46 protein-coding genes, 3 tRNA genes and 1 pseudogene (2 of these 50 cut by a window edge) are annotated in these 57671 nt (G+C 62.9%); 16 read left to right on the top strand and 34 right to left on the bottom strand.

The window, feature by feature from the left end:
* Positions 1–836, top strand: the 3' portion of a protein-coding gene (locus DOD19_RS06760; RefSeq protein ID WP_112184757.1) for an NAD(P)H-hydrate dehydratase. 760 nt of this gene lie to the left of the window's left edge; the window shows 836 of its 1596 coding nt (coding positions 761–1596); its start codon lies off the left edge, out of view; it ends in the stop codon at positions 834–836.
* Positions 837–907: 71 nt separating this feature from the next.
* A complete protein-coding gene (gene pgi / locus DOD19_RS06755) occupies positions 908–2527 on the top strand; it encodes a glucose-6-phosphate isomerase (protein WP_112184755.1) in 1620 nt (539 codons plus the stop codon).
* Positions 2528–2536: 9 nt separating this feature from the next.
* On the opposite strand, the gene DOD19_RS06750 is transcribed toward pgi, so the two are convergent.
* On the bottom strand, positions 2537–3247 hold the full coding sequence (locus DOD19_RS06750; protein WP_112184753.1) for an ABC transporter ATP-binding protein: 711 nt from the start codon (positions 3245–3247) through the stop codon (positions 2537–2539).
* Between the two features lie 73 nt (positions 3248–3320).
* Here DOD19_RS06750 and DOD19_RS06745 point away from each other — a divergent pair, with 73 nt between their 5' ends.
* The gene (locus tag DOD19_RS06745; RefSeq protein WP_112184752.1) at positions 3321–3929 is read left to right on the top strand and encodes an arylesterase; all 609 of its coding nucleotides are present in this window, start codon (positions 3321–3323) and stop codon (positions 3927–3929) included.
* 84 nt (positions 3930–4013) lie between these two features.
* Positions 4014–4379: pseudogene (gene lepB / locus DOD19_RS06740) on the top strand (signal peptidase I); the annotation flags it as partial.
* Between the two features lie 14 nt (positions 4380–4393).
* Here lepB and DOD19_RS06735 read toward each other — a convergent pair.
* The 13 genes from DOD19_RS06735 to DOD19_RS06675 form a co-directional block, all read right to left on the bottom strand.
* Positions 4394–6334 carry a SurA N-terminal domain-containing protein gene (locus tag DOD19_RS06735; RefSeq protein ID WP_112184750.1) on the bottom strand — a complete coding sequence of 647 codons (1941 nt, stop codon included), beginning with the start codon at positions 6332–6334 and terminating at the stop codon, positions 4394–4396.
* A 158-nt stretch (positions 6335–6492) separates the two neighbouring features.
* Positions 6493–6569, bottom strand: a tRNA-Asp gene (locus DOD19_RS06730).
* 44 nt (positions 6570–6613) lie between these two features.
* Positions 6614–6689 (bottom strand) — tRNA-Val (locus DOD19_RS06725).
* 67 nt (positions 6690–6756) lie between these two features.
* Complete coding sequence (locus tag DOD19_RS06720; protein WP_009238061.1) at positions 6757–7029, bottom strand: HU family DNA-binding protein; 273 nt, start codon at positions 7027–7029, stop codon at positions 6757–6759.
* 157 nt (positions 7030–7186) lie between these two features.
* A complete protein-coding gene (gene lon, locus DOD19_RS06715) occupies positions 7187–9601 on the bottom strand; it encodes an endopeptidase La (protein ID WP_024975599.1) in 2415 nt (804 codons plus the stop codon).
* A gap of 169 nt (positions 9602–9770) precedes the next feature.
* Complete coding sequence (gene clpX, locus DOD19_RS06710) at positions 9771–11045, bottom strand: ATP-dependent Clp protease ATP-binding subunit ClpX (protein ID WP_009238059.1); 1275 nt, start codon at positions 11043–11045, stop codon at positions 9771–9773.
* A gap of 197 nt (positions 11046–11242) precedes the next feature.
* Positions 11243–11890 (bottom strand): ATP-dependent Clp endopeptidase proteolytic subunit ClpP, encoded by a 648-nt coding sequence (gene clpP, locus DOD19_RS06705; RefSeq protein ID WP_112184748.1) that lies wholly within the window; start codon positions 11888–11890, stop codon positions 11243–11245.
* Positions 11891–11931: 41 nt separating this feature from the next.
* Positions 11932–13275 (bottom strand): trigger factor, encoded by a 1344-nt coding sequence (gene tig, locus DOD19_RS06700; protein ID WP_112184787.1) that lies wholly within the window; start codon positions 13273–13275, stop codon positions 11932–11934.
* Positions 13276–13519: 244 nt separating this feature from the next.
* Positions 13520–15538, bottom strand: coding sequence for a bifunctional tRNA (5-methylaminomethyl-2-thiouridine)(34)-methyltransferase MnmD/FAD-dependent 5-carboxymethylaminomethyl-2-thiouridine(34) oxidoreductase MnmC (gene mnmC / locus DOD19_RS06695; protein ID WP_112184785.1), 2019 nt, complete (start codon positions 15536–15538; stop codon positions 13520–13522).
* A 295-nt stretch (positions 15539–15833) separates the two neighbouring features.
* Positions 15834–16028, bottom strand: coding sequence for a hypothetical protein (locus DOD19_RS06690; protein WP_024975595.1), 195 nt, complete (start codon positions 16026–16028; stop codon positions 15834–15836).
* 101 nt (positions 16029–16129) lie between these two features.
* Positions 16130–17536, bottom strand: a complete 1407-nt coding sequence (locus DOD19_RS06685) for an MFS transporter (protein ID WP_024975594.1) — start codon at positions 17534–17536, stop codon at positions 16130–16132.
* Between the two features lie 80 nt (positions 17537–17616).
* Complete coding sequence (locus DOD19_RS06680; protein WP_112184746.1) at positions 17617–18804, bottom strand: CaiB/BaiF CoA-transferase family protein; 1188 nt, start codon at positions 18802–18804, stop codon at positions 17617–17619.
* A complete protein-coding gene (locus DOD19_RS06675; RefSeq protein WP_112184744.1) occupies positions 18801–20564 on the bottom strand; it encodes an acyl-CoA dehydrogenase family protein in 1764 nt (587 codons plus the stop codon). Before DOD19_RS06675 ends, DOD19_RS06680 begins: the two co-directional genes overlap by 4 nt.
* A 117-nt stretch (positions 20565–20681) precedes the next feature.
* On the opposite strand from DOD19_RS06675, the gene DOD19_RS06670 reads away from it, so the two are divergent.
* A complete protein-coding gene (locus DOD19_RS06670) occupies positions 20682–21578 on the top strand; it encodes a LysR family transcriptional regulator (RefSeq protein WP_112184742.1) in 897 nt (298 codons plus the stop codon).
* A gap of 9 nt (positions 21579–21587) precedes the next feature.
* Here DOD19_RS06670 and DOD19_RS06665 read toward each other — a convergent pair whose 3' ends face one another.
* The 5 genes from DOD19_RS06665 to cyoA all read right to left on the bottom strand — a co-directional run bounded on the left by DOD19_RS06665 (position 21588) and on the right by cyoA (position 26275).
* Positions 21588–22013, bottom strand: coding sequence for a GNAT family N-acetyltransferase (locus DOD19_RS06665; protein WP_024975590.1), 426 nt, complete (start codon positions 22011–22013; stop codon positions 21588–21590).
* A gap of 7 nt (positions 22014–22020) precedes the next feature.
* Positions 22021–22449: a cytochrome o ubiquinol oxidase subunit IV gene (gene cyoD, locus DOD19_RS06660; RefSeq protein WP_024975589.1), complete on the bottom strand. Its 429-nt coding sequence runs from the start codon at positions 22447–22449 to the stop codon at positions 22021–22023.
* A complete protein-coding gene (gene cyoC, locus DOD19_RS06655; protein WP_024975588.1) occupies positions 22446–23111 on the bottom strand; it encodes a cytochrome o ubiquinol oxidase subunit III in 666 nt (221 codons plus the stop codon). The genes cyoD and cyoC overlap by 4 nt, the downstream gene beginning before the upstream one ends.
* Positions 23104–25107: a cytochrome o ubiquinol oxidase subunit I gene (gene cyoB / locus DOD19_RS06650; protein WP_112184740.1), complete on the bottom strand. Its 2004-nt coding sequence runs from the start codon at positions 25105–25107 to the stop codon at positions 23104–23106. The genes cyoC and cyoB overlap by 8 nt, the downstream gene beginning before the upstream one ends.
* A 115-nt stretch (positions 25108–25222) precedes the next feature.
* A complete protein-coding gene (gene cyoA / locus DOD19_RS06645; RefSeq protein ID WP_024975586.1) occupies positions 25223–26275 on the bottom strand; it encodes a ubiquinol oxidase subunit II in 1053 nt (350 codons plus the stop codon).
* A 161-nt stretch (positions 26276–26436) separates the two neighbouring features.
* Here cyoA and DOD19_RS06640 point away from each other — a divergent pair, with 161 nt between their 5' ends.
* Positions 26437–27756, top strand: a complete 1320-nt coding sequence (locus DOD19_RS06640; protein ID WP_024975585.1) for an MFS transporter — start codon at positions 26437–26439, stop codon at positions 27754–27756.
* Positions 27757–27929: 173 nt separating this feature from the next.
* Complete coding sequence (locus DOD19_RS06635; RefSeq protein ID WP_112184738.1) at positions 27930–28118, top strand: CsbD family protein; 189 nt, start codon at positions 27930–27932, stop codon at positions 28116–28118.
* Between the two features lie 206 nt (positions 28119–28324).
* Here the strand turns inward: DOD19_RS06635 and DOD19_RS06630 are convergent.
* The 3 genes from DOD19_RS06630 to DOD19_RS06620 all read right to left on the bottom strand — a co-directional run bounded on the left by DOD19_RS06630 (position 28325) and on the right by DOD19_RS06620 (position 32932).
* A tRNA-Leu gene (locus DOD19_RS06630) sits at positions 28325–28411 on the bottom strand.
* Between the two features lie 150 nt (positions 28412–28561).
* A complete protein-coding gene (locus DOD19_RS06625; protein WP_024975583.1) occupies positions 28562–31681 on the bottom strand; it encodes an efflux RND transporter permease subunit in 3120 nt (1039 codons plus the stop codon).
* A gap of 42 nt (positions 31682–31723) precedes the next feature.
* Positions 31724–32932: an efflux RND transporter periplasmic adaptor subunit gene (locus DOD19_RS06620; protein WP_112184736.1), complete on the bottom strand. Its 1209-nt coding sequence runs from the start codon at positions 32930–32932 to the stop codon at positions 31724–31726.
* A 186-nt stretch (positions 32933–33118) separates the two neighbouring features.
* Between DOD19_RS06620 and hpnD the strand changes: the two genes are divergently transcribed.
* A complete protein-coding gene (hpnD, locus tag DOD19_RS06615; RefSeq protein ID WP_112184734.1) occupies positions 33119–33952 on the top strand; it encodes a presqualene diphosphate synthase HpnD in 834 nt (277 codons plus the stop codon).
* Between the two features lie 6 nt (positions 33953–33958).
* Here the strand turns inward: hpnD and DOD19_RS06610 are convergent, their stop codons facing one another.
* The 4 genes from DOD19_RS06610 to DOD19_RS06595 all read right to left on the bottom strand — a co-directional run bounded on the left by DOD19_RS06610 (position 33959) and on the right by DOD19_RS06595 (position 39672).
* Positions 33959–36052 (bottom strand): glycosyl hydrolase family 28 protein, encoded by a 2094-nt coding sequence (locus DOD19_RS06610; RefSeq protein WP_112184732.1) that lies wholly within the window; start codon positions 36050–36052, stop codon positions 33959–33961.
* Positions 36053–36319: 267 nt separating this feature from the next.
* Positions 36320–37504 carry a DUF1501 domain-containing protein gene (locus DOD19_RS06605; protein ID WP_112184730.1) on the bottom strand — a complete coding sequence of 395 codons (1185 nt, stop codon included), beginning with the start codon at positions 37502–37504 and terminating at the stop codon, positions 36320–36322.
* Positions 37505–37529: 25 nt separating this feature from the next.
* Positions 37530–39155: a DUF1800 family protein gene (locus tag DOD19_RS06600; RefSeq protein ID WP_112184728.1), complete on the bottom strand. Its 1626-nt coding sequence runs from the start codon at positions 39153–39155 to the stop codon at positions 37530–37532.
* A gap of 70 nt (positions 39156–39225) precedes the next feature.
* Positions 39226–39672, bottom strand: a complete 447-nt coding sequence (locus DOD19_RS06595) for a hypothetical protein (protein ID WP_024975577.1) — start codon at positions 39670–39672, stop codon at positions 39226–39228.
* Positions 39673–39862: 190 nt separating this feature from the next.
* Between DOD19_RS06595 and ompR the strand changes: the two genes are divergently transcribed.
* From ompR to DOD19_RS06575, 4 genes are all read left to right on the top strand, one after another.
* Positions 39863–40585, top strand: coding sequence for a two-component system response regulator OmpR (gene ompR, locus DOD19_RS06590; protein ID WP_004627064.1), 723 nt, complete (start codon positions 39863–39865; stop codon positions 40583–40585).
* Between the two features lie 33 nt (positions 40586–40618).
* On the top strand, positions 40619–41980 hold the full coding sequence (locus DOD19_RS06585) for an ATP-binding protein (protein WP_112184726.1): 1362 nt from the start codon (positions 40619–40621) through the stop codon (positions 41978–41980).
* A gap of 283 nt (positions 41981–42263) precedes the next feature.
* A complete protein-coding gene (locus tag DOD19_RS06580; protein WP_024975575.1) occupies positions 42264–42812 on the top strand; it encodes a peroxiredoxin in 549 nt (182 codons plus the stop codon).
* Positions 42813–42892: 80 nt separating this feature from the next.
* Positions 42893–43414 (top strand): carboxymuconolactone decarboxylase family protein, encoded by a 522-nt coding sequence (locus DOD19_RS06575; protein WP_024975574.1) that lies wholly within the window; start codon positions 42893–42895, stop codon positions 43412–43414.
* A gap of 82 nt (positions 43415–43496) precedes the next feature.
* Here DOD19_RS06575 and ispF read toward each other — a convergent pair whose 3' ends face one another.
* Together ispF and ispD are read right to left on the bottom strand one after the other, a co-directional pair.
* Positions 43497–44003, bottom strand: a complete 507-nt coding sequence (ispF, locus tag DOD19_RS06570; protein WP_024975573.1) for a 2-C-methyl-D-erythritol 2,4-cyclodiphosphate synthase — start codon at positions 44001–44003, stop codon at positions 43497–43499.
* Positions 44000–44758: a 2-C-methyl-D-erythritol 4-phosphate cytidylyltransferase gene (ispD, locus tag DOD19_RS06565; RefSeq protein ID WP_112184724.1), complete on the bottom strand. Its 759-nt coding sequence runs from the start codon at positions 44756–44758 to the stop codon at positions 44000–44002. The genes ispF and ispD overlap by 4 nt, the downstream gene beginning before the upstream one ends.
* 173 nt (positions 44759–44931) lie before the next feature.
* Between ispD and mfd the strand changes: the two genes are divergently transcribed.
* The 4 genes from mfd (at position 44932) to DOD19_RS06545 (ending at position 51633) form a co-directional block, all read left to right on the top strand.
* Positions 44932–48363, top strand: coding sequence for a transcription-repair coupling factor (gene mfd, locus DOD19_RS06560; RefSeq protein WP_112184722.1), 3432 nt, complete (start codon positions 44932–44934; stop codon positions 48361–48363).
* 37 nt (positions 48364–48400) lie between these two features.
* Positions 48401–49594, top strand: a complete 1194-nt coding sequence (gene argE, locus DOD19_RS06555; RefSeq protein WP_112184720.1) for an acetylornithine deacetylase — start codon at positions 48401–48403, stop codon at positions 49592–49594.
* 113 nt (positions 49595–49707) lie between these two features.
* Positions 49708–50565, top strand: coding sequence for a phosphoserine phosphatase SerB (serB, locus tag DOD19_RS06550; protein WP_112184718.1), 858 nt, complete (start codon positions 49708–49710; stop codon positions 50563–50565).
* A 6-nt stretch (positions 50566–50571) separates the two neighbouring features.
* The gene (locus tag DOD19_RS06545) at positions 50572–51633 is read left to right on the top strand and encodes a PDDEXK nuclease domain-containing protein (protein ID WP_112184716.1); all 1062 of its coding nucleotides are present in this window, start codon (positions 50572–50574) and stop codon (positions 51631–51633) included.
* 75 nt (positions 51634–51708) lie between these two features.
* Here DOD19_RS06545 and DOD19_RS06540 read toward each other — a convergent pair whose 3' ends face one another.
* The 6 genes from DOD19_RS06540 to phaR all read right to left on the bottom strand — a co-directional run.
* Positions 51709–52920, bottom strand: coding sequence for a cystathionine beta-lyase (locus DOD19_RS06540; RefSeq protein WP_112184714.1), 1212 nt, complete (start codon positions 52918–52920; stop codon positions 51709–51711).
* 41 nt (positions 52921–52961) lie between these two features.
* Entirely contained in the window at positions 52962–53705 is a 744-nt protein-coding gene (locus DOD19_RS06535) for a hypothetical protein (RefSeq protein WP_112184712.1), read from the bottom strand.
* Positions 53680–54864, bottom strand: a complete 1185-nt coding sequence (bktB, locus tag DOD19_RS06530; protein ID WP_024975566.1) for a beta-ketothiolase BktB — start codon at positions 54862–54864, stop codon at positions 53680–53682. Before bktB ends, DOD19_RS06535 begins: the two co-directional genes overlap by 26 nt.
* 87 nt (positions 54865–54951) lie before the next feature.
* Positions 54952–56313, bottom strand: coding sequence for a 30S ribosomal protein S12 methylthiotransferase RimO (gene rimO / locus DOD19_RS06525; protein ID WP_024975565.1), 1362 nt, complete (start codon positions 56311–56313; stop codon positions 54952–54954).
* A gap of 66 nt (positions 56314–56379) precedes the next feature.
* A complete protein-coding gene (locus DOD19_RS06520) occupies positions 56380–57360 on the bottom strand; it encodes a tRNA-dihydrouridine synthase (RefSeq protein ID WP_024975564.1) in 981 nt (326 codons plus the stop codon).
* Between the two features lie 198 nt (positions 57361–57558).
* Positions 57559–57671, bottom strand: the 3' portion of a protein-coding gene (gene phaR / locus DOD19_RS06515) for a polyhydroxyalkanoate synthesis repressor PhaR (RefSeq protein ID WP_024975563.1). It continues 442 nt past the right edge of the window; the window shows 113 of its 555 coding nt (coding positions 443–555); the start codon falls outside the window, past its right edge; its stop codon occupies positions 57559–57561.

Below are 57671 nucleotides of genomic sequence, written 5' to 3'. Positions count from 1 at the left end.
TGCCGCGCCGCCGGCATAACGGCCACAAGGGCACATACGGCAGCGTGGCAATCGTGGGGGGCGCGACCGGTATGGTCGGGGCGCCGCTGCTATCCGCGCGCGGCGCGCTCTATCTGGGCGCGGGCAAGGTGCACGTGGTCTCCCTTGCCACCGATGCACCGCATGTCGACCCCGCGCAACCTGAATTGATGCTGCACACCTGGGGCACCCTCGATCTGGGCGGCATGCAGGCGCTGGCCGTGGGCCCCGGCATGGGCATCGGCAAAGAGTCAGAAGGCGCGCTCGAACATCTGCTGGACCGCATGCTCTCGGCGCGCACGCCTGCTGTGTTCGATGCCGATGCACTCAACCTGTTTGCGAAAACGCCAGCCCTGCTCGCGCGCCTCACACAACTTGCCGGAAGCGATGTCCCGCTGGTACTGACACCGCATCCGCTGGAAGCCGCGCGCCTGCTGCATACCGATGCGCACGCCGTCCAGCAAGATCGGCTGGCCGCCGCCAAGGCGCTTGTCAATCGGACGGGCGCGGTGGTCGTGCTCAAGGGCTCGGGCACGGTTATCGCGGCGCCGGGCATCCCGCCGGCCGTCAATCCAACCGGCAACGGCGGACTCGCCACCGGTGGTACAGGCGATGTGTTGACCGGCATGATCGGCGCATTGCTTGCACAAGGCATGGGTGCGCGCGAAGCCGCACTCGCGGCCGTGTGGCTGCACGGGCGCGCCGCCGACGATCTTGTCCAGGCCGGCGTCGGCCCCATCGGCTTGCACGCCAGCGAGCTATGCGCGCCGGCACGACGTGCGCTCAACGCCCTGCTGGCGTCGGACGTTCGCCGATAGAAAGGCGTCATACAGCGCCGTTATACTGCGCATTCGTTTTCCCGCACCCACCTCACGTCACATCACGCCGTATGCCCACAGCCCTACCCGCCTGGCAGTCCCTGACGCAACATGCTGAATCGATTCGCGCGACGCATATGCGCAACTGGTTTGCCGCGCCGGACGCCGAGGAACGGGTACGCGCCTTCACGCTGGAAGCGGCTGGCCTGACGGTGGACTACTCAAAAAACCGCATTACCCCTGAGACGCTCGCCCTGCTGCTGCAACTGGCCGACGAGGCCGGCGTGCTCACACTGCGTGATGCCATGCTGCGCGGCGACCGCATCAACAACACCGAGCACCGCTCCGTCTTGCACATGGCCCTGCGCGGACAAGCGGAAGACAACTATCGCTCCGACGGCGAGCCCGTCATGCCCGAAGTGCTGCGCGTGCGGGCCCAGATGCACGACTTCGCCAACCGCGTGCATGGCGGCACTTGGACGGGCCATTCCGGCCAGCGCATCACGGACATCGTCAACATCGGCATTGGCGGTTCGGACCTCGGCCCGCGCATGGTGTGCCGCGCGCTCGACCACCTTGCCGTGCCGCAGGTGCGCGTACATTTCGTCTCCAACGTCGATGGCACGGACCTGGCCGAAACACTCGACCACCTGAACCCGGACACCACGCTCGCCATCGTCTGCTCGAAGACGTTCACCACGCTCGAGACAATGGCCAACGCGCACAGCATGCGCCGCTGGTTTGTCGAGCATGGCGTGGCCGAAAGCCAGCTCAAGCACCACTTTGTCGCCGTCTCCACCAACCACGAGGCGGTCGTCCAGTTCGGCATCGACCCGGACAATATGTTCACGTTCTGGGATTGGGTTGGCGGGCGGTTCTCGCTGTGGTCGGCGGTGGGCCTGTCGATCGTGCTGGCGATCGGGCCGCAGCAATTTGAAGCGATGCTCGACGGCGCGCGCGCGATGGACCGTCACTTCGCCACGGCCGCACCGCGTGAAAACCTGCCGCTCATTCTCGGGATGTTGTCGGTCTGGTATCGCGGCTTCTTCGACGCGGCGAGCGCCTGTACCGTGCCCTACTGCGCGCCACTGGAGCTGCTGACCGACTTCATGCAACAGCTGGAGATGGAGAGCAACGGCAAATCCGTCCAGCGCACCGGCGCAGCCATCGATACCGACACTGGCCCCATCGTCTGGGGCACGGCCGGTACCAACGGACAGCATGCGTATTTCCAGCTGATCCACCAGGGCTCGCAGATCGTGCCGGTGGATTTCATCACCACGCTGGAGCCCGTGCGCAGCCTGCCCGGCCATCACGCCAAACTGCTCGCAAACTGCTTCGCGCAGGGCGAGGCGCTCCTGCTCGGCCGCACCGCGGATGAAGTCCGCGCGGGTGGCGTCACCGACGAAGCACTCGTGCCGCACATGGTGTTCGAAGGCAATCGCCCGAGCACGACCATCCTGATGGAACGGCTCGACGCCGCGTCATTCGGCGCGCTCATTGCCTGCGCCGAGCACCGCACCTTCGTGCAGGGCGCGGTCTGGAACATCAACTCGTTCGATCAGTGGGGCGTGGAGCTTGGCAAGAAACTCGCCAAGCCGATCCAGGCAGAGCTGGAAGGCGCTCCCGCCTCCGTGGCGCATGATGCGTCGACGGCGGCGTTGATCCGCCGCGCCAAAGCCGCACTCTGACGCAAACGTTCAGAGTTCGGTAACGGTCTCGTCGCCGACGAGATGCCCAGCTTCGATGGTGAGAATGCGGCTGCAACGCGCCGCAACGGAGCGGTCGTGCGTCACCAGCACCAGCGTGGAGCCGGCACTGCGGTTGAGTTCGAACATCAGCGCGATAACGGCCTCTCCCGTGGCGGTGTCGAGACTCCCTGTCGGCTCGTCGGCAAAGAGAATGTCGGGCTCGGTCACGAACGCGCGTGCCAGGGCCACACGCTGCTGCTCGCCACCGGACAGCGTCTTCGGATAGTGCGAGAGCCGTGCTCCCAGGCCGACGCGCTCCAGCAGAACCGTGGCGCGACGGCGCATTTCCGCGGTGCTGACATCGCCCTGCAACTCCAGCGGCAGCATCACGTTCTCAAGCGCCGTCAGATGTGGCAGCAGCTGGAACGACTGGAAGACAAAGCCTACGTGGCTGCCGCGCACGGCCGCGCGACCGTCCTCATCCAACTTGAACAGGTCGTTGCCCAGCAGCTTGACCGAACCCGATGTCGGCAAGTCCAGGCCTGCGAGCAAACCAAGCAGCGTCGATTTGCCCGAGCCGGAAGCGCCAACAATGGCCAGTGTCTCGCCCCGTTCCACACGGAAGGCAACATCGCTCAGAATAGGCAACTCACCGGTGGCATCGCGCACAGTCTTGTGCAGCGAATCGACTTCAATCACCCAGGTAGCGGAAGACGACATGATTGGACTGGTAGGTAGTAGAAGGCGCAGCGTGAAGTCACTTGCAGCAGCACTTGGCTGCACAGTGTTTGGCATGCTGCCATTCGCACAGACGGCTGCAGCACAAGGCGCGCCGGCATCGCATCGCGTGGTGGTGCTGGGTGACAGCCTGTCGGCCGGATACGGCCTTGCGCAAGGCACAGGCTGGGTCGCGTTGCTCGACAGGCGCCTCAAAGAACGGAAGCCCGATTATAGCGTCGCCAATGCAAGCATCAGCGGCGACACCACGGCCGGCGGCCGCTCACGCCTACCCGCCGTGCTGGCGCGTGAAAAGCCCTCTGTCGTGATCCTCGAACTGGGCGGCAACGATGCGCTGCGCGGCCTCTCCCTCGCCTCCAGCGAAGGCAACATCAAGGCAATGATCGAAGCCTCGCAAGCGACAGGCGCGAAGGTGCTGCTGGTGGGCATGCGCATCCCGCCCAACTACGGCCTGGATTACAGCGAGCGCTTCTTCGCCATGTTCGGCAAGCTGGCGCAGCAGTACAAGCTGCCGCTGGTGCCATTCCTGCTCGAGGGCGTTGCGCAACGGCCGGACTGGTTCCAGGAAGACCGCATCCACCCCATTGCCGCAGCGCAACCGACGATGCTCGATAACGTGTGGCCCAAACTGGAACCTCTTCTCAAAGCGCGAGTCGGAAGATGACAATTCTGCCGCGCCGACTTGCGCCATCAGGTGCATCGGATTTCTAAGTCGAACGCGCGGCCACATCTCACACGGGCGGACACCATGAAGCTTCTGGCAAACGGGCTGCGTGCAGCGCGCGACAACAAGCGGTTCCTGGTCGGCATGTCGTTGCTCTTTGCCTTCCGCGCCTGCATTGCCGACTGGGCAGTCGTGCCCAGCGGCTCAATGAACCCGACCCTTATCGAGGGCGACTACATCCTGATGAACCGATTGGCTTACGGTGTGCGCGTACCGGCCACCACCGTCTGGCTCAAGCGCGGCAGCGAGCCGCGACGTGGTGATGTTGTCGTCTTCTCCTCGCCGGAAGACGGCACAAAGCTCGTCAAGCGGCTGATCGGTCTACCCGGCGATGTCGTTGAAATGCGCGGCGAAGCGCTCTACATCAACCACCAGCACATCGCCTATACCTGCTGCGCGCCGTATCAGTCCTCTGCCGTATTGGCAGGTTTGCTGGCTTCAATCACGTTGCTGTTGATCTTCACCTTCGAACGCGCCTTCAGTGCTTCGTAGTAGGCGTTGAACTCGGTCTGACCAGCGGCCTGAGCCAGTTGCTGCGCATCGGCAGCACGGCGCGCCTCATCCACATTGGCCGGCGGCAGCACCTTGTTGATGCGATACAGCGCGTAGCCCTGGGCACCGAGGTCGACGCCGATGGTGGCCGGCAGCTTGGTCGCATCGGCGCGCAGGATGGCCGTCAGTGCAGCGGGCGACGTGCCTTGCGCCTGCTGGCGCGAGACGGTTTGTGCGGCGCTGAAGCCATCGGCGCTGTTGCTCTGCTTTACGGCGGCCAGTTTCTCTTCGCCAGCCTTCTTGGCCAGCGCAGCCGCTTGCTCGGCAATCACCTTGGCCTTGACCTGCTCACGCACGTCGGCCAGCTTCTTGACCGTGGCCGGACGATACTCCGCCGCACGCGCCGCAACCAGCGTGGTCGGGCCCACCTGTATGGCGGCCGTATTGCGGTGGTTCTTGATCACGTCATCTGCGAACAGCGCCTTGACCACCTTGTCATTGCCGATCGGGCTGCCAGACTGCGCAGGGCTCGGCGTGCGGGTCACGTTGTCGGCCGTCTGAATCTGCAGCTTAAGCTTGTCAGCCACCGGCTTCAGGCTGTCGGACTGGTCTTCCACGGTGTTGGAGAACGCATCAGCCAGCTCCGAGTACTTCTTGTTGGCGAGTTGCGTACGCAGTTCGCGTTCAAGCTCCGGCTTGACGGCTTCCAACGGCTGCACGCCGCCGCCCTTCACTTCTTCCAGCTTGATGATGTGAAAACCGAAATCGCTTTGGACCACATCGCTGATGTCACCCGGCTGCTTGAGGGCAAACAGCGCGTTCTCGAACGGAGGCACGGTCGCACCCTTGCCCAGGAAGCCCAACTCGCCGCCCTGCGCAGCCGAACCCGGATCGCCCGAGTACTTCTTGGCCAGTTCGGCAAAGCTCGCGGGGTTCTTGCGCACCTCGGCGAGTACTTCTTCGGCCTTCTTCTTGGCGGTTTCCTTGTCGGCAGGTTTGGCGTTGTCCGGCAGCTTGATCAGGATGTGAGCGGCGCGGCGCTCTTCCTGCGTCTTGAAGCGCGCAGCGTTCTGGTCGTAGTACTCCTTGATCTGCTCAGGCGTGACCGGAATCTGCTTCATCATGTCTTCGCCCGAGAACACGACATACTCGGCCTTGACTTGCTCCGGCACGGAGAACTCCTGCTGGTGCGCGTCGTAATAAGCCTGGATCGCCTTGTCGTCCGGGTTGATCTTTGCAGCATAGTCAGCCGGCTTGAACAGCAGCGCCTGCACTTCACGTTGCTGATCGCGTACCTGGATCAGTCGCTCCACCAGCGACTTCGGCACGAACGCCGACGACACAATCGATTGCGGAATCTGTTGCTGCGACAGCTCGAACCGCAGATTGCCTTCTAACTGCTCGGGCGTCATATTCTGTGCAGCCAGCAGTCGCACGTAGGCTTCCTGGTCGAACGAGCCATCCGGCTTGCGCAGCGCTGCCACGGCCGGAATCTGCAGGATCGTGTCGCGAATCTTCTCGTTCGAGATGGTCAGGTTCGCATGCACGACCTCATTGGCCAGCACGCGTTGCTGGATGATGCCGTCGAGCACATCGCGGCGCATCTGCGGACCTTCGAACTGGCGCGGATCATATTGCGCGCCAAGCATCTGGCGCAGACGCTCTGTCTGCTCGCGCACGCGCGCGTCGACTTCGTTGGTGGAGATGACCTTGCCGTCGACTTTGGCGGCGTCATGCGAGCTGTCCATGAAGCTCGAATAGCTCTGCACACCGAAGAACACGAACGACGGGAACACCAGAATCAGCAGCACCAGAAACATCAAGCGCCGATGCGTACGTACGAAATCAAGCATGCTGGACCGGAGGTGAATGGAAGATGGAAAATCCGGCGATTCTATCAGGTGCCGCCGACATTCCGGACAATCACGGCACAGCGTGCAGACATGACTTGCAACGCATTCGCCGCTGAAAAGACAAAGGCCCGAACGAATCGGGCCTTTGAACAGGATTTTGGCGGAGCGGACGGGACTCGAACCCGCGACCCCCGGCGTGACAGGCCGGTATTCTAACCGACTGAACTACCGCTCCAGATTGGGTCGGACCACCCGACACAGGAGCGGCAATACGAACGATGGTGGGTGCTGAGAGGCTCGAACTCCCGACCCGCGCCTTGTAAGGGCGCTGCTCTACCAACTGAGCTAAGCACCCGTTCGTACTGCCGGCGTGAGCCGGACTGTCCGGCGCCCGTGTTGTCACCCACGAGCACCAAAGCCCGCTAGTTTAGCGCATCTTTCAGCGCTTTGCCAGGTTTGAATTTCGCAACCTTACCGCCTTCGATGGTGATGGCGGCCCCCGTGCGCGGGTTGCGTCCATTACGTGAAGATCGCTTGCCGACCAGGAACGTACCGAAGCCGACCAGCGTGACCGACCCACCGTCGCACAACGCATCTTTGATACCGTCGATCAGCGCGTCAATGGCGCGCCCCGCCGCGGCTTTTGACATGTCAGTTTGCGCCGCCACATGGTCGATGAGATCTGTCTTGTTCATCGTGCCACCTCCCCGAACACCCGCTAGTGTGGATTCATTAAAGTGGCCGCCAATCGACGTGTCAAGGCGAAGAACTGTGTGCTACACGTCGCAGCCTGCGCAAAGAAAAAGGGCCCGAACATGTCGGGCCCTTCCTCAACCTTGGCAGGCTACGGTGTCAGTGATGCACCATTTCCTGCGACTTGCCGTCGTCGCCCTTGGCGGGTGCCGGCTTGGCTTCTTCTTCCGGCAGTGGCTCCGGCTTGCGCACCAGCGCGAGTTCCAGCACCTTGTCGATCCAGCGCACCGGCTGAATCTCGATGCTGTTCTTCACGTTGTCCGGAATGTCCGCCAGGTCCTTGACGTTTTCTTCCGGAATCAGCGCCAGCTTGATGCCGCCGCGGTGTGCAGCCAGCAGCTTTTCCTTCAAGCCGCCGATCGGCAGTACCTCGCCGCGCAGGGTGATTTCGCCGGTCATCGCGACATCAGCACGCACCGGAATACCGGTCAGCACCGACACCAGCGCCGTCGTCATCGCAATACCTGCAGACGGGCCGTCCTTGGGCGTCGCACCTTCGGGCACGTGGATGTGGATGTCGCGCTTCTCGAACATCTCATCCTTGATACCCAGGCGCGCCGATCGCGAACGCACCACCGAGCGCGCAGCCTCGACCGACTCCTTCATTACGTCGCCCAACGAACCCGTGCGGGTGATATTGCCCTTGCCCGGCATCAGCGCGGCTTCGATGGTCAGCAGATCGCCGCCCACTTCGGTCCATGCCAAACCGGTCACTTGGCCGACTTGATCTTCCTTGCCGGCCAGACCAAAGTCGAAACGACGCACGCCAAGGAATTTGTCCAGATTGTCCGAATCGACCTTCACGGACGCACTGGCTTCCTTCTTCAGCAGCAATTGCTTGACGACCTTGCGGCAGATCTTCGAGACCTCACGTTCCAGCGAACGCACACCAGCTTCCCGCGTGTAGTAGCGGATGATGTCGCGCAGGGCGGCTTCGGTCACCTCGATCTCACCTTCCTTCAGACCATTGTTCTTGATCTGCTTGGGCAGCAAATAGCGGCGGGCGATGTTGACCTTTTCGTCTTCCGTGTAGCCCGACAGACGAATCACTTCCATCCGGTCCAGCAGCGGTGCCGGAATGTTCAGCGAGTTCGACGTCGCTACGAACATCACGTCCGACAAGTCGAAGTCCACCTCGATGTAGTGGTCCTGGAACGTGTGGTTCTGTTCCGGGTCCAGCACTTCGAGCAGAGCAGAAGACGGGTCGCCTCGGAAATCCGCGCCCATCTTGTCGATTTCGTCGAGCAGGAACAGCGGGTTGCGTACGCCGACCTTCGTCAGGCTCTGCAGGATCTTGCCCGGCATCGACCCGATGTACGTACGGCGGTGACCGCGAATCTCGGCCTCGTCACGCACGCCACCCAGCGCCATGCGCACGAACTTGCGGTTCGTTGCACGCGCCACCGACTGCCCGAGCGAGGTCTTGCCGACACCCGGCGGCCCCACCAGGCACAGGATCGGCGCCTTCAGCTTGTCGACCCGCTGTTGCACTGCGAGGTACTCAAGGATGCGTTCCTTGACCTTCTCCAGGCCGTAGTGGTCTTGATCCAGCACCTGCTCGGCGTTCGACAGGTCGTTATTGACCTTGCTCTTCTTGCGCCACGGCAGGCCGACCAACGTGTCGATGTAGTTGCGCACGACCGTTGCCTCGGCCGACATCGGCGACATCAGCTTGAGCTTCTTAAACTCGGACTCGGCCTTCTTCTTGGCCTCCTTGGGCATGCGGGCGGCCTTGATCTTCTTGTCCAGCTCTTCGAGATCGGCGCCTTCCTCGCCTTCGCCCAGTTCCTTCTGGATGGCCTTGACCTGCTCGTTCAGGTAGTACTCGCGCTGGCTCTTCTCCATCTGGCGCTTGACGCGGCCACGGATGCGCTTTTCCACCTGCAGGATGTCGATCTCACCTTCCAGTTGCGAGAGCAGGCTCTCCAGACGTTCGGTCACGTTGAACATCTCGAGAATCTTCTGCTTCTGCTCGAGCTTGATCGGCAGATGCGCGGCGATGGTGTCGGCCAGGCGACCCGGCTCATCGATGCCCGACAGCGACGTCAGGATCTCAGGCGGGATCTTCTTGTTCAGCTTCACGTACTGATCGAACTGCGACACGATGGCGCGACGCAGCGCCTCGGTCTCGGCCGATTCAGTGGGTTCCGGGCCGACGGGCACAGCTTCGCAGAAGAAGTGCGATTCGTCGTCGGTAACGGACAGGATGTTGGCGCGCTGCGTGCCCTCGACCAGCACCTTCACGGTGCCGTCCGGCAGCTTCAGCATCTGCAGAATGTTGGCGATACAGCCGACCTCGTAGAGATCCTTGTCGGTCGGCTCGTCCTTGGCGGCGGTCTTTTGCGCCACGAGCATGATGCTCTTGCCCGCCTCCATCGCAGCTTCCAGTGCCTTGATGGATTTGGGGCGCCCCACGAACAGCGGAATCACCATGTGCGGAAACACCACCACGTCACGCAGCGGCAACAGCGGCAGGCGAATCTGCTCAGCGGGTAAAAGTTGGGTTCCGGACATTATTTTCCCCAGAAAGTCATGTAAGGGCTAAATTGGGCACAGCGACGGTTTTACAAGACCGCTGCTGCAAGTCGCATGCCGACCCAGTTTCCCGAAGCAAAAAAGCCGCTCGCGAGCGAACGGCTTCCTGCTTGGGACGCATACTGCGCATCCCGGCCGGGCATTCGCGTCAGTTGGAACCTGCAACCTTGGGTTGCTCTTCGTAAATCAGCAAGGGCTTGCCCTCGTCGGAGATCGTACTTTCATCGATCACCACCTTCTGCACACCCTTGTGGTTGGGGAGGTCATACATCACATCCATCAAAGCGTGCTCGACGATGGAACGCAGACCGCGCGCCCCCGTCTTGCGCTTGATCGCCTTGCGGGCGATTGCCGTCAGCGCGCTCGGACGAATTTCCAGTTCCACCCCTTCCATTGCCAGCAGCTTCTGGTACTGCTTGACGATTGCATTCTTGGGCTCGACCAGGATTTCCATCAAGGCAGCCTCGTCGAGCTTGGCCAGCGTCGCCACCACGGGCAGACGGCCGATCAACTCGGGAATCAGACCGAACTTGATGAGATCTTCTGGTTCCACTTGCGGCAGCACTTCGCTGACGTCGCGCTCTTCCTTGCTCTGCACCTCCGCACCAAAACCGATACCGGTCTTGTCGGAGCGCTGCATGATGATCTTCTCCAGACCATCGAACGCCCCACCGCAGATGAACAGGATGTTGGTTGTATCAACCTGCAGGAAGTCCTGGTTCGGATGCTTGCGACCACCTTGCGGGGGCACCGACGCCATCGTTCCTTCAACCAGCTTGAGCAGCGCTTGCTGCACGCCTTCCCCAGAAACGTCCCGGGTGATGGAAGGGTTGTCAGACTTGCGCGAAATCTTGTCGATCTCGTCGATGTAGACGATGCCGCGCTGGGCCTTGTCGACCTCGTAATTGCAGTTCTGCAGCAGCTTCTGGATGATATTTTCGACATCCTCGCCTACATAACCAGCTTCGGTCAGCGTAGTGGCGTCGGCGATGACGAACGGCACGTTCAAGAGACGCGCCAGCGTCTGAGCGAGCAAGGTCTTGCCGGAGCCAGTTGGCCCGATGAGCAGGATGTTGCTCTTCGACAGCTCGACATCGTCCTTCTTGCCGAGGTGCTTCAAACGCTTGTAATGGTTGTAAACCGCGACCGCCAGGATCTTCTTGGCCTGCTCCTGACCGATCACATATTGGTCAAGGCTCTGGCGAATTTCATGTGGCGTGGGTAGATCGGACTTGACTGCCAGACCCCCTTCCTTTTCGGAGATGGCAGCTTCGTCCCGGATGATCTCGTTGCACAGGTCGATACATTCATCGCAGATGAAGACCGAGGGGCCGGCAATCAGTTTCTTGACCTCATGCTGACTCTTGCCGCAGAACGAGCAGTACAGCAGCTTTTCGCCAGTCGAGCCTTTCTTGTCCGCCATAACGATTACCAGTAGTTCTTGGCAGCATCATACGCCAAATTATCTGGCGACGATCCGCAGGTGTTGTTCAAAGCAAAAACGAGGCGCGAGGCCTCGTTTTTGACACCGCTTGACATGTTTGACGCGGTTAACCGGTGTGTCGTGGAGCGCACCGACAATACCGCCTACCGCGCACATCAGCGCATGACTTCGACACTTCAGCGCTTGGCGATGACCTGGTCGATCAGGCCGTATTCCTTGGCCTGTTCGCTGCTCATGAAGTTGTCACGATCAGTGTCGCGAGCGATCTTGTCAACTGGTTGACCGGTCGCTTCCGAAAGCACAGTGTTCAGGCGCTCGCGCAGGTACAGAATCTCGCGCGCCTGGATCTCGATGTCCGAAGCTTGGCCACGTGCACCGCCCAGAGGCTGGTGAATCATGATGCGCGAGTTCGGCAAGGCCAGGCGCTTGCCCTTCGCACCGGCCGCCAGCAGGAACGCGACCATGCTGGCTGCCATGCCCATGCAGAGCGTGGACACGTCCGGCTTGATGAACTGCATCGTGTCGTACATCGCCAGACCGGACGATACCGAACCGCCCGGCGAATTGATGTACAGCGAGATGTCCTTGTCCGGATTCTCGCTTTCCAGGAACAGCAACTGTGCCACCACGAGGTTGGCAGTCTGGTCGTTGACCTCGCCCACCATGAAAATCACTCGCTCCTTGAGCAGGCGCGAGTAGATGTCGTAGGCGCGCTCGCCGCGGCCCGACTGCTCGACCACCATCGGCACCAGACCGAGCCCCTGCGTTTCGAGCGCGGAAGCCTGGGTGCGGGCAAGTTGGTCGATCAGTTCATTGCGGATCATGCGGTTCTCCGGTGCTTATTTCGGAAACTCTATCGATCGAATCAGCCTTGCGCCGGGGTGGCGGTCAGCTCTTCGAACGACACAGCCTTCTCAGTTACCTTGGCCTTGTCGCACACAAAATTTACCACGTTGTTTTCGAGCACGTAGGCTTCCATCTCGGCCAGGCGCTGTTGGTCGCCGTAGTACCAGCGGATGACTTCCTTCGGATCTTCGTAGCTCTTGGCAAACTCTTCGATCTCGGCCTTGATCTGTTCCGGCTTGGCTTCCAGGCCGTTGGCCTTCACGACTTCGGCCAGCACCAGACCCAGCTTCACACGGCGCTCGGCTTGCTGCGTGAACATCTCGGCCGGGATCGGCATGTTCTTGGCGTTCGGCATGCCGCGCGACTCGAGGTCACGGCGGGCCATTTCAACCAGGCGCTCCTGGTCTTGTTCGACCAGCGACTTCGGCACGTCCAGCTCTGCTACCTTCAGCAGCGCTTCCATGACTTGGTCCTTGAGCAGCGCGTGCGTGCGGCGCTTGACTTCACGCTCGAGGTTTTCGCGGATGTCGGCGCGCATCTTGTCGAGGTTGCCGTCGGCGATGCCCAGCGATTGCGCGAAGGCTTCGTTGACTTCCGGCAGGTGCGCCCACTCGACTTGCTTGAGCGTGACGGTGAATTCAGCCGTCTTACCGGCGACGTCCTTGCCGTGGTAGTCCTCGGGGAACGCCAGCGGGAATTTCTTCGACTCGCCCTGCTTCAGGCCCAGCGTGGCTTGTTCGAACTCGGGCAGCATGCGGCCTTCACCTAGCACAAAGCTGAAACCTTCAGCCTTGCCGCCGGCGAATTCCACGCCATCGATCGTGCCGACGAAATCGACCGTCACGCGGTCGCCGTCCTGTGCGACGGCTGCACCGCCGTCGCCATGCTCGCCGGCTTCGCCGCGCGGGTGGTAATGCACGCGTTGCTTGCGCAGGATGTCGAGCGTCTTGTCGATCTCGGCATCGGTGATTTCGGTCTTGGTGCGGGTCAGTTCCGCGCCAGCCAGATCGCCGAGCTTAACTTCCGGATACACCTCGAAGGTGGCGTCGAACGCGACTTGGTCATCGGACACGCCTTCGGTCTTCAGCTCGAAGCGCGGTTGGCCGGCAACCTTCACGCCTTGCTCGTTGGTGATGTCGAAGAACTGACGGGCGGCCTTGTCGTAGCGCACCTCGAATTCGACTTGTTGGCCGTATTGCTTCTCGACCATCTTCATCGGGACCTTGCCCGGGCGGAAGCCGGACATCTTGACGGTCTTGGACAGACGCGCCAGACGGCTTTGCTTCTCTTGCTCCACTTCGGCCTTCGGGACAGCCAGGGTCACTTTGCGATCAAGCTTGCCGAGGTTTTCGATAGTCGACATGGTCGTAATTCCAGATTCAGAAGATGGTTGCGTCGAACGGCGCAGCGCCAGCAGCAGCCGTGGTTCAAAGTTCTTGGTCTTGCCGGGCTTGCAGGAATGCGGCGCGAGGGCCGCTTCACTGCACAATGCGCGGCACAACGGGCGCGTTCAGGCTGGCAAACGCAAAACGCATATTATGGCATGGAACGTTCACCGGCCCTGATTTTTTGGGTCGGAACGCTTGGAAAACCCTTCAAACGGGGCGTTAATCCAGTGGCCCCGCGATTTCGTTTTCCGCGGGTGCGGCGGCCTGCTCCTGCGTGCGTCGATGCTGCAATGCCCGCAGGGTAAAGCGGCCAGGATCAAGCGCTGCGGCCAGATCGGATTCAAGCGGCAACGGACCACCGTCGATCTGGGCCGCAAGCAGTTCCGCGCCCAGCACCGACCATGTGAGCCCGCGCGAGCCATACGCAAGCGCCGCATACAGCCCGGCGAGGCGAGGCAGTTGCGCGTGCGGGCCGCGCAAACGAAAGCCGGGCGCCATGGCCGCCGCCTCATCCACCAGTGGGCCAATCAACGGCAACCGATTCGCGGAAACGCACCGCACACCGACATAACCATGCAGCGCTGCAGGATCCAGCTGCGCCAGCGCGCCCGATTGCTGCGGCTGCAACTGGGCCAGTCGCCCGAGATTGGCCGCGTGATCGGCGATGCGCTCGGCCAGATCGGATTCGCCCGGTTGGAACGACGAGCCCGTGCGCACCGTTTTCGCACACGATTCGGCGGGCAGCAGGTAACCATCGCCGCAGACGACGGTTTTCGGCCACGCGGCACCCGCCTCCAAACTGCTCACGGGCACATCGGTGAGTTGACCGCGCACTGGCTTGAGCGACGCAGATGTCAGCGGAGCCAGGCGTGCGGCACCAAAGCTGTTGGCGAGGACGACGACCGGCGCGCTCGCAATCACCTTGCCTTGGGAATCCAGCGCATGCCATTGATCGCCGACTTGGCGCAGCGATTCGACGTGCGCATTCCAACGCGCATCAACTGCGGTGCCAGCAGCGGCGAGATTGGCGCGACAAACATCAGGCGGCGCGACCCACCCGGCTTGCGCAAACCACCAGCCGCCCTGCGGCACGCTGGCACCGACGCGCCGGGCGGCTTCGTCCACGTTGAGCCAATCGATGTAATCGGTCGGATAGCCGAGCGCTTGCACGATGCGTTGCTGCTCGACAGCGTCGTCGGCGTGTTCGGCGAGTTGCAGTACGCCGGTGGGTTGGAAACCTGTGGCAAAGCCGGCGCGATCGAGTGCGTCCCAATGGCGGCGTGCGAGCAGGTTGCCGGCGCGCGATAAGCGCGAGAGCACGCTGTCGTCGATGGACACATGCGGGTGCATGGCTGCTGCGCGGTGCGCCGACGTGCCGCGCCCGGGGCCGTCGTTTGCGTCGATAAGCGTGATGCGCCAGCCGCGCGATGCGAGCCGCTCGGCAACAGAGCAGCCCGCAAGCCCGGCGCCAAGCACGATGGCGTGACGCTGGCTCCAGGCGGGCGCTTCAGCCGGCCCGCGCCGTGTGCGCCAATGGGTTGGGAACTGCGCGACGGTCATGTCGCGCTTGGAGCCGAAACCGGGCGCCTTGTGCACCTCGAAGCCGGCCTCCTGCAAGCCGCGTCGCACGAATCCTGCAGCGGTGTACGTGGCCAATGTGGCGCCCGCGCGAGCGACTCGCGCAAGCTGCTTGAACACGCGCGGCTGCCACAGATCAGGGTTCTTGGCAGGAGAGAACCCGTCGAGATAGAACGCGTCGGCGGCGCACGACAGTTGTGGCAGCGTCTCCATCGCATCCCCAAACAGTAGCGTGAGGGTGACGCGGCCGCCGTCGAACACCAGGCGATGCACACCGGGTACCGGCACTGGCCACGACTGACGGAGCATCTCGGCCAGTGGGGCCAGCGCGCCGCGTTTCGGATGCACGATCGACAAGCCAGCACGATCGAACGGATGCTTCTCAATCGAGACGAAATCGAGCCGAGCACAACGCTGCGGATCGTCGCGCCATGCAGCCCACGTGGCCAGGAAATTGAGGCCCTGGCCGAAGCCGGTTTCGACGATGGTGAAGGTGCGCTTGCCCTGCCACGCGGCCGGCAAGCGGTTGCCGCCCAGGAAAACGTGATGCGCCTGCGCCAGACCGCCCTCAGCGCTGTGATAGACGTCGTCGTATTGCGTGGAGAACGGCGTGCCGTCCGACGTGAGCTGAGGCGTGGCGAGAACGAGGCCGCGTGGCATGGAACACCCTGGGAGGAAGCGGCGAATTGTAACGCCGCCCACCCCTTGCGCCTTGATCTGAAGCAGTCCGTCTGCCGTCTTCAGGCCAGAGCCTGGGTCCTCCAGACTCACCATCTGCACGATCATCGGATGCTTGGCTGTTGCGGCCAGATAAGCGTGCGGCTCCGCCCCTCCATCCAGTCTCTACGGCGCTGCCAGCCCACGCATGAGGGTGTCAGGCAGCACCTCCGCCGCGCCCTATAGACGGGAATCCGGAAGGGAGCGCAAGGCATCGGCGTTAAGCAGCGAGATGGCTTCAGGCCACATCGTCCCGGGACCGGCGCCGCCACGCCATCAGCGCAACCGCTAGCGCGCCCACAGACAGGCCGATTGCCAGCCCAGTCAACTGCCCGGCGCGACGGGCCTCATCGGCTTGGTGGCGCGCCTCAATCGCCTGGCGCACGGTTTCCCAGAAGGCCTCGCGATGCTCGTTCTCGTCAAAGATGGACATGGCACGCTTCCCCGTTTCGTATGGCTTGCCTTGCCATCGTAGGGAACGTGCGGCAGGTGTGCCACCGCACGTTTCGTGTAGGACGCGGTGCCGGCCGCTACTCAGACGGCAGGCACCGGCTTGCGTGCAGGGCCGTTGAGCGGCCGCGAGACATTGGCGTCACCCTGCCCCAGGTCCCTTGCATCTGCGCGCTCGGCGGTGGACAACTCGTCTGCGCGGTAGCCTGTGCGGTTGAGCAGCACCAGCGTGCACGCCAGCGACACCAGCGCATACAGCGCCGACGACACCGCCACGCCCACGATATTGCCGCTCCTGTTGAGCATCCACTGCGCAAATACGGGCGTGCCGCCGCCCACCACAAGCGAACACAGTTGATACGCCAGCGACAAGCCCGTATAGCGAATGCGCGTCGGGAACACGCGCGCCAGAATGCCGCCGATGGCGCCATAGAACATCGAATGCGGAATCGTTGCCAGGCACATGCCGAGCAGCGCAATCCAGACCACCTTGGTTTCGATGGCAAAGAACATCACCGGCATGAGCAGGAATTCAGGCAGCACCATCAGGCAGATCGCTCGACGCATGTCCATGCGCGAGACCAGCCATGCACCGAGTGGCTGCGTAATGAACTGCACGACCAGCGCAATCGCGATGATGCCGAGGAAGGTGTCCTGCGCGTAGCCGAGTTCCTTGGTAGCCCACGCGAGCGCGAAATTGCTCTTCAGGTACGTCACGTGAATGAGCGGCAGCGTGCCCGCACCCAGCAGCACGAGGCCCCAGTGGTCACGCACCACGTCTTTGAGCGGCAGTTTGACGGTCTTCTTCTGTGCCAGCACGCGTTTCATGTCATCCGACTCTTCCAGCTTCAGGCGGATGACCATGCCGACAATCACCAGCAGCGCCGACAGCAGGAACGGCACGCGCCAGCCCCACAGCAAGAACTGCGGTGTCGGCAATGCGCTCAGGGCAAAGAACACCAGCGTCGCCAGCAGGTTGCCCGTTGGGGAACCCTGCTGTGCAAACGCCGAATACAGAATGCTCTTGCGCTTGGGCGCGCTCTCGCTGGCGATCAGCACCGCCCCGCCCCACTCGCCGCCCACCGCCACACCCTGGATCACGCGCAGCACCACCAAGCCCACTGGCGCCCACATGCCGATCTGCGCATAGCCCGGGAGCAGGCCGATTCCCATCGTCGCCACGCCCATCAGGATGAGCGTGATGATGAGTGTGGTCTTGCGGCCGATCTTGTCGCCAAGGTGGCCGAAGATGATCCCGCCGATGGGTCGCGCCGCAAAGCCTGCCCACAGCGTGACGAACGACAGCAGTGTGGCGATGCCCGGGTCCAGCGTCTTGGAGAAGAACACCTTGCCGAAGACAAGCGCGGCAGCAAGGCCGTAGATGTAGAAGTCGTACCACTCGATGGTGGTGCCGATAAACGCGGCTACCGCAGCCCGGCGCGGTTGCAGGTTTGCGGCCGCGTCGGTCTGGGGCGCAGGCTGGTGAGGCATGTTTGTCTCCTTGGTAGTACTGCTGGTTTGGCGCAGCCTCTGCTGGGCTGTCTGCCTTGTTGTGGTGATCCTGCTTTATTTCATTTCAGAACGCCGGCCTGGAACAAGCGCTGACGGGTGTTTGCGTCAATGCCGAGCGACGCGAGCACGGCATCGGTATCGGCACCAAGTGCGGGCGGAGCGTTGCGATACGTGGCCGGCGTGCGCGACAGCTTGATCGGCGAGCCGGTCCCACGGTACTCACCCAGCTCGACCACCATCTGCCGGTGCAGCGTATGCGGATGGCGCGCCACTACATCGACACTCAACACGGGCCCGCACGGAACGCCGCCATGGATCAGGTCTTGCGCAAGCGTCTCGCAGTCGAAGCGCGCCAGGTGTGCTTCCAGCGCGTGCTTCAGCGCCGCGCGATGCGCGCAGCGGCTGCGGTTGTCGGCAAAGCGCGCGTCTTGCGCCAATTCCGTCGCACCGATATGCGCGCACAGCTTGGCGAACTGGCGATCGTTGCCCACCGCCAGAAAAATCGGCGCGGTGCCGGTCTGGTAGCTGTCGTACGGCGCGATGTTCGGGTGCGCATTGCCGCTGCGCTGTGGCACCTTGCCCGAGCCAAAGTAGTTGGGGAGATGCGGATGCAGCAGCGACACGCCGCAGTCATACAGTGCAATATCGATCGATTGCCCGCGCCCGCTCTTCTCGCGCTCGGCCAGCGCGAGCAAGATGCCGGCGAGCGCGTTGAGCCCGGTCACCATGTCGACGATCGGCAGGCCGACGCGCATCGGGCCACCGTCGCGTTCGCCGTTGACGCTCATCAGGCCGGCCATGGCCTGGATGGCGGCGTCGTAGCCGGGGAGCCCACCGAGCGGGCCGTCAGGGCCGAAGCCGGAAACGGCGCAGTGGATCAAGCGCGGAAAGCGCGGTTGCAGGTCGCGCTCAAAGTCCATGCCCCAGCGGGCGAGCGTGCCAGGCTTGAAGTTCTCGACCAGCACATCGGCGTCTTCCAGCAATTGCCAGAGCACGGCGCGGCCCTCTTCGTTCGACAGGTCGACCGAGATACCGAGCTTGTTGCGGTTGACGCCGTTGAAGTACCAGGCGGTATCGCTCTCGTCGAAGGGCGGCCCCCAGGTGCGCGTCTCGTCTCCAACAGGCGGTTCCAGCTTGATAACCTGCGCGCCGTGATCGGCAAGCGCCTGCGTGCAATACGGCCCACCGAGCACCCGGCTCAGGTCGATGACCTTCAGGCCGTGCAACGCGCCGTTGATTGCGCTCATTGCGGGCCTCCGGTCGGCAAGGCCTGCATGGCCAGCGCAAATGAGACCTCGCGCTGCTTGACGAGCGCATCAAACAGCAATGCGTCATCGTTCTCGGGCAAGGCCAGCGGATCGACCGGCAACAGCTTGTGACGTAGCACCAGATGCGCAAGCGCCAGGCGGCGATGGTCCGGCGCCAGACGCACGCCCTCCACCGCCATGAAGATGGCCGTGGTGATGTGATACAGCGCGGACCCTGCCTGACGCACCAGTTCGTCGCTGCCGTCTTCAGCCACTTTGGCGATTGCGCGGCATACGCGGTCGAGCGTGGCGCGCAACAACGCATCGCTCTGCGCCGGCAGCGTGACGCCATCGAGCATGCCGATGAGATATGCACGCAGTGGTTCCAACGCGCCTTCGCGCTTCACAGCGCGTGCAATGTCAAGCGCGACGATGTTGCTGGTCCCCTCCCAGATGGAGCCCAGATGGGCGTCACGCACGAGGCGCGCATCGCTCCACTCTTCGATGTAGCCGGTGCCACCGCGCACTTCCATCGCGTCTCCGGTCACGCGGCGGGCATCGCGGCAAGCGCGGAACTTGATGAGCGGCGTCAGGATGCGCACGCATTTGGCGGCTTGCACGTCGCCCGCATCCGCCAGCGGCAGCAGTTGCGCGATCTGCATGAACATCGACCGCGCCTGCTCAGTCGGCAGCAGCATCTTCAGAAGCTGGCGCTGCATCAACGGCATGTCGATCAGCTTGCGGCCAAAGGCTTCGCGGTTGCGCGCAATGTGCAACGCTTCGGTGGTGGCGCGGCGCATCAGGCCGGCAGCACGCACGCCGTTCGACAGGCGCGACATGTTGATCATGTCGGCCATCTGATGGAAACCGCGGCCGATCTCGCCGATCAGGTATGCGGTGGCGCCTTCAAGCACGATCTCGCCGCTGGCCATCGAGCGCGTGCCCAGCTTGTCTTTCAGACGGACGATGCGGTAATGGTTGCGCGAGCCGTCGCGCAGCGTCTTGGGCAACAGGAACAGCGCCAAGCCGTTGATGCCGGATGGCGCACCGTCGGGTCTGGCGAGCACCATGGCGAGATCGGCATCGGCGTTCGAGCAGAACCATTTGTCGCCGTACAGGCGCCACGTTTGCGTGCCGTCGGGCGCGGTTTCCAAGGCGGCGCGCGTGGCAATGCGGGCGACGTCCGAACCGGCAGCCTGCTCGGTCATGAACATCGCGCCCTGGTACAGCACATCAAAGTCGCGCGAAGCCAGCATCGGCAGATAGCGCGCCACCAACGCCGCATCGCCGAACTTGCGCAGCGTGCGTGTGAGCGAATCCGTCATGCTGACCGGGCAGCAAAGGCCGAACTCGGCCTGTACGAACAGATAGGTGAGCGCGTATTTGACCAGCGGCGGCGGTGCGTCGCCGACATGGCTCATCGATGCGAGACCAAGCTCGGCATAGGCCACGCGTTCCAGCGCAATGTAATCGGGGTGCTTGTCGATGCTCTGCAAGGGCTCGCCGCGGCGGGTGCGGTGGCGAAGCTGCGGCGGGTTGTGATCCGCGCTGATGGCCCAGGCGTCAAGTTCGTCCGAGGCGCGCTGGCCGAGCGACTTGAGCTGGGGCTCCAGCTCGCGGTATCGGGCGTCGCCCAGATACAACCGCAAGAGGCGACCGAGGTCAGGATCGACGTGAAAGAAATTGATGCCCCGGCTGTCGGGGATGTTTTGGTGGCCGCTGGGATGGGTCATAAGCGGCTCGCGGGCGATATCGTTCATGCGGGTGGCCTCGCTGTCTCCTGTTTTGTCCGGCCAGCATAGAAACGCCATCGATAATCGTCCAATACAGGTTTTATCCGGTACGATAAATATTCCTTATCGTTTAACAAGACGGCCATGGACCTGAAACAGCTGCGCTACTTCGTTGCCGTGGCGGAAGAACTGCACTTCGGGCGTGCGGCACAACGGCTGTTCATCTCACAGCCCGCACTGAGTTTCGACATCCGCAAGTTCGAAGATCAACTGGGCGTGCAACTGCTCGCGCGCACCAACAAGAGCGTGGCGCTCACCAACGCCGGCCAGGTGCTATTGGATGAGGCCCGCAAGCTGTTGCAGCAAGCGGCGGAAGTCGAGCGCATCACACAGCGCTCCGCCCACGGGCTGGCGGGCCGGCTTCGCGTGGGCTTCGTCAATTCGATGCTGTATCGGGGCCTGCCGCGCGCGGTGGAGCGCTTCGAGGCCGACCACCCGGCCGTGGAAATCATCCTGCGCGAGATGAACACCGGCGAGCAGGTCCAGGCGATCCAGCGCCAGCAGATCGACCTGGGCTGCGCGTACTGGGGCACGTTTCCCGCCGAGGTCGTTTCCACGCCGATCTTCTCGGAACCCTTCGTCGCCTGCTTGCCCGCTGGCCACGCGCTGGCGCGTCGCAAGAGCCTGGAGCTGGACGCACTTGCGCAAGAGCCGTTCATCCTCTTTCCGCGCACGGTGTCGCCGCACTATCACGACCTGATCATCGCGCTGTGCGTGGATGCGGGCTTCAGCCCCGTGATTCGTCACGAGGCACGGCTGTGGCAAACGGTGGTGACGATGGTGGGATTCGGCATGGGCGTGGCGCTGGCACCCAAGACGCTGCAACACGCCGGCGATGCGCGTGTCAGCTTTGTGCCGCTGGCTGGCGGCAAAAAAGAATCGCCCGTGCTGTCATTGCGACGCACGGGCGATGCAGAGCCGGTAGCAAGCCGCTTTCTCGAGTACCTCGAAGCCGCGGCGCAAGAGAACGTGAAGCCCTGAGGGCTTAACTCACAGCGTCTTGCTGAGGAAGATCCGGCTCGTACCAGGCGGATCGCAAGGTACCTCTCCAAACCGTACCCAGCCGTTGCGTTCGTAAAACTGCGGCGCCTGAAAGCTGATCGTATAGACCACCGCCGAGCGGCAACCGCGGCGGCGGCCCTCGTCTTCAAACCGGCGCAACACCTCAGTGCCAATGCCCATGCCGCGCAACGTCTCGGGCAGATGGAACAGATCGAGAAACAGCAGCCCCAACGATGTCCGCCCGCTCGCGCCGCCCACCACGTCGCCGCTCTGCGGATCGCGGACCAGCACCGCAAGCGGTTGCCGGTCGCCATAGCCGACGTGTTGATCGTTGAAGTGGTTCAGCCCGTTGCCGATGATCTGGATCGATTCGTCATCCGCCTCGTTGGTGACGATGATTTCTGGAGCGTGCATGCCAGCCCTACTGTGTTCGGGCCGGCAGGTTGACGGGGCTCGACTGCGCTGGCGGACGCATATGCGGCATCATGTTCGCGTTCAGGTGGTACATCACCCAGAGTGAACCGCTAAGCGTAATGACCACCAGCACCAGCGTGAACATCAGCGACAGCATGTTCCAGCCGCCTTCGGACTTGGCGTTCATGTGCAGGAAGTAAATCATGTGTACCACGATCTGCACCGCCCCGATGAGCAGGATCGCCACCGCCGTGGTCGATGATCTGTCGAAGACGTTCCCCATCACCAGCCAGAACGGAATCGCCGTCAGGAAGACGGACAGCACAAAACCCGTCAGGTAACCGCCCAGCGTGGCGTGCGGTCCGACCTCTTCTTCGTGGTGATGACCATCGTGGGTATCACCGTGGCCGTTCATCGTTTGATCTTGCGCGCTCATGGCAGCGTTCCCATCAGGTAGACGAAGGTAAAGACGCCGATCCAGACAACGTCCAGAAAGTGCCAGAACATCGACAGGCACATCAGCCGGCGCTTGTTGGCAGTGATCAGCCCGTGCTTTGACACTTGCAGCATCAGCACGATCAACCAGATCAGGCCAAACGTTACGTGCAGCCCGTGCGTGCCGACCAGCGAGAAGAACGAGGTCAGGAACGCGCTACGCGTCGGCCCCGCGCCCTCGTGTATCAGGTGCGCGAATTCGTAAAGCTCCACCGCAAGAAACGCAGCGCCGAAGACCCACGTGATGGCCAGCCAGATCTGCATGGCCGAGACCTTGTTCTGCTGCATCTGCAGCATCGCAAAGCCATAGGTGATGGACGACAGCAGCAGGAACGATGTGTTGAGCGCCACCAGCGGCAGCTCGAACAGTTCTGCCCCGGTGGGCCCGCCTGCATACTCGCGGCCCAGCACGCCATACGCGGCAAACAGGCACGCAAATATCAGGCAGTCGCTCATCAGGTACAGCCAGAACCCGAGCAGCGTGCCATTTGGCACATGGGGCTCTTCGGTGACGTGGAACTGGTAGCCGCCCGGCGGGACGTCATCCACCGTGGTGGTACCCGTGGGGCCGGTCACATGCAGGGATGTGGTCGTTTCAGCCATGGCCTGCCATCAGTTGGGTGCGCGATGCTTCGGTCCGGACCACATCTTCCGCCGGGATGTAGTAGTCGCGCTTGTAGTTGAAGGTGTGAATGATTGCCGAGACGATCGTGGCCGCGAACGACAGGATGGCCAGCCACCAGATATGCCAGATCAGCGCAAAGCCGCACACCGTGGACAGCCCCGCGAGCACGATGCCTGCAGCGGTGCCCTTGGGCATGTGAATCGGCTTGAAGCCCTCCTGCGGACGCCGGTAGCCGTACTGCTTCATCTGCCACCAGGCGTCGGAATCATGTACGAGCGGCGTGAATGCGAAGTTGTACTGCGGCGGCGGCGACGATGTTGACCATTCCAACGTGCGGCCGTTCCAAGGGTCGCCTGTCGTATCTCGCAGTTCCTCGCGGCGCAGGAAGCTCACCACAAGCTGGATCAGGAAGCAGGCGATGCCGATGGCGATCAGCAGCGCGCCGAACGCGGCGATCTGGAACCAGATCTGCAACGACGCGTCGTCGAAATGGTTCATGCGGCGCGTTACACCAAGCATGCCCAGCCAGTACAGCGGCATGAACGCAACGTAGAAGCCGACAAACCAGAACCAGAACGACGCTTTACCCCACGACGACACGAGGCGGTAGCCAAAGGCCTTGGGGAACCAGTACGTAATGCCGGCCATGAGGCCGAACAGCACGCCGCCAATGATCACGTTATGGAAATGCGCAATGAGGAACAGGCTGTTGTGCAGCGAAAAGTCCGCCGGTGGCACCGCCAACAGCACGCCCGTCATGCCGCCAATGACGAACGTGACCATGAACCCGACTGTCCACAGCATGGGCGGCTCGAAGCGGATCTTGCCGTGGTACATCGTGAACAGCCAATTGAAGATCTTGGCCCCGGTCGGGATCGAGATGATCATCGTTGTGATCCCGAAGAACGAGTTGACGCTGGCGCCCGACCCCATGGTGAAGAAGTGATGGAGCCAGACCAGGTACGACAGCACGGTGATCACGACTGTTGCATAGACCATCGACGCGTAGCCGAACAGGCGCTTGCGCGAATACGTGGCCACCACTTCCGAGAAGATGCCGAATGCGGGCAGCACAAGGATGTAGACCTCGGGGTGGCCCCAGATCCAGATCAGGTTCACATACATCATCGCGCTGCCGCCCTGCTCGACCGTAAAGAAATGGGTGCCGACGTAGCGGTCCAAGGCGAGCAGTGTCACGGCGGCCGTCAGCACCGGAAACGCTGCAACGATGAGCGCGTTGGTGCACAGTGCCGTCCACGTAAAGATCGGCATGCGCATCAGCGTCATGCCCGGGGCACGCATCTTGACGATGGTCACCAGCAGGTTGATGCCCGATAGCACGGTACCGACCCCCGCTATCTGCAATGCCCATATGTAGTAATCGACCCCCACATCGGGACTCGCAAGGATGCCCGATAGCGGCGGATAGGCCAGCCAGCCGGTGCGTGCGAATTCGCCCACGAACAACGACATCATCACCAAGACGGCGCCGCCCGTGGTCATCCAGAAACTGAAGTTGTTGAGGAACGGAAACGCCACGTCGCGCGCGCCAATCTGCAACGGCATCACAAAGTTCATCAGCCCCGTCACCAACGGCATGGCGACGAAGAAGATCATGATCACGCCGTGCGCGGTGAAGACCTGGTCGTAGTGATGCGGTGGCAGGTAGCCAAGGTTGTCGCCAAACGCCACCGCCTGCTGGATCCGCATCATGACGGCATCGGCAAAGCCGCGCAGCAGCATCACGATACCCAGCACGACGTACATGATGCCGATCTTCTTGTGGTCGATGCTGGTGAACCATTCACGCCAGAGGTAGCCCCAGACGCGGAAGTACGTCAGCGCCCCGACCACCACAAGGCCGCCAAGCGCGACGACCGCAAAGGTAGCGAGCAGGATGGGCTCGTGATACGGAATGGCCTCCCACGTCAGGCGGCCAAAGATCATGTTGGCGAGTTCGGAACGCTCGGGCATGGATGTCACCTGTGCCTGTATTGACCAATTCTGGCCGATCAATGTTGGCGAAAAACGTCAAAGGGACTGAAAGAGCTGAAAAGCGCAAAGGGCCGGAACGACTCAGGGCCCTCGGCTACCGCAACAGCCTTCGACCGTCGTTGATGGCAGCATCCGGCGCAAACATCGGCATGGCATCGGCCGTATTGCTGGCGGTACAGATTTCCGCCGACGGGTCGAAGCGCCTTACGTTGCGGTTGCTCGCCATGGTGTCGGCCAAGCATGCCTGGCCATCCACACAGCGGTTCAGGATGCGGTCATAAAGGTCTGGCGCCACGCTGGCGTAGCGCTGCACGGGTTCGCTCTCGCTGGGCTTGGCAAGCTTCAGATAGGCGTCCTTCGACAGCGGCGTGCCCGACGACTTGACCTGCTGGACCCACCGGTCGAACTCTTCGTTCGACAGCCCATGGAACTTGAACCGCATGTGCGAGAAGCCCGCGCCGCTGTAGTTGGAAGAGAACCCGTCATAGACGCCAGGCCGGTTGATCACCGCATGAAGCTTCGTCTCCATGCCCGGCATCGCATAGACCATGCCTGCCAGCGACGGCACGAAGAACGCGTTCATGACCGTGGTGGCCGTGATGTGGAACGAAATCGGGCGGTCTACAGGAGCGGCCAACTCGTTGACAGTGGCAATGCCTTGCTCGGGATAGACGAACAGCCACTTCCAGTCCATTGCCACCACTTCCACGGTGAGCGGCTTGGTCTCGGCAGGCACCGGACGGTTCTGATCCAGCCGCGTCAGCGGCCGATACGGATCTAGCTGATGGGTGCTGACCCAGGTGATGGCGCCCAACGTGATGATGATCAGCAGCGGCGCAGCCCAGATGGCCAGCTCCAGCACGGTGGAATGGTCCCAATCGGGGTTGTAGTTCGCGTTTTCGGCGCTCTCCCGATATCGCCACGCAAACAGCAGCGTGAGAAAGATCACGGGCACGATGATCAGCAACATCAGGCATGTTGCAATGATGATCAAGTCCCGCTGTCGTACCGCCATGTCGCCAGCCGGCGCCAACAGCACAGCGTTGCTACAACCAGCAAGGGTCACCAACAAGGCAATTGCTGCACCTCGCCAAAGCGACCTTCCCGTAATTCCAAGGGGTGTCACTACTGCATTGAAGCGTGGCATGGGTCTCGGAAGTGGCGTTTGGTTAACGTCGCGCTGGGATGGCCCAACGATCTTTCGACTTGTCGTTGCAGTTTAGGCGCTATTCTGGTCTTGTGATGACGGACTTTTAGATCGCCGTACGACCCCCCCTCCTCCCCCGAAATCTCGATGGAGACTCCACGATGGCAAGTCTGACCCACCAGCATCGCGCGTCGCCCACTGCGCCTCCGGCACCAGGACACCATGAAGTTGCACCGGCAGAGATCGCCATAGGCGTCGTGATCGGGCGAGCGTCGGAGTACTTCGATTTCTTCGTCTACGGCATCGCCTCGGTGCTGGTTTTCCCTACGGTCTATTTTCCGTTTGCGAGTGAACTGGCTGGGCTGTTGTTCAGCTTTACGGTCTTCTCGTTCGCCTTTATCGGCCGCCCCTTCGGCACGGCGCTGTTCATGCGGATCCAGCGCCGATGGGGGCGCAGCACCAAGCTGACGGGGTCGTTGTTCCTGCTTGGCACAGCCACGGTGGGCATTGCGTTCTTGCCGTCGTATGCGTCGATCGGCCACTCGGCAATCTATCTGCTGGCGCTGTTTCGCTTCATGCAGGGCATTGCGTTTGGCGGTTCGTGGGACGGCCTGCCATCGCTGCTGGCATTGAATGCGCCGGAAAACAAGCGCGGCTGGTACGCCATGGTTGGGCAACTGGGCGCGCCCACCGGCTTCATCATCGCTGGCGCGCTATTCCTGTTCCTCTACACCAGCCTAAGTTTTCAGGAATTTATCGATTGGGGCTGGCGCTATCCGTTCTACGTCGCCTTTGCCATCAACGTGGTGGCGCTGTTTGCGCGGCTGCGGCTGGTGGTCACGCACGAATACACGCAACTGCTTGAGGAAGAAGATCTGGAACCCATCAGCACCCTGCAGATGGTGAACGCGCAGGGTTTCAATATCTTCCTGGGCGCCTTTGCCGCGCTGGCAAGCTACGCGCTATTCCACCTGGTCACCGTGTTTCCGCTGTCATGGGTGTCGCTGCGCAAGACACAGACGGTGCCTGCCGTGCTGACCGTCCAGATCATCGGCGCTGCGATTGCGTTTGTGGGGACGCTGGTCTCCGGCCTGATCGCAGACCGTTTCGGCCGACGCACCACCTTGGCGGCCATGGCCGTGCTGATCGGCATCTTCAGCCTGGCTGCGCCGTGGCTGCTCGATGGCGGTGTTGCGGGGCAGGACATCTTCATCCTGGTCGGCTTCGGTCTGCTGGGGCTGTCGTATGGCCAGGCGGCCGGCGTGGTTACCTCCAACTTCGAAAGCCGATTCCGCTACACCGGGGCTGCCCTGACGACCGACTTTGGATGGCTGTTCGGTGCGGCATTCGCGCCCCTCGTGGCGCTAGGTTTGTCGTCGCTATTCGGGCTGGGTGCAGTGAGCCTGTACCTGCTCTCGGGCGTGGTGGGGACGTTGGTGGCGCTGCGGATCAATAAGGCACTTGGCACGCCAGACGCGTAGTGCCGTCCATGGAACCCGCCGGAAGCTGATTTCCACGCTGCGGCGCGGGTGGCGTGCCGCATGCGAGCGTATTGCCGAAAGGCTCCATCGCGCAGTCCGATCACATCGCCGCCAGGCACGCTGTCTGCTATCCCGTTTCTGTGCGCAAGGGCGCATTTTCAAAGGAGCAGACCATGAACAAGGATCAAGTGAAAGGTACTGTCGAGAAAATGAAGGGCAAGGTCAACGAGGCCTTGGGCAAAGCGACCAACAATCCTGCACGTGAGCTGAAGGGCGATCTCCAGCAGGCCGGCGGCCAAGCTCGCAAGGAGACGGGAGACGTCAAGGAGGCAGCGAAGGACATTGCAAAGAAGTCCCGCTGATTGGCGTGCGCATGGCTAAGAAAAAGGGCGACCATCCGGTCGCCTTTTTTTCTGGGCTCACAGCCGGGCAGATATGCAGCCCTCGCACGCGCAACGGTTCACGGTCGCACCCAAGGATGCAGGCCAATCGAGTGTAAATCTGGCAAAAGATTGGCCAGATTTTTAATGGCCTGAAAATCTAAATCGTTGATCTTCAAATGGAGTTTTGGTGCGAGGGAGGGGACTCGAACCCCTACACCATTGCTGGCGTCAGGACCTAAACCTGGTGCGTCTACCAATTTCGCCACCCTCGCCGGATGGATCGCGGCGCTCCCTGAACAGGAGCGCCGGAAAGGAAGCCCACGATTATATCGCAGTCGTTCGAGGGTTTCCATCCCCCGCCCCGCCTCACGTGGAGCAGGGGTTCGAGTCCCCTCCCGGGCACCTGCTGCAAGACCGCAAGGTCAGGCCGCCGGCGCAGCCGCCTCCGCCTCGGGTCGCTTGACGCGGAACCACGCCGCATACAGCGCCGGCAGGAACAGCAGCGTCAACACCGTGGCGATGATCAGACCACCCATGATGGCGGCCGCCATCGGCCCCCAGAACACGCTGCGCGACAGCGGAATCATCGCCAGCACCGCCGCCGCCGCGGTCAGGATGATGGGACGGAAGCGCCGCACGGCCGCCTCGACAATGGCATTCCAAGTTGGCACGCCGGCTGCCACGTCCTGCTCGATCTGGTCGACCAGAATGACCGAGTTGCGGATGATCATCCCGATCAGCGCGGTAATGCCGAGCTGCGCGACAAAGCCCATCGGCGCCCGCAGCAGCAACAGCGTTGCCGCCGCGCCAATCAACCCCAGCGGCCCGGTCAGGAACACCATCACCGAGCGCGAGAAGCTGTGCAGTTGCAGCATCAGCAGCGTGAAGATGATGAAGATGCACAGCGGCATCTGCGCAGCGATGGATGCACCCGCGTTGGCACTCTCCTCTTCCGCGCCGGCAATCTTGATCTGATAGTCGGGTGGTAAGTCAGCGCGAATCTTGTCGAGCAGCGGGTTGATCTGCGCCGTCACGGTCGGGCCCTGCACACCGTCCACCACGTCGGACTGCACGGTGATGCCGTAGTCGCGGTTCTCACGCCAGATCACGCCGGGCTCCCACGCAAAGCCGACACGCGCCACCTGGGTCAGCGGGACCGTACGGCCACTGCTGGTGGGCACCTGCACGCGTTGCAGGGCGTCGAGCGTATTGCGCTCGTCCTCCTGCGGACGCATCACGATGTCGAGCAGCTTGTCGCCGTCTCGGTACTGGGCGATGGGCGCGCCAGACATCACCGTCTGTGTAACCTGCGAGATGGACCCCGTCGACACACCCAGCGCGCGCGCCTTGTCCTGGTCGATGTCCAGGCGCAGCACCTTGACGTTTTCGTTCCAGTTATCGTTCACGCCCACCGTGTTTGGGTTGGCGCTCATGATGGCCTTGACCTGATCGGCAATCTTGCGCACCCCTCCAATATCCGGGCCCATCACGCGGAACTGCACCGGATACGGCACCGGCGGCCCGTTCGGCAACAGCTTCACGCGGCCACGCAGATGCGGGAATTGCGACTTGAGCAGCCCGATGACGTGTTGCCGCACACCCTCGCGCGCCTCCAGCGAAGTGGGCATCACGATGGCCTGCGCCACGTTGGTCTGCGGAAGGATCTGGTCCAGCGGCAGATAGAAGCGCGGCGCGCCGGAGCCGATGAACAGCGTCACGCTATCGACGTTCTGCTCCTTGCGCATCAGCGCTTCGAAGCGTTTGGCTTCGGTTTCGGTCTGATTGAAGCTGGAGCCTTCCGGCAACCACAGCTCCACCATCAGCTCGGGGCGGCTGGAATCGGGGAAGAACTGCTTCTCGACATACTTGAAGCCGAACACGCCGAGGCCAAACGCCACCAGCGTAATGATGATCACCGTCTTGCGATACTCCACGCACCAGTTCACCCAGCCGCGGAAGCGGTTGTAGAACGGCGTGTCGAACAGCTCGTGATGGCCACCGCCTTCCACATGCGATTTGGTCCGCAGCAGCAGGAAGCCGAGATACGGCACAAACACCACTGCGGCAAACCACGACAGCACCAGCGCCAATGCCGTCACGGCGAAGATGCCGAACGTGTATTCGCCCACCGTCGAACGCGCAAGTCCCACCGGCAGGAAACCCGTGGCAGTGATGAGCGTGCCGGTCAGCATCGGCATGGCGGTCGAGGTGTACGCGAAGGTGGCCGCCTCCATCTTGGAGAAGCCCTCTTCCAACTTGCGCACCATCATTTCGACCGCGATGATCGCGTCGTCCACCAGCAGGCCCAGCGCGATGATCAGCGCGCCCAACGAAATCTTGTGCAGCCCGATGTCGAAGATGTTCATGAACAGGAACGTCACCGCCAGCACCAGCGGGATCGTCAGGCCCACCACCAGGCCCGGCCACACGTCAATGCGCAGCTTCGGCTTGGTGTGCAGACCCAGCGAGAGGAAACTCACGCCCAGCACGATCACCACGGCCTCGATCAGCACATGCACGAATTCGCCCACGGAGCTCTGCACCGATTTCGGCTGGTTCTGCACCTGCTCCATCTCAACGCCCACGGGCAGCTTCGCGCGGATCTTGTCGACCGTCGCGCGCAAGTCCTTGCCAAGCTGGATGATGTCGCCGCCCTTGGTCATCGAGATGCCCAAGCCGATCACCTCCTTGCCGTTGAAGCGCATCTTGGCGTGCGGCGGGTCGACGTAGCCGTGCTTGACCGTGGCAATGTCGCCCAGGCGGATGTTTGTCGTGCCGCCGGGGCCGCGCAGCGTCAGGTTCTCCAGATCACGGATGTCCGAGAACTGGCCTGAGAGGCGAATCTGCACGTTGTCGGTGGGCGTGACCAGCACGCCGCTAGGGCCGATATTGTTCTGCTGGCTGATCTGCGTGGCGATGCTGTTGATGTCCAGGCCCATCTGCGCCAGCTTGGCCTGCTGGAACTCGATGTAGATCTTTTCGTCCTGGTCGCCCAGCAACTCGACCTTGGCGACGTTGGGCACGCGCAGCAGTTGCTGGCGGATCGCATCGGCGTAGTCGTTCAGCTGGCGGTATGTAAAGCCATCGGCGGACAGCGCATAGATCGAGCCATACACGTCGCCGAAATCATCATTGAAGTACGGCCCGCGCACGCCCTGCGGCAACGTCGGAGCGATATCGCCCACCTTCTTGCGCACGGTGTACCAGAGCTGCTGCGTCTCCTTTGCAGGAGACGTGTCGGCCAGTTGGAAGGTCACGAGCGTTTCTCCGGGCTTGGAGTAGCTGCGGATCTTCCAGGCGTAAGGCACTTCCTGCAGCGCCTTCTCGATCTTGTCGGTCACCTGGCGCGACATCTGCTCGGCCGTGGCGCCAGGCCAGAAGGCCTGCACGACCATCGCGCGGAAGGTGAAGGGCGGATCTTCATCCTGCCCCAGCTTGGAATACGCAAAGATGCCGCCGAGCAACAGCGCCACCAGCAAGAAGCGCGTGAGCGGTTGATGTTCAAGCGCCCAGCGTGACAGGTTGAAACGGGAATGTTCCATACGCGCGAAGGTTGGCGTGTTGGGGCGGGAGCCGGATGCGGCTTACCGGCGCGGCGTGATGGCGGACTGCGCCGACGGCTGATCGGCCGGCGCCATCGGCATCACCTTCTGGCCGGCTTTGAGCAGGTGCACGCCAGCGGTCACGATGGTCTGGCCGGGCTGAAGCCCGCTCGTCACCAGCAGCACGTTGTCGCGCGGCGCCCCCACCGTCACCGGCACGGGCTTTACCGTTTGCGATGCGGCGTCGTACAGCCACACCACGTTCTTGCCTTGATCCTGCAGCAGCGCGCTGATCGGCACGCGAACGCCCATGCCGCCGCTGTCTGCGCCACCGCCGGGCCGCACAAACGTGGCCACTGCCGTCATGCCGAGCCTCAGTTCAGGCGGCGGATTCGGTACCGAAATCTTCACGGTATACGTGCGCGTGAGCGGGTCGGCCGACGGAGCAATCTCGCGCACCTTGGCCGGAATGCTGCGCGACTGATCGGCCCACAACTTGACGCTCACCTCGGGCGATTTGCGCAGCGTATCGACCTGGTCCTCAGGAATGCCGACCACGACTTCCTTCTCTGCAGTCTGAGCCACGCGCACGACCGGCTGGCCGGCGGACACCACCTGCCCGACCTCGGCGTCGACGCCCGTCACCACGCCATCGGCGTCGGCTTCAAGCGTGGCATATCCGGCTTGGTTCACCTGGTTGCGATAGCCAGCCCCGGCTTGCTCGTAGCGGGCTTGTGCGGCGTCATAGTTGGCTTGATGGCGTTGCTGCTCGGCCGCGCTGATGAAGCCCTTGGCGAACAACTCGGAATAGCGCTTGAGATCAGCCGCGGCCAGATCGCGGTCGGTCTTGGCGGCGGACAACTGCGCCTGGGACGATTGCTGGGCGAGGGCCAGATCGGTCGGGTCCAGCCGCGCGAGCACCTGGCCTTTCTTGACGGTGGCGCCCACATCCACCAGGCGGGCGACGATCTTGCCCGGCACGCGGAAGCCCAGGCGCGATTCAATGCGCGGGCGTACGTCGCCGGAGAACTCCGCCGTGCCGGCGCCCTGCTCGCTGGTGACCGTCATGGTGCGCACAGGGCGTACTTCGGGCGCCTTGGGCGCCTCCTTGCTGCAACCGGCCAGCAGCGCCGCACCAACCAGCAAGGCGGCCGATGCCGTCATCGGCAATGAACGCCTGCGCGGCCGAGACCGCGTGTCGGAGAAACCGGTGGAGTCGGAATGCGGGTACGGCAAACGCAACGCTGGCATGACACGCTCTCAGTAAATAACTGACCGGTCAGTAATATACCCACGGCAATGCGCAGGGTCAACGACACGGCCGCGTCTGATTGACTTTTCTTGGTAAGGGTGTAGGCAAGGCTTTACGGCATGCTGCACTGCAACGCGCTGTAGAATGGCCGCCCTGCTTCAAACCTCATCACGACGGCCCTTCCCGTGACCCCCGACGATTACTGCGCCGACAAGGCGGCTCCGCCCGGCAGCGACGTGTACTACAGCGTATTGTTTCTGGCACCCGAACGCCGCCGCGCGACCATCGCGCTGGAAGCCGTGCGCCGCGAGCTGGAAGACGCCGTGCGCGACGCGAGCGATCCGGCGGTCGTGCAATCGAAACTGCAGTGGTGGCGGCAAGAACTGGCGCGGCTGTTTGACGGCCGCCCCGAGCACCCGGCGGCCAAGGCACTGCAGCCGCATCTGGCCCGCTACGATATCGGCGCCGTGCATCTGGGCGAATTGCTGGCCGGCGTCGAGGCTGACGCCATGCAGAACCGCTATCTGGATTGGCCCAACCTGCGTCGCCACGGCGATCAGGTGGCTGGCGTGGCGGGCCGGCTGACGGCTCGCATTGCCGGGCAATCGCATGCGCGCACGCTTGAATTCGCGCGGCTGATGGCGCTGGCCGAGCAACTCGTCCATTTCGTCCGGAACCTGGGCGAAGACGTGCGCCACAACCGCGTCTACATCCCCGTGGACGAACTGCAGCGTTTCAACGTACCGGCCGCCGATCTGTTCAACCGCCGGTATGCAGAGGGCTTCAAGCCGTTGATGGCATTTCAGGCCGAGCGTGCCCGCGCAACGTACAAGGAAGCACTGGCCGCGCTGCCGGCAGAAGATCGCCGCGCCCAGCGTTCAGCGCTGATTCGCGGCGTGCTGGCCATGCGCCTGCTCGACGAGGTGGAAGCCGACGGCTTCCAGGTGCTGACGCAGCGGACGGACCTGACGCCGCTGCGTAAGCTGTGGTTGGCCTGGAAGACGCAGATCCGCACCTGACGCACCTTATTGCGAAGCCCAGGTCGTGCCAAAAATGCTCGACTGATCGATCCCAGGAAAATCAACAAACGCCTTTGAGCAATCAAGGTACTGGCTCGGATCGATCGACTGCGTTGGGCTGCCCGTCAATGCCACGCGATTTGCCGTCGATGGGAACAGCGGCAGGTTCGTGTTGTTGAGCGTCAGGTTGGCGTCCGACGACGTCACTGCAATGCTGGCTGGCGTATCGGCAATCACGTTGGTCAGCGACATTCCGAGCGGGAATGCCGGCTCGCCATATCCACCGGTGTTCGCTTCAAAGCCCTGCAGCTTGACCCCCGCGCTGCCCTGAATGACCACGTTGTTCAGCGAGATATCGTGGAAATTCGGGTACAGCGGCCCGCCCGACGGCACGGCCTTCGTGCTGTAGTACGGCGTGAACAGGAGCGCGTTCGTCGCATCGCGAATGCAGATATTGGCGTATTGGATGTTGCTGACTTCGCCGCCTCGCGCGTAGTCCGATTTGATGCGCAGGCCCTCTTCCGAATTCCAGAAAGCGTTGTCGTAGACCTGCACGTTCGTCACGCCGGCATTCGTTTCGCTGCCGATCGAGATGCCGTGGCCCCAGTAGATATGGTTGTGCGCGATCACGATGCCGTATTTGCGGTCGGACCGCACACCACGGTTGCCATCGACGCCGAACAGGCCCGAACCGGCCGGTGACGGGTTGGCGCTTCCCTTGAGCGCGATGTCGTCGTCGCCTGTGCTGACGTAGTTGTAGGCAAACACGAAGTTCTTCAGATAGCCGTCAAACGAGACGGGCCCGGCTGATGTGGTCGTGCTGCCGGTCGACAACTTGCCCGAGATCGCCTTCGAGGCCGAACCCGGATCAAACGCGTCCGTGTTCTTCACGTTGTCGCGCGTGAACGTCGCACCGGTGTACAGCGGGTTGCCGTTGCCGGCCGGGTTCGCAAACGCGGCAAGGTTGGGCGTCTGCACCTTCACGCCCCAGACAGTGAGGCCATCGACGCCGCTGGGCACGACGTGAAAGTTCGGGCTGTTGCTCAGCGTGACGCGATACAGCGTGAGGTTCTTCGCATAGTTGAAGACCATCAGGCGGAAGTTCGACTGCGATCCGATGCCCGTCGTGCCGTTGTCGACCATGTTGCCGAGATAGGCCAGATCCCACCACGTCATGTTGCGCGCCGGCGATTTCGAATCGACCAGCGTGCCGCCGTTGTCGCAAGGCGTACCGTCAGCCGCTACGGTGCCGGTCTTATACGCGGCATACGTGTTCGAGCAGGTCAGGTCGACCTTCATCAGCGGGTACTTCGCATTCGACGTGACGATTTCTGCGTAGCCTCGGCCATCGATCCGCCCATCACCAACAACGGCGGAGTTCACGATATTCGTTCCGGTGATCAACGCCGTGCAGTTGCTGGAGCTGCCGGCCTTTGTCGAGCTGACGGCCGTGTTGCCGCAGTACGGCCCTGCCGCGTTGGGCGAATACGCCATGACGTCGCGCGACGCATACAGCGTGACGCCCTTGTCGATCCACAGCGTCACGCCCGAGGGCAATATCAGCGGGCCGCTGATGAACGCGTTGCCCGGACCGCTCGGGTTCACAACAAGACGCACGGCAAACTTGGACGCACGGTACTGCGATTTCGCAAGCTCTTCGCCAGTCGCACCGGCGATGTTGACATTGGGGACTGCAGCCGCCGTCTGTGCAGCCGTGGCAGTCGCATCCGCCGCGGCGATGGTTGCACCGACTTCCGCGTCGACCGACGCACCGCACGCATCGAGTGCGGCCTGGATGCGTGCCTGATCTGGATTCGCCTTCGCCGTCGTCACTGCAACACCCACGCCAACTGTCGAGGGATCAGCCTCCGGCGGCAGCGCACCGTCCGGCCGGCTCACGAGTGAATTGCTCGCCTGCAGCGTCGCGCAGACCTGCGCATCGGTCGGTAGCGTTGGCTCGGGCGGCAGGTTTGCATCGGTGGTTGCCGTGCCGACCTGGAAGACGGCGGCTGCGGGGCTGCCGGTGCCCGTGCTCGATGTGTTCGACGATGTCGTATCGCCGCCGCATGCTGCCAGCCCGATTGCTGTTGCGATCAGCATCACCACCAGCCCAGCGGACTGTCGGCGCCGTTTTTTTATTGCCTGCAATGCACTCACGAGGGTCTCCTCACATTGTTGGTGTGATCCGCCAAGCCGGTCGGCACACGCCTTTTTGATATATCAGAATCTATTGATTGATATATTAATGGTCAAGGCAGGGTTTTCCCGCGCGTTGCCGTGGCAAGCGCGAAACCCCTCAGAGAAGATCGATGAAGTTGGGCGGGCTTAACGCCTGCAGAGGCAATCTGCCCGCCCGAAAGGCGTCACTCAGGCTTTGATGAGATCCAGCGGCGCAAACCGGCCCGCCAGCACGGATTGGGAATCCATCCCCCACCAGCGCTCCAGCACTGTGGCGTAAAGCGAGCGGAAATCGACCGACGGGTCGAGATTGCCGCCGCCATCCAGGCGTTCCAGCACCGGCCCCTGCCCTGCCAGCCCGCCCTTGACGCGGCCGCCGGCCACGAAATGCGCGGCAGCCGTGCCGTGATCCGTCCCGTTGTTCAGGTTCTCGCGCGGGCGACGGCCGAACTCGGAATACGTGACGATCAGCGTATCGTTCCAGCGGCCCAGCTCCGTCAACGCGCTCTTGAGCGAAGCCACGCCTTCGCCCAACTGCCGCAGCAAGTTCGCCTGCGTGCCTTGCTGATTGGTATGGGTATCAAAGCTACCGAGCGACAGGCACACCACGGCAACGTCTGCACCGCCATGACCTGGCGCCGCTACCACTTGCATCGCCGCCTTGATCGAGTTGCCGAACCCGCCGTCGGGAAAGTGCGTCTGGAACGCAAACTTGCCGGACTTCGGACGCAGCCCGTCGGCGGCTTTGACGATGTCCGCCTCGACCTTCAGCACGTGCGCGAGCGTGGCGTTGCCCATGGCATGCGACGGCATCGCCAGTTTGGCTTCGTTGAGGAACGCATCGGGATTGGCCAGCGCCACGGCACGCGCGCCGCCGTCGAGGGGGCCAAGATCAGCGCTGCCGATGATCACGCCATCGGCGCCGAACGATGGCGGCACCGGCCGCGCGGCAAACGCACGCGTCAGCCAGCCTTCGCGCAGGTATTGATCGGAGCGCGAGGCCGTGTCCCAGATCTCGATCGAGCGGAAATGCGAGAGATTCGGCTGCGGATACGACAGCCCCTGCACCACCGACAATTCACCCGCCGCCCACAGCGGCATCATCGCCTGCAAAGACGGATGCAGGCCGTAACGGTCGTCCAGTTGCAGCACCTGCTCCCGCTTGATGGCGATGCGCGGGCGCAGCGCGTAGTACTGCGCGCTCGTGTACGGCACCACGGTGTTCAGCCCGTCGTTGCCGCCCTTGAGTTCAATGAGGATGAGCAGGTTGCCGTAGCCCTTGCGCTTGTCCTGCCCTTGCGCAAAGACAATCCCCGGGACTGCGCCACCCATGCCGAGCATGGCGCCGGCCTTCAGAAAATCGCGACGTTCCATGATGTGTGCTCCTGCAGCGATGGCGTTATTTCAACTGGTAAGCCGGGTCCATCATCAGCGTGCGCAGGTACGCCGTACCGGCCAGCTTGACGGGAATGGGGGCGGTCGGCTCGATCGGCAGCACCGCACGCTGGATGGAGATGCGCGGCGCCAGTTGCGGCGGGTCATCTCCGTCCGCACCGAACTGCGCGAGCCACTTGGCCGAGTTGAACGACACCATCGTCTGCGACTGCGCCAGCTTGAAGCGGCCTTCCTGCCCCATGCCCTTGAGCGCCTGGCCCAGGCCCTGCACGGTTCCGCCCTGCTTCAGGTCTTCGCGCATGGCGGCTACCATCATGCCGGGCTTCTGCTGTTGCGCCTGTTGCTTGGCCGGCGGCGCCTTCATCTCGGTGGAGCGGAATAGTTGATCAAGAAACTGCTTGCGCCCCAGCAGTGTGTTCGAGTTGATCCATGCATCGCCGCCGGGCCAGCCCTTGACGTTGGGCGGTGCCAGCAGGTTCTGCCCGAGCTGCGCCGACTTGATCGCAAACGGCGTCGGGTCGGTGTACTGCACGTTGAACTGCTTGAGCGTGCCGACAATCATCTCCACCGGCGACTTCACCAGCGTCGCGTGCGATTGCGGCGCCCAAAACGCCGGCGTCAGGAACAGCTCGCGCAACGCCACCTTGATGTCGTAGCCGCTTGCCCGGAAGGCATCGGCCACGCGCTGTTCCTGTGCCGCATCCACGTCTGGCGAAACGAACTCATGCCAGAGCTTGGTGACGATGAAGTTGGCCGTCTCGAGGCGAGACAGCAGGATGTCGAGCATCTGGTCGCCGTCGTAATCGCCGCTCTGGCCGAACACCGTCTTCACGCCCGTGTCATGAATCTGCGGCCGCCAGATGTAAGCGAAATCGTGCTCGCGGTCGATGCTCCAGCCCGTATAGGTGCGCGCGGCTTCCTTGATGTCCTGCTCGGTGTAATGGCCCTCGCCCAGCGTGAACAGCTCCATCACCTCACGCGCGAAGTTCTCGTTCGGCTTGCCCTTGCGGCTTTCGGCGCCATCCAGGTAAATCAACATCGCTGGGTCTTTGCCGATGGCGTGCAGCATCGTGCCGAAGTTGCCCACCGCGTTCTGGCGCAGCAGCACGTTCTGCCGATACATCAACTGCGCGAACGGCACCTTCTGCGAACTGGAAACGAAGTGGTTGTGCCAGAACAGCGTCATGCGCTCGGTCAGCGGTGACGGCGTCTTGATCATCTCGCCCATCCACCATGCGCGCAGTTCCAGCTCGTGCGCAGCGTTCTTCTGGCGAGCTGCCTTGCGGGCATCCTCGTCCGGCAGCTTGTTGTACGGGATGATGGGATCGTTCACCCAAGCTGGCGGCGCCTGCGTGGCAACGGCGCCCGTTTGGGCGAGCACGCGGTCGACGGCCTCGCGGCGCGTGAGCCCGGCGTAGGCATCGAGTTCGCCCTCGGAAGGCGCAAAGCCGATGCGGGTGAGGAAATAGCGCGCATCGTCGCGGTCCAGGCGCTGTTCGTCAGCGGCGGGCGCCTTGGCTTGCGTGGTGTGGCGATGTGGCGTGTTCTGCGTTGCCGCATGCGCGGTCTGCAGTGAAAGCGCGCCGGCGGCGGCCAGCGCCAAGAAGATCGTGGTGCTACGGATTCGCATGTCGGTCCCCCGAAACGACCCTACTGCTTTGCCGGGGGCAGCGACTCGTGCGCTTTTCCTCGGCCCCTACCTAGCCGCCACGGTGGTAGATATCCCGCGTGACGTCATAGATGTTCTGACGCAATTGCTTGCGCTCCTCGGGAGACAGCTTGCGTTGCGGAGCCCCACGATCGGCATTCTCTCCACGGCGGTTTTCCATCGCGGCGGCGCGGCGGCTGCGTTCCTCGCCACCACGGCCGCGCGCTGGACTCTGCCCGCCCTTTTTTTCCTGCGCGCCGGCGTGCATCTGATGCCCGCCGCCGAAAAAGCCGCCGAATCCGCCAAAGCCACCGCGTTCGCCACGCGCGTGCGCCTGCGAGCCGGCCGCACAGAGGGCAAGAACACAGGTCAACAGCGCCGCGCGCCGCCGAAACATCACTGAGCGATTCGAAAAAGGGAGTTGAGAAGCCACGTCTTTGTTGCTGGAAACCGATGCGCCATGCATCATTGCGCGACAATCGATAACAGGCAACCGCATTGCACGCCAGTCCCCTGGGCGGGGGGCAACAGACCCCAAACCGTTGCGAGGAACTGCCAAGGCAGTGTAGCTGCGCGTCCTACAGACTGTTCGCGAGACTCGGTAAATAATGTAACCGTCTGTTTCAATTGGGCTTTTACTGCCTTCTGTTGTCCATTGGGCCCATGTTTTTGTCGTTACCATTAGCGCCATGGAAAATTCCGGTCAAAAGATTCTCGTCGTCGATGACGACCCCCGCCTGCGTGATCTGCTGCGCCGTTACCTGGGGGAACAGGGCTTCACCGTGCTGGTGGCAGAAAACGCCACGGCCATGAACAAACTCTGGCTGCGCGAGCGCTTCGATCTGCTCGTGCTCGACCTGATGATGCCGGGTGAAGACGGCTTGTCGATCTGCCGTCGCCTGCGCGGCGCAAACGATCAGACGCCTATCATCATGCTCACCGCCAAGGGCGAAGACGTCGACCGCATTGTCGGCCTCGAAATGGGCGCGGACGATTATCTGCCCAAGCCCTTCAACCCCCGCGAGCTGATCGCGCGCATCCACGCCGTGCTGCGCCGCCGCGGCCCGGCGGAGATTCCCGGTGCGCCGTCTGAGACGCCTGAAACCTTCGCCTTTGGCGATTTCGTGCTCAACCTGGCCACGCGCACGCTCAAGAAAAACGACGAAGAGATCACCCTCACAACGGGTGAATTCTCCGTGCTCAAGGTGTTCGCACGCCATCCGCGCCAACCCCTATCGCGCGAAAAGCTGATGGAAATGGCGCGCGGCCGCGAATACGAAGTGTTCGACCGCAGCCTGGACGTGCAGATTTCGCGCCTGCGCAAGCTGATCGAACCGGACGCCAGCAACCCCCGCTTCATCCAGACCGTGTGGGGCCTGGGCTACGTGTTCATTCCCGACGGCGCCAAGTAAGCACCCGAGCAACCCTTCTTTTCCGCATCCGACTTGCGCATCCCGCGTCCGGCCGCGTTGCGGCGTCTGCTGATCAGTGTGTTTGGTTCGCTGTTCTGGCGAACCTTCATGCTGATCGCATTGCTCATCGCGATCTCTCTGGGCGTGTGGTTCCAGAGCTTCCGTATTTTCGAGCGTGAGCCCCGCGCGCAGCAGATCGCCATGCAGGTGGTCAGCGTGGTCAAGCTCACGCGGGCGGCGCTGCTGTACTCGGATCCGTCGCGACGCCGCTTCCTTCTGCTCGATCTCGTGCAGAACGAGGGCATCAAGGTCTACCCGCGCGAAAAGGAAGACGAATACCGCGAACCGCACACCAACCCGTATCTGACACAGCTCGTCCAACAGGAAATCCGCAACCGGCTCGGCGCCGACGCGGTAATCGCCACGGCCGTCAATGACATCCCGGGCGTGTGGGTGAGCTTCCAGATCGAGGGCGACGATTACTGGGTCGCCATCAGCCCCGACCGTTTTGAGCACGTGCCTGGGTTGCAATGGCTGTGGTGGTCGATGGCGGCGCTGGTGCTGTCGGTGCTTGGCGCAGCGTTCATTACGTCACGCGTGAATCAGCCGCTCAAGCGCCTGGCCGATACGGCGCGCGCCATCAGTGCGGGCGACGATCCGAAGTCCCTGCCCGAAGGCGGCGGCACCGAAGTGGCGCAGGCGAATCACAGCTTCAACCAGATGGTGCGCGACCTCAAACAGCTTGAGGCCGATCGCGCCGTCATGCTGGCTGGCATCTCGCACGATCTGCGCACGCCGCTTACGCGCCTGCGCCTGGAAACGGAGATGAGCCCAGTCGACGAGCAGACGCGCGAACTGATGGTGGCCGACATCGAACAGATGGACGCGATCATCGGCCAGTTCCTCGACTACGCGCGCCCTAGCGGCGAGATGCTCGAAGATGTGGACCTGACCGAACTCGTGCGCGACACGGCACCGGTCTACTCGGCACACGACGATATCGACCTGACGCTCAAGCTCGCGCCCGAGGCGATCGCCCGCTGCAACCGCATGGAAACGCAGCGCATTCTGGACAACCTGATCGAAAACGCACGACGCTACGGCAAGACCCCTGGCACGGACCGCGCGGAGATCACCGTCAGCACCTTCCTGCAAGGCAACGAGGTTGTATTGTGCGTGGCCGATCGCGGTGCGGGCGTGCCGACGGATCAGCTTGCGTTGCTCACGCGGCCGTTTTACCGTCTTGAATCGGCACGCAGCGAAGCCAAGGGCGCCGGGCTCGGCATGTCGATCGTCAATCGTATCTTGCAGCGCAGCGGCGGCCACCTCGTGCTTGGGAACCGCACACCGCCCGAAACGGGGCTGCTCGTAAGCGCCTGTTACGCGCGCGCTTGATCAGGCACTCCGCCGCGATCCGCCCCCGGGCATATCCCCTGCTTCCCACGACTGTCATGCGCCGCCGATAACGTGCGGCTGCAGGTAGCGCTATGGCCGGCGTTGAGAATATCAATTGGCCGGTTTCGAGTTCATCGCCAATACTCCAGCCGCCAGGCTGCGCGCCTGCGCGTTCTTCGTCTCCGTCCGTTTCCCCAGTCGGACCCGGGCGGCCGGTGAGCGTGTGTCTGCAAGTCCCCGTTAGGGTTCCGCACCCATTGCCACACAACTCCAGGAGAAGCTCATGAAGACCATTGGTGACAAGCTCGAACCGTTCAAGGTCGTCGGCGTCAAGCCCGGGTTCAACAATCACGAGGAGAACGGCCAGTCGGCGTTCGAAGACATCACCGAGACCTCGTTCCCAGGCAAATGGAAAGTCATCTTCTTCTATCCGAAGGACTTCACCTTTGTCTGCCCGACCGAAATCGTTGCCTTCGCCAAACTGAACGATGACTTTGCCGACCGCGACACCATCGTGCTCGGCGGCTCGACCGACAATGAATTCGTCAAGCTCGCATGGCGCCGCGAGCACAAAGACTTGAACAAGCTGAATCAGTGGTCGTTTGCGGATTCGACAGGCGCCCTGGTCGACCAGCTTGGCGTACGCGAGCACGAGGCCGGCGTTGCGTTGCGCGCCACCTTCATCGTCGACCCGGACAACGTGATCCAGCATGTGTCGGTCAACAACCTGAACGTGGGCCGCAATCCGGACGAAGTGCTGCGCATTCTCGATGGTCTGCAGACGGACGAGCTATGCCCGTGCAATCGCGCTGTCGGCGGCTCCACACTGTAAGCGCCACGCGGCGCCCTCCGAATCCGAAGCCCGCCCCTGCGCGGGCTTTCTTTTTCAGCGCCAGCTGATAGGAGAAATCGATGGAATTTCTGCAGACAATCAAGGGGCGCATTCCGGACTACGCCAAAGACATCCGCCTGAACCTGGATGGCACCATCGCGCGCTCCTCGCTGGAGGGCAATGACGCGGTGGGCGTCGCGCTGGCCGCCGCTTTCGCCACGAAGAGCAAAGTGCTGACCGATGCCATCCGCAATGCCGGGGTGCTCTCGCCCGAGGAGGTGAACGGCGCGCTGACGGCTGCCGCCCTCATGGGCATGAACAACGTCTGGTATCCGTACATCGAGATGGCCGACGACTCCGACCTTGCGCAGCAGAAAGCGGAGTTGCGCATGAACGCCTACGCCAACAACGGCGGCGTCGACAAGCGCCGGTTCGAGATGTATGCCCTGGCCGCTTCCATCATCGGGAAGTGTCATTTCTGCATCAAATCGCACTACGACTTGCTGAAGAATCACCAAGGGATGAGCGCGCAGCAATTGCGGGATGTTGGTCGTATCGCAGCCGTGATCAACGCAGCGGCGCTGGTCATCGCGGCTGAATAGCCCACGCCGATCCCGCAAACGAAAACGGCAGCCCGGATCGCTCCGGTGCTGCCGTTTGCCTTGGCGCGATAACGACGCGGGCTCAGTCCTGATCAGCGCCTTCCGCACGATAGATCAGCACCACAGCCTGCGCGACGATGCCTTCCTCCTTGCCTTCAAAGCCAAGCTTCTCGTTGGTCTTGGCCTTGACGTTGCATCGCTCGGGCGCAATGCCTAGGTCCTCCGCGAGGTTCGCGACCATGCCCGGCACATGTGGCGCGAGCTTCGGCTTCTGCGCGATGACGGTCGCGTCGACATTGCCGACCGCATAACCGGCCTTGTGCACGCGGCGCACGGCTTCGCGCAGCAGCATGCGGCTGTCGGCGCCGGCAAATGCCGGATCCGTGTCAGGAAAATGCCGGCCGATGTCACCCAGGCCGGCGGCGCCGAACAGCGCGTCGGTAATCGCATGCAGCAGCGCGTCAGCATCGGAGTGGCCGAGCAGGCCGCGGGTGTGCGGAATCTCCACGCCGCCCAGGATCAGCTTGCGGCCCTCCACCAGCGCGTGCACGTCGTAGCCCTGGCCAATGCGAATGTCCATCCAGTTCATGCTTGCGGTGCCTCGCTGGGTTGTGCACTCTGCGCAAGGATGGCCTCGGCGAGCGCGAAATCGTCGGGATACGTCACTTTGAAGTTGCGCAGCGCACCCGGCACAAGCAGCGGTGGGTGTCCGGCCGCTTCAATCGCGCTGGCTTCGTCGGTGACGATGCGATGTTGCAACAGCGCTTCCCGCAAGGCGCGCTCCAGCAGGCCGAGGGGAAACATCTGCGGCGTCTGCGCTTGCCACAGTCCATCGCGCGGCACGGTCGCGCCGATGTGCTGGGCAGCATCGGCGCGTTTGAGCGTGTCTGCCACGGGCAGCGCAAGGATGCCCCCCGCAGCTTGCGTGCCTTCGGCCTCTATAGCCCCGACCAAACGCGCGATCAGGGCAGGCGTCAAACCGGGGCGCGCCGCGTCGTGCACGAGTACCCAGTCGTCATCGTGCGCGCCCAAACCACGCAACGCCGCCAAACCGTGGGCGACAGACCCGTGGCGGGAATCGCCGCCGCAATCGACTTCGACCAGCTTGGGCGCTTCGAAACCGCCGTCGGGAAAGCGCTGCACGAGCGGCTGTGCGCCGGGTGTCGTCACCACAAGTACGGTATCGATTTGGGGGCTGGCCAGAAACGCCTGCGCCGTGTGCCACAGCATCGGCCGCCCGGCGATCATCTGATATTGCTTGGGCAGATCACCGCCGGCACGCGAGCCGGTGCCGGCCGAGGGAATCAGCGCAAAACGGCGTCGGCCAGGGAGGGAAATCGGCATGACAGGCGGGAAAGTGAACGTGGGCGCAGCATTTGCGTGGGTTTTGGTGCTCGCCAAGCACGCTGCTGGCGCGGATTTTATAATAGCGGTCTGCGTCACGACACCCCGCCTGCATATGCCGGCGGGGTGTCGTGCTTTGTCTTGCTGTCGTGCCCCACAGAACCTGACACCTCATGTCCGATTTTTCGCTCTCCGCCCTGCCCGCCGTCAAACCGGGCTCGCGCTTCGTCTTCAGCGGCCTGCAGGGCGCGGCAGACGCCCTGCTGCTTGCGCGCTACCTGGAGCAGCATGGCGCCGCCGTGCCGATGCTGGCGGTGGTCTGCGCCAATGCCGTCGATGCCCAACGCCTGGCGGATGAGCTGCGCTGGTTTGCCCCGCAGGCGCGCGTGAAGCTGCTGCCGGACTGGGAAACGCTGCCATACGACAATTTTTCTCCGCACCAGGATTTGATCTCCGAGCGGCTGGCGACGCTGCATGACCTGCAGAACGGTGCGTGCGACATCCTGCTCGTGCCGGCCTCCACGGCACTGCAACGCGTGGCGCCGCCATCGTTCCTGGCCGCCTACACGTTCTTCTTCAAGAAGGGCGAAAAGCTGGACGAGGCAGCGCTGAAAGCGCAATTCACCCTGGCCGGCTACGAGCACGTCAGCGCCGTGATGCGCCCGGGTGAATACTCCGTGCGCGGCGGCCTGATCGACTTGTTCCCGATGGGCTCGCCGTTGCCATATCGGCTCGACCTGTTCGGCGACGAAATCGAGACCATCCGCTCGTTCGACCCCGACACGCAGCGCAGCCTCTACCCCGTGAACGAAGTCCGCCTGCTGCCGGGCCGCGAATTTCCGATGGACGAGGCCTCGCGCACCGCCTTCCGCGGACGCTGGCGGGAGGTGTTCGAAGGCGACCCGACGCGCTCGCCCATCTACAAAGACATCGGCAACGGCGTGCCCAGTGCCGGCATCGAGTATTACCTGCCGCTATTCTTCGAAGAAACCGCGACGCTGTTCGACTACCTGCCGGGCGCCACGCACCTCGCCTTCGTCGGCGACATCGAAGGCGCCGTGCGCCGCTTCTGGGCCGACACCACGCAGCGCTACAACTTCATGCGCCACGACCGCGAACGGCCATTGCTGCAGCCGTCGGCGCTGTATCTGGATGAAGAGGCGTTCTTCGTCGCGGCCAAGCCGCACGCACGTCTGGTGCTGCGCGCCGAGCCTGGCGATGCCCCGCTTTCGCTGCCGTTGCCCAACGTTGCTGTCAACCGCCGCGCAGAAGACCCGCTGGTCAATCTCGAATCGTTCCTGATGCGCAGCAATTGCCGCGTGATGATCTGCGCCGAATCTGCAGGCCGCCGCGAAACGCTTGCGCAAATGCTTGCCGCCAGCGGCCTGCACCCCGAAGGCGTCGCTGACTTTGCCGACCTGATGAGCGGCGATGCCAAGTTCGTGCTGGGTGTGGCCCCGCTGTATCAGGGTTTCATCCTCGGCGACGAACGCATCGCGCTCATCACCGAGACCGAGCTGTACGCACAAACCGTGCGCCGCGCTGGTCGCCGCAAGCAGGAACAGGCCACCGCCGTGGATTCGATGGTGCGCGATCTGGCCGAGCTGAAGATCGGAGATCCGGTGGTGCACAGCGAGCACGGCATCGGCCGCTACCAGGGGCTGGTCTCCATCGACATGGGCAACGGCGAGGAAGAGTTCCTGCACCTCGATTACGACAAGGGCAGCAAGCTCTACGTGCCGGTGCATCAGTTGCACGTGATCTCGCGCTACTCGGGCGCCGATCCGGAAACCGCACCGCTGCATTCGCTCGGTTCAGGCCAATGGGAAAAGGCCAAACGCAAGGCAGCGCAGCAGATTCGCGATACGGCGGCCGAACTGCTGAATCTGTACGCGAGACGCGCATTGCGCCAGGGCTTCGCCTTCCCGCTCACGCCCGAGGACTACGCCACCTTTGCCGAGAGCTTCGGCTTTGACGAAACACCCGACCAGGCCGCCGCCATCGCCGCCGTGATCGCCGACATGACGTCGGGCAAGCCGATGGATCGCCTCGTCTGCGGCGACGTTGGCTTCGGCAAGACGGAGGTCGCGCTGCGTGCCGCATTTGTTGCGGTGATGGGCGGCAAGCAGGTTGCCATCCTGGCGCCGACCACGCTGCTCGCCGAACAGCACTACCACACGCTGGTCGACCGATTTGCCGACTGGCCGGTGCGCATTGCCGAGATCTCGCGTTTCAAGAACAAGAAAGAGATCGATAGCGCGATCGAAGCCATCAACGCCGGCACCATCGACATCGTGATCGGCACGCACAAGCTGCTCTCGCCGGATGTGAAGTTCAACCGGCTGGGGCTCGTCATCATCGACGAGGAACACCGCTTTGGCGTGCGCCAGAAAGAAGCGCTCAAAACATTACGCGCCGAGGTGGACGTGCTCACACTCACGGCCACGCCGATCCCCCGCACCCTGGGCATGGCGCTGGAAGGCCTGCGCGATTTCTCGGTGATCGCCACTGCGCCGCAAAAGCGCTTGGCCATCAAGACGTTCCTGCGCCGCGAGGAAGACGGCGTGCTGCGCGAAGCCATCCTGCGTGAGCTGAAACGCGGCGGCCAGGTCTATTTCCTGCACAACGAGGTCGAAACCATCGAGAACAAGCGCGCCAAACTGGAAGAGCTGATTCCGGAAGCGCGCGTGGTGGTCGCCCACGGCCAGATGCACGAGCGCGAACTGGAGCGCGTGATGCGCGATTTCGTGGCCCAGCGCGCCAACATCCTGCTGTGCACGACGATCATCGAAACCGGCATTGACGTGCCGACCGCCAACACGATCCTGATCCACCGCGCCGACAAGTTCGGCCTGGCGCAGTTGCACCAGTTGCGTGGCCGCGTTGGGCGCTCGCACCACCAGGCCTATGCGTACTTGCTGGTGCACGACGTGGATGGCCTGACCAAGCAGGCACAACGCCGCCTTGAAGCCATTCAGCAGATGGAAGAACTCGGCGCGGGCTTCTACCTGGCGATGCACGATCTGGAAATCCGTGGCGCCGGCGAAGTGCTGGGCGACAAGCAATCGGGCGAGATTTCCGAGATCGGTTTCCAGCTCTACACCGACATGCTCAACCAGGCGGTGAAGTCGCTCAAGGCCGGCAAGGAACCCGATTTGATGGCGCCGCTTGCGGCCACCACCGAGATCAACCTCGGCACGCCTGCCCTGCTGCCGCAGGACTATTGCGGCGATGTGCAGGAGCGCCTCTCGCTGTACAAGCGTCTGGCCAACTGCGAAAGCGGAGAGACCATCGACAACATTCAGGAAGAGCTGATCGACCGTTTCGGCAAGCTGCCGCCGCAGGCGCAATCGCTCATCGAAACGCACCGGCTGCGCATTGCCGCCGCGCCGCTAGGCATCCGCAAGATCGACACGGGCACGAACGCCGTCACGCTGCAGTTCATACCGAACCCGCCTGTCGACGCCATCAAGATCATTGATCTCGTGCAGAAGAACCGGCAGATCAAGCTGGCGGGGCAAGATCGTCTGCGTATCGAAAACATTCCGGCCGAATTCGGCGCGCTGGCGCAGACTATTCGCCACGCCATGCGGCAATTGACGTGATCCGGTAGGATCGGCCGATCAGAACAAGGACACCACCATGAGCACCGCCCCCACACCGTTCTCCACCCTCGACTGGACGAACAAGCTCGTCAGCTTCGACACCACCAGCCGCGGCTCCAACCTGGCACTGATTGAAACCGTGCGCGACTACCTGCGCGGCGTCGGTCTCGAATCGCATCTTTCGCACAACGACGATGGCAATAAGGCCAACCTGTTTGCCACGATTCCGGCAGCGGACGGTAGCGTGCAAGGCGGTATCGTGCTGTCGGGTCATACCGATGTGGTGCCCGTGGACGGCCAGAAATGGGACAGCAACCCGTTTGCGCCGGAAGTGCGCGACGGCAGGCTCTACGGCCGCGGCACGTGCGACATGAAGGGGTTCATTGCTTCGTCGCTGGCGCTGGTGCCGTCGCTGCTCCAGGCCAAGCTGCGCGAGCCCGTGCACTTTGCGCTGTCATATGACGAGGAAGTTGGCTGTGTAGGCGCCCCGCGCATGATCGAAGACCTGATCGCCCGCGGCATCAAGCCCGCCGGCTGCATCGTCGGCGAGCCCACCTCCATGCGCCCGATCGTCGCGCACAAGGGCATCAACGCTTACCGCTGCCGTGTGCACGGTCGCGCCGCGCATTCGTCGCTGACACCGCAGGGTGTGAACGCCATCGAGTACGCCGCGCGCATCATCTGTTTCGTGCGCGATCTGGCCGATGAATTCCGTGCCAAGGGCCCGTTCGACGATGCATTTGACGTGCCGTTCACCACGGCATCGACCGGCCTCATCAACGGCGGTATCGCGCTGAACACGATTCCCGCGCTGTGCGAGCTGGTGTTTGAATTCCGCAACCTGCCGGGCGTGGACGCGCCGGCCATCCGCGCGCGCGTCGAGCACTACGTGCGCGAAACCATCGAGCCCGCCATGCAGCGCGAGCACCCGGATGCCCGCATCGAACTCGATGAAATTGCCGCTGCGCCCTCCCTGGACGCATCGGAGCAAGCCGCCATCACGCAGCTTGTGCGTGTGCTTACTGAAGACAACGACAAACGCAAGGTCGCCTATGGCACTGAAGCAGGCCTCTTCCAGCGCGCCGGCATTCCGGCTGTGCTGTGCGGCCCAGGCAACATCGAACAGGCGCACAAGGCCAACGAATACGTCGAACTCGCCCAGCTCGACGCCTGCGACCGCTTCCTCGCCAAGGTGGCGCGCAGCCTGATGCTCGAAACCGCGTCCGCCTAACGCTTACACTGCAACGCCTCACCTTTTGGTGGGGCGCATTCCGCCCGGGGCGTTCGCTACAATAGCGGGCTTCCTCGGCGCCGAACTGCCCGCTCCCCCGCTCCAGCCACTCCATGCCCGTCATCCTGCAAAGCCTGTCGCCGCTGTCCACCGGCGACATTGAATCCATCCGCAGTCTGTTTGGCAGCGCCGCCTACGAGATGCGCGCGCCCAACGTTGCCGCCATCGAATGGGTGCACGAACTGCCCAGCGAATTGCGCGTCCAGCTTGACGCCATCTGCGCCAACCTGAAGATGGACTACGCGTGGATTCCCGACGAATGGACGTTCGGCGACTTCCGCGTGCTGGCGATGGACATGGATTCCACGCTCATCACCATCGAGTGCATCGACGAGATTGCGGATTTCTGCGGGCTCAAGCCGCAAGTGGCCGCCATCACCGAAGCGTCGATGCGGGGGGAGATCAAGGATTTCAACGAGAGCCTGACGCGCCGTGTTGAACTGCTCAAAGGCCTGGATGCGAGCGTGCTGGAGCGCGTCTACGCCGAGCGCCTGCAGCTCTCCCTGGGTGCCGAAAAGATGCTCAAGGCCGTGCAATCGCTGGGCATCCGCACGCTGCTGGTATCGGGCGGCTTCGAATTCTTCACCTCGCGCCTGCAGAAGCGCCTGGGCCTGGACCGCACGCGCGCCAACAGCCTGGAAATTATCGACGGCAAGCTGACCGGCCGCGTGCTGGGCGAAATCGTCAATGCGGATGTGAAGGCGCAGACGCTCAAGGCGTTCTGCCAGGATCTGGGCGTGTCGCCGCACAACGCCATCGCCATGGGCGACGGCTCGAACGATCTGAAGATGATGGGGGTGGCCGGCCTGTCGGTGGCGTTCCGTGCCAAGCCCATCGTGCAGGCGCAGGCCGACGTGGCGTTCAACGTTGTCGGCCTGGATGGATTGCTGAATTTGTTCCCGCAGCAGTAAGCCGCGATGGCGACTCGCCAACCTGCCCGCAGAAAACTCGCACCGGTGGTGCGAGAAACGGTGGATGCGCGGGATTACGCGGCCCTGCTCACCGAGGTCAGGGCGCGCATTCAGGCTGCGCAATATGCTGCCCTACGGGCGGTCAACAAAGAGCTGGTGGGCCTGTATTGGGACATCGGACAACTGATCGTGGCGCGGCAGCAAACCGACGGTTGGGGTAAAGCTGTCGTGCAGCAACTCGCTGCAGACCTGCAGGCGAGCTTTCCTGGCACGGGCGGTTTTTCAGCATCCAACCTGTGGCGGATGAAGGGATTCTTCGAGACCTACCGCGACGCAACAAAACTCGCACCACTGGTGCGAGAAATCGGCTGGAGCCATAACCTGCTTATCCTTGAGCGCTGCAAAGACGCTCAAGAGCGTGAGTTTTACCTGCGCATGACGCGTAAATTCGGTTGGTCAAAGAGTGTTCTGGCCCATCAGATCGATAACCAGAGCTACGAAAAATCACTCCTAGGCCAGACCAATTTCGACAAGGCGCTGACGCCAACCCTGCGCGCGCAAGCCAAGCTCGCGGTAAAAGACGAATACGCCTTTGATTTTCTCGAGCTCGGCGATCAGCATAGCGAACGGGAGCTGGAGCGCGCGCTGATCACCCGCATCGAAGATTTCCTGCGAGCGATGGGCGGCATGTTTGCCTTCCTGGGAAGCCAATACCGGCTCGAAGTAGATGGCGACGAGTATTTCATCGACCTGTTGCTTTTCCACCGCCGCTTGCGCTCGCTGGTCGCCATCGAACTGAAGATCGGCAAATTTGAACCCGAGTTCGTCGGCAAGATGCAGTTCTACCTCGCAGCCCTCGACGAACAGGTTCGCCAAGAGGACGAGAACCCGTCCATCGGCATCATCCTGTGCAAGGAAAAGAAGCGCACCATCGTCGAATACGCACTGCGCGATGCAAGGAAACCAATTGGCGTCGCGACTTACGCCATCACCAAGAGCTTGCCGAAGGAATTACAGGGCCAGTTGCCTTCGCCCGAAACCATTGCGCGCCTGCTTGAAACGCTGTAGCCGCAGCCATTGAAAACGGGGCGCCACGATCCACTCGCACGCCCCGCCATCACCGCCCCTCTGAAGCTTGAAAGGTCAAGCCCGCAGGTGCGTCTCCATCGCCTGCTTCAAATCCGCAATCAAATCACGCGGATCTTCCAGCCCGATATACAGCCGCACGAAACCGCCCGCGTTTTGCCAATCGGCTGGCGGCCAGGCAGTCGCCGTGCGCATCGACGGGACGTTGTATGGCAGCGCCAGGCTGTGCGCCCCGCCCCACGAAAAGCCGATCGCAAAGTAGCGCAGGCCTTCAATAAAGGCATCGATCTGCGCCTGCGAATAGCGCTCGTGCAACACGATCGAGAACAACCCGCTCGCGCCGGTAAAGTCGCGCTTCCAGTTTTCGTGGCCCGGACAATCGGGCAGCGCCGGGTGCAGCACGCGCACGACTTCGGGGCGGTCAGCCAGCCATTCGGCCACTTCGCGGGCGTGCGCGTCGTGCGCAGCCAGACGCGTCGGCAGGCTCGGCAGGCCGCGCAGAACGAAGTAGCAATCGTCCGCAGACACGCCCCAGCCCATGCGCATGCGCGTGGCAAGCAGCTTGTGGTGCAGCGTTTCATCGTTGGTGATGACAGCGCCCATGAGCACATCGCTGCCCCCCGACTGATACTTGGTCAACGCCTGCACGGAGATGTCGATGCCGTGTTCAAACGGCTGGTAGTACAGGCCACCGCTCCAGGTGTTGTCGATGGCGGTGACGGCCCCGGCCTTGCGCGCCACCTCTGCGATGGCCTTGCAGTCCGGCACTTCCATCGTCACCGAACCCGGCGCTTCGAGCCACACGAGTTTGGTGTTGTGGCGCATCAGGTCGGCAATGCCGGCGCCGATCATCGGGTCGTAGTAGCGCACGGTGATACCAAACTGGCGCGCCATCCATTCGCCGTGGTCACGGTTTGGGCCGTAGGCGTTGTCCGGGATCAGCACATCGTCGCCGCATTTGATCAGCGAGAAGTACACCAGCGAAATTGCCGCCAGCCCCGATGGGAGCAGCAGCGCGTGCGAGCCGCCCTCGATCTGCGCCAGCGCTTGGCACAGCGCGTCGGAGGTCGGCGTGGCATGCAGGCCGTAGCGCCAATGCACCACGCTACCGCTGCCGAAGGCGCGCATGTCGGCGAGGTCTTTGAACACCACCGTCGACGCACGATGCGTGGCATGCGAGAACGCCGTGAAGCCCGGCGGGATATGCAATTCCGGATGCACAGCCTGGGTCGCGGGAAACATGGGCGGGAGCTTAGTGTCGTCGTTCACGAGGTTTCCTGTTTGATGGCGTATGAGCAATTTCTTGCTGCTTACCAGTGCGCGCTTGATCGCGTTGGATTGCTGGACGGTGGCGCAATCTGGCCCGGCGCAGCGGGAACTAGCGGCGTCATTGGCGTTGTAGGTACAGCGGCATTGCTATTGGCTGCGGCATCGTACGGCGGAATCACCACCACCGCGACGGGCCGCAGCACAAAGGGCAGCGTATGGCCGTCGTGCGCTACGTCGGTCCACGTGCCGCGCACAATGCCGTGACCGTCGATGGCGCCTTCCCAGGTGCCCGTGACGTGCGTGCCGTCATCGGACTCCTCCATGAGAAAACCGCCGTTTTCATATTCACCGGTCACCAGGCGCACGCCCGCCGCGTTGCCCGCAACGTATTCGCCGTGGACGCTGTCGATTTCACCGGTCTTGCGGCCAAGGCGCATGCGGATCGGCATGTCGCCGATCACGCCGGTGTAGACGGGGTATTTCGCGTAGTCGGGCTGCGGTTGCAGCAAACGGGGCGGCGCGGTCTGGGCGGAGAACCCGTTGTCACCCTTCCTGGCCTGAGCGCGGCGCTTGTCGCCATCGGCAACGGCGCGGTTCAGGCCCAGGTCACCTGGCTGCACGTTGGTGCTGCCGGTCGATACGTCGTAGCCGTTGTTGGCGGCCGGCGTCTGCGCGGACACCGGCGCCACGCCTGCGGCCAGCACCAGCGCAAGCAGCGCGCCAGTGGGCCAAATCAGGCGTTCAATCGAAAAAATGCGTTCAGATGCGTTCGAACACCGCCGCAATGCCTTGTCCTCCACCAATACACATGGTCACCAGCGCGTAGCGACCACCGATGCGCTGCAGCTCGTACAGCGCCTTGACCGTGATAAGCGCACCCGTTGCGCCGATCGGGTGGCCGAGCGAGATGCCCGAACCGTTCGGGTTGACCTTGGCCGGGTCGAGGCCGAGTTCCTTCGTCACCGCGCAGGCCTGTGCGGCAAATGCCTCGTTGGCTTCGATCACATCCAGATCCTTCACCGACAGGCCTGCACGCTCCAGCGCCTTGCGTGTGGCCGGCACCGGGCCGATACCCATGATCTTCGGATCCACGCCAGCGTGGCCGTACGACACCAGCCGTGCCAATGGCTTGAGGCCGCGCTTCTCCGCCTCCGAGCGCTCCATCAGCACCAGCGCGGCAGCCGCGTCATTCAGGCCCGAAGCGTTGCCTGCCGTGACCGTGCCGTTCTCTTTCGTGAAGACCGGCTTGAGCTTGGTCATATCGTCGATGACCGCGTCGTGGCGGACGTGCTCATCGGTATCGAACTGGATATCGCCCTTGCGCGACTTGATCGTCACCGGAACGATCTGGTCTTTGAAGTAGCCGGCCTGGATGGCGCGCGATGCACGCTGGTGCGATTCCAGCGCGGTCTGGTCTTGCTGCTCGCGGCTGATGCCGAATTCGCGGGCAACGTTTTCCGCCGTCACCCCCATGTGGATCGCGTGGAACGGGTCGTGCAGAGCGCCAAGCATCATGTCGACCATCTTGGCGTCGCCCATGCGCGAACCCCAACGGGCGGCGGGCGCAAGGTACGGCGCACGGCTCATGCTTTCCGCACCGCCGGCAATGGCAACGTCGGCGTCGCCCAGCAGAACGGTTTGCGCAGCGCTCACCACGGCCTGCAGGCCCGAGCCGCACAGTCGGTTGACGTTGAACGCGGGGGTTTCGGCCGACACACCGCCGTTCACAGCCGCCACGCGCGAGAGATACATGTCGCGCGGCTCGGTGTTGATCACGTGGCCAAACACCACGTGGCCAACGTCTTCGCCCTTCACGCTTGCGCGGGCCAGCGCCTCGCGCACGACGAGCGCGCCCAGTTCGCACGGCGCCACATCCTTCAGGCTGCCGCCAAACGTCCCGATTGCGGTACGAACGCCGCTGACCACCACCACTTCACGTGCCATTGCTGTCTCCTGTGCCATCGAAATTGGATGGCGGTCAGTATAAACGCACGACCGTTCGCAAATTTTAGGTACGACTACCTAAGGGGATCAGACCTCGCCCCACAGGTCGTGACCATCGGCGCCGGTAATCTTGACCGACACGAAATCGCCCGCCTTGTAGCGCTTGTATGGCTTCGACGGCGGCGCGATATAGACCAGGCCGTCAATCTCCGGCGCATCCGCCGACGAACGGCCGATGCCGCCATCCTGATTGACTTCATCCACGAGCACGCGCAGCGACTTGCCAACCTTGCGCTGGAGGCGGCGCGCAGACACGCGCTCGGCGACTTCCATAAAGCGCGCGCGGCGCTCCTCGCGCACCTCATCGGGCAGCGCGCCCGGCAAGTCGTTGGCGGTGGCGCCTTCGACCGGCGAATACGCGAAGCAACCCACGCGGTCCAGCTCTGCCTCGGCGATGAAGTCGAGCAGCGTTTGGAACTCCTCTTCCGTTTCACCCGGGAAGCCCGCGATGAATGTGCTACGGATGGTCAACTCCGGGCAGACCTCGCGCCAGGCACGGATGCGGTCCAGCGTTTTCTCGGCGTTGGCCGGGCGCTTCATGCGCTTGAGCACGTCGGGGTGGGCGTGCTGCAGAGGCACGTCCAGATACGGAAGGACTTTGCCCTCGGCCATCAACGGCATCACCTCGTCCACGCTCGGGTACGGGTAGACGTAATGCAGGCGCACCCAGGCGCCGTACTGTGATGCCAACTCGCCAAGCGCGCCCACCAGCTCGGTCATGCGCGTCTTCAGCGGGCGGCCATTCCAGAAGCCCATGCGGAATTTCACATCGACGCCATAAGCGCTGGTGTCCTGGGAGATGACGAGCAGTTCCTTGACGCCGGCCTTCAGCAGGTTTTCCGCCTCCAGCATCACTTCGGCCACCGGACGCGAGACGAGATCGCCACGCATCGACGGGATGATGCAGAAGCTGCAGCGGTGGTTGCAGCCTTCGGAAATCTTCAGATACGCGTAGTGCTTGGGCGTGAGCTTGATGCCCTGCGGCGGCACCAGATCGATGAACGGGTCGTGCGGCTTGGGCAGGTGCGTGTGCACCGCTTCCATCACCTCGCCCAGCGCGTGGGGGCCGGTCACAGCCAGCACCTTCGGGTGTACGTTGGTGATGATGTCCTGGCCTGCGGCGTCCTTCTTGGCACCCAGGCAGCCGGTCACGATCACCTTGCCGTTCTCGGCCAACGCCTCGCCAATCGCATCCAGGCTTTCCTGGACAGCCTCGTCGATGAAGCCGCAGGTATTGACGACCACCAGGTCCGCCCCACCGTACGTGCCGGAGATCTCATACCCCTCCGCGCGCAGTTGGGTGATGATCTGCTCGGAATCGACCAAGGCCTTGGGACAACCGAGACTGACGAACCCCACCTTGGGGCTCTGGGTACTGACGTCGGACATGGAAACAACCTGATGTGGGAGAGGATTTGCGCTGTGCACACGGGGTGCGCCGCGCAGTTGCGTATTTTAACCGTTAGCCGCGCCTGGGCGGCCAAGCCGAAGCTGCATCTGTTCGATCACGCGCTCGATTTCCAGCGCGTCTTGCAGTCTGCGGATCGCATCGTGCAGTTCCGCGGCCTGCGGCCACGTCCGCTTCAGATAGCTGAGCCACAGTTTGACGCGGCCATGCTCATGTTTGGCCGAGATGCGCGCATGCAGCTTTTTCAGATAATCGGCGAGAAAGCCCAGCACAACCGGCCATTCCGCCGCAGACGGCGCTTGATCCATCTGCCCGCGAATGCGTTGGGCCAGGAATGGGTCAGATACGGCGCCACGGCCGATCATCACGTCATCGCAGCCGCTGACGGCGCGACAACGCTCCCAATCAGCCACCGTCCAGACCTCGCCGTTGGCGGTCACGGGGATGCTTACGGCGTCGGCGATCCGTGCAATCCAGTCCCAATGGGCAGGAGGACGGTAGCCGTGGTCGCGCGTGCGGGCATGCACGACGAGCGATTCGGCACCGCCCTCCGCCAGGGCCGTCGCACAATCAATCGCTCGGGAAGTATCGGAAACGCCGAGCCGCATCTTCGCCGTCACCGAAATGTTGGCCGGCACGGCGGCTCGCACGGCATGCACGATGTCGTACAGCACTTCCGGCGTGGCGAGCAACATGGCGCCGCCGCCGTGCCGGTTCACGACCTTGGCCGGGCAACCGAAGTTGAGGTCGATGCCATGCGGCGTAAGGGACGCCGCGTATGCCGCATTGCGTGCCAGCCATTCCGGATCGCTGCCAAGGAGCTGGATGGTCATCGGCGTGCCGCTGGCGGTATAGCCGCCGTTGCGGATCTCGGGCGTCTCACGTTCGTACGTGCGCGCGGGCAGCAACGAGCCCGTCACCCGGACGAACTCCGAGACGCATCCGTCGTAGCCGCCAGCTTGGGTCAGCACGTCGCGCATGACGTAATCTGCGACCCCTTCCATCGGGGCAAGCAAAAGACGGCTCATGCGAAAACGGAAGACGGCCGGCGCACGAGCCGGGAGCGAACATCAAACATGGGAGACCGAAGCGGGAATCGTGACCGTCGGAGAGGCGTATGCCTCACCTGAAAGATCGGTATTTTACCTTGCCGCCCTCACCCACGCGCGCCCAATAAAAAAGGCGAACCGCCATGCGATTCGCCTTGTTTTGCCAGCCAGCCAAACTTACTTCTTCTCGGGCGGCTGATTGAACGGGAATGTCCCGAACATGTTCTTGGCTTGACTCTGCATCTGCTCCTGCATCTGCACGAACAGGTTTTTGCTCTGCTCGATGTAGT

Source organism: Ralstonia sp. GX3-BWBA (assembly GCF_003290055.1).
In the GTDB taxonomy this organism is placed as follows: Bacteria; Pseudomonadota; Gammaproteobacteria; order Burkholderiales; family Burkholderiaceae; genus Ralstonia; species Ralstonia holmesii.
Note: the sequence above shows the minus strand (reverse complement) of the source record. Positions and strands in the feature narration are given on the sequence as shown.

Excerpts from the sequence above, each read along its gene's own strand:
- pgi (WP_112184755.1), top strand. The coding sequence starts at position 908 with ATGCCCACAGCCCTACCCGCCTGGCAGTCCCTGACGCAACATGCTGAA.
- DOD19_RS06750 (WP_112184753.1), bottom strand. The coding sequence starts at position 3,247 with ATGTCGTCTTCCGCTACCTGGGTGATTGAAGTCGATTCGCTGCACAAG.
- DOD19_RS06745 (WP_112184752.1), top strand. The coding sequence starts at position 3,321 with ATGCTGCCATTCGCACAGACGGCTGCAGCACAAGGCGCGCCGGCATCG.
- DOD19_RS06735 (WP_112184750.1), bottom strand. The coding sequence starts at position 6,334 with ATGCTTGATTTCGTACGTACGCATCGGCGCTTGATGTTTCTGGTGCTG.
- DOD19_RS06720 (WP_009238061.1), bottom strand. The coding sequence starts at position 7,029 with ATGAACAAGACAGATCTCATCGACCATGTGGCGGCGCAAACTGACATG.
- lon (WP_024975599.1), bottom strand. The coding sequence starts at position 9,601 with ATGTCCGGAACCCAACTTTTACCCGCTGAGCAGATTCGCCTGCCGCTG.
- clpX (WP_009238059.1), bottom strand. The coding sequence starts at position 11,045 with ATGGCGGACAAGAAAGGCTCGACTGGCGAAAAGCTGCTGTACTGCTCG.
- clpP (WP_112184748.1), bottom strand. The coding sequence starts at position 11,890 with ATGATCCGCAATGAACTGATCGACCAACTTGCCCGCACCCAGGCTTCC.
- tig (WP_112184787.1), bottom strand. The coding sequence starts at position 13,275 with ATGTCGACTATCGAAAACCTCGGCAAGCTTGATCGCAAAGTGACCCTG.
- mnmC (WP_112184785.1), bottom strand. The coding sequence starts at position 15,538 with ATGCCACGCGGCCTCGTTCTCGCCACGCCTCAGCTCACGTCGGACGGC.
- DOD19_RS06690 (WP_024975595.1), bottom strand. The coding sequence starts at position 16,028 with ATGTCCATCTTTGACGAGAACGAGCATCGCGAGGCCTTCTGGGAAACC.
- DOD19_RS06685 (WP_024975594.1), bottom strand. The coding sequence starts at position 17,536 with ATGCCTCACCAGCCTGCGCCCCAGACCGACGCGGCCGCAAACCTGCAA.
- DOD19_RS06680 (WP_112184746.1), bottom strand. The coding sequence starts at position 18,804 with ATGAGCGCAATCAACGGCGCGTTGCACGGCCTGAAGGTCATCGACCTG.
- DOD19_RS06675 (WP_112184744.1), bottom strand. The coding sequence starts at position 20,564 with ATGAACGATATCGCCCGCGAGCCGCTTATGACCCATCCCAGCGGCCAC.
- DOD19_RS06670 (WP_112184742.1), top strand. The coding sequence starts at position 20,682 with ATGGACCTGAAACAGCTGCGCTACTTCGTTGCCGTGGCGGAAGAACTG.
- DOD19_RS06665 (WP_024975590.1), bottom strand. The coding sequence starts at position 22,013 with ATGCACGCTCCAGAAATCATCGTCACCAACGAGGCGGATGACGAATCG.
- cyoD (WP_024975589.1), bottom strand. The coding sequence starts at position 22,449 with ATGAGCGCGCAAGATCAAACGATGAACGGCCACGGTGATACCCACGAT.
- cyoC (WP_024975588.1), bottom strand. The coding sequence starts at position 23,111 with ATGGCTGAAACGACCACATCCCTGCATGTGACCGGCCCCACGGGTACC.
- cyoB (WP_112184740.1), bottom strand. The coding sequence starts at position 25,107 with ATGCCCGAGCGTTCCGAACTCGCCAACATGATCTTTGGCCGCCTGACG.
- cyoA (WP_024975586.1), bottom strand. The coding sequence starts at position 26,275 with ATGCCACGCTTCAATGCAGTAGTGACACCCCTTGGAATTACGGGAAGG.
- DOD19_RS06640 (WP_024975585.1), top strand. The coding sequence starts at position 26,437 with ATGGCAAGTCTGACCCACCAGCATCGCGCGTCGCCCACTGCGCCTCCG.
- DOD19_RS06635 (WP_112184738.1), top strand. The coding sequence starts at position 27,930 with ATGAACAAGGATCAAGTGAAAGGTACTGTCGAGAAAATGAAGGGCAAG.
- DOD19_RS06625 (WP_024975583.1), bottom strand. The coding sequence starts at position 31,681 with ATGGAACATTCCCGTTTCAACCTGTCACGCTGGGCGCTTGAACATCAA.
- DOD19_RS06620 (WP_112184736.1), bottom strand. The coding sequence starts at position 32,932 with ATGCCAGCGTTGCGTTTGCCGTACCCGCATTCCGACTCCACCGGTTTC.
- DOD19_RS06610 (WP_112184732.1), bottom strand. The coding sequence starts at position 36,052 with ATGCTGATCGCAACAGCAATCGGGCTGGCAGCATGCGGCGGCGATACG.
- DOD19_RS06605 (WP_112184730.1), bottom strand. The coding sequence starts at position 37,504 with ATGGAACGTCGCGATTTTCTGAAGGCCGGCGCCATGCTCGGCATGGGT.
- DOD19_RS06600 (WP_112184728.1), bottom strand. The coding sequence starts at position 39,155 with ATGCGAATCCGTAGCACCACGATCTTCTTGGCGCTGGCCGCCGCCGGC.
- DOD19_RS06595 (WP_024975577.1), bottom strand. The coding sequence starts at position 39,672 with ATGCGGTTGCCTGTTATCGATTGTCGCGCAATGATGCATGGCGCATCG.
- ompR (WP_004627064.1), top strand. The coding sequence starts at position 39,863 with ATGGAAAATTCCGGTCAAAAGATTCTCGTCGTCGATGACGACCCCCGC.
- DOD19_RS06580 (WP_024975575.1), top strand. The coding sequence starts at position 42,264 with ATGAAGACCATTGGTGACAAGCTCGAACCGTTCAAGGTCGTCGGCGTC.
- DOD19_RS06575 (WP_024975574.1), top strand. The coding sequence starts at position 42,893 with ATGGAATTTCTGCAGACAATCAAGGGGCGCATTCCGGACTACGCCAAA.
- ispF (WP_024975573.1), bottom strand. The coding sequence starts at position 44,003 with ATGAACTGGATGGACATTCGCATTGGCCAGGGCTACGACGTGCACGCG.
- ispD (WP_112184724.1), bottom strand. The coding sequence starts at position 44,758 with ATGCCGATTTCCCTCCCTGGCCGACGCCGTTTTGCGCTGATTCCCTCG.
- mfd (WP_112184722.1), top strand. The coding sequence starts at position 44,932 with ATGTCCGATTTTTCGCTCTCCGCCCTGCCCGCCGTCAAACCGGGCTCG.
- argE (WP_112184720.1), top strand. The coding sequence starts at position 48,401 with ATGAGCACCGCCCCCACACCGTTCTCCACCCTCGACTGGACGAACAAG.
- serB (WP_112184718.1), top strand. The coding sequence starts at position 49,708 with ATGCCCGTCATCCTGCAAAGCCTGTCGCCGCTGTCCACCGGCGACATT.
- DOD19_RS06545 (WP_112184716.1), top strand. The coding sequence starts at position 50,572 with ATGGCGACTCGCCAACCTGCCCGCAGAAAACTCGCACCGGTGGTGCGA.
- bktB (WP_024975566.1), bottom strand. The coding sequence starts at position 54,864 with ATGGCACGTGAAGTGGTGGTGGTCAGCGGCGTTCGTACCGCAATCGGG.
- rimO (WP_024975565.1), bottom strand. The coding sequence starts at position 56,313 with ATGTCCGACGTCAGTACCCAGAGCCCCAAGGTGGGGTTCGTCAGTCTC.
- DOD19_RS06520 (WP_024975564.1), bottom strand. The coding sequence starts at position 57,360 with ATGAGCCGTCTTTTGCTTGCCCCGATGGAAGGGGTCGCAGATTACGTC.